General features: G+C 73.1%; 51 protein-coding genes and 1 pseudogene (2 of these 52 only partly in view). 30 read left to right on the forward strand and 22 right to left on the reverse strand.

Going from position 1 to position 55,831, the window contains the following annotated elements:
* A protein-coding gene (locus tag AB0K65_RS04880) for an LCP family protein (protein WP_365714298.1) crosses the window boundary here: on the reverse strand, positions 1-391 show its start. Its footprint begins 650 nt before the window's first position; only the first 391 of its 1,041 coding nucleotides appear in the window; the start codon lies at positions 389-391; the stop codon falls past the left edge of the window.
* A gap of 588 nt (positions 392-979) precedes the next feature.
* Here AB0K65_RS04880 and AB0K65_RS04885 point away from each other — a divergent pair.
* Positions 980-1,210: a chaplin gene (locus AB0K65_RS04885; protein ID WP_365714520.1), complete on the forward strand. Its 231-nt coding sequence runs from the start codon at positions 980-982 to the stop codon at positions 1,208-1,210.
* A gap of 408 nt (positions 1,211-1,618) precedes the next feature.
* A pseudogene (locus AB0K65_RS04890) lies at positions 1,619-2,461 on the forward strand (glycosyl hydrolase); the annotation flags it as partial.
* An 888-nt stretch (positions 2,462-3,349) separates the two neighbouring features.
* Here AB0K65_RS04890 and AB0K65_RS04895 read toward each other — a convergent pair.
* From AB0K65_RS04895 to AB0K65_RS04930, 8 genes are all read right to left on the reverse strand, one after another.
* Complete coding sequence (locus AB0K65_RS04895; protein WP_365714299.1) at positions 3,350-4,498, reverse strand: GNAT family N-acetyltransferase; 1,149 nt, start codon at positions 4,496-4,498, stop codon at positions 3,350-3,352.
* Complete coding sequence (locus AB0K65_RS04900; RefSeq protein WP_365714300.1) at positions 4,495-5,217, reverse strand: lipopolysaccharide biosynthesis protein; 723 nt, start codon at positions 5,215-5,217, stop codon at positions 4,495-4,497. Before AB0K65_RS04900 ends, AB0K65_RS04895 begins: the two co-directional genes overlap by 4 nt.
* Positions 5,214-6,359 (reverse strand): glycosyltransferase, encoded by a 1,146-nt coding sequence (locus AB0K65_RS04905; protein WP_365714301.1) that lies wholly within the window; start codon positions 6,357-6,359, stop codon positions 5,214-5,216. Before AB0K65_RS04905 ends, AB0K65_RS04900 begins: the two co-directional genes overlap by 4 nt.
* Positions 6,356-7,204 carry a polysaccharide deacetylase family protein gene (locus AB0K65_RS04910; protein WP_365714302.1) on the reverse strand — a complete coding sequence of 283 codons (849 nt, stop codon included), beginning with the start codon at positions 7,202-7,204 and terminating at the stop codon, positions 6,356-6,358. The genes AB0K65_RS04905 and AB0K65_RS04910 overlap by 4 nt, the downstream gene beginning before the upstream one ends.
* Entirely contained in the window at positions 7,101-8,801 is a 1,701-nt protein-coding gene (locus AB0K65_RS04915; RefSeq protein ID WP_365714521.1) for a lipid II flippase MurJ, read from the reverse strand. Before AB0K65_RS04915 ends, AB0K65_RS04910 begins: the two co-directional genes overlap by 104 nt.
* A gap of 289 nt (positions 8,802-9,090) precedes the next feature.
* Positions 9,091-10,401, reverse strand: coding sequence for an O-antigen ligase family protein (locus AB0K65_RS04920; protein ID WP_365714303.1), 1,311 nt, complete (start codon positions 10,399-10,401; stop codon positions 9,091-9,093).
* A 2-nt stretch (positions 10,402-10,403) separates the two neighbouring features.
* Entirely contained in the window at positions 10,404-11,858 is a 1,455-nt protein-coding gene (locus tag AB0K65_RS04925) for a sugar transferase (protein ID WP_365714304.1), read from the reverse strand.
* Positions 11,855-13,009: a glycosyltransferase gene (locus AB0K65_RS04930; RefSeq protein WP_365714305.1), complete on the reverse strand. Its 1,155-nt coding sequence runs from the start codon at positions 13,007-13,009 to the stop codon at positions 11,855-11,857. Before AB0K65_RS04930 ends, AB0K65_RS04925 begins: the two co-directional genes overlap by 4 nt.
* 469 nt (positions 13,010-13,478) lie before the next feature.
* On the opposite strand from AB0K65_RS04930, the gene AB0K65_RS04935 reads away from it, so the two are divergent.
* The 6 genes from AB0K65_RS04935 to AB0K65_RS04960 all read left to right on the forward strand — a co-directional run bounded on the left by AB0K65_RS04935 (position 13,479) and on the right by AB0K65_RS04960 (position 17,534).
* Positions 13,479-13,718, forward strand: a complete 240-nt coding sequence (locus AB0K65_RS04935) for a chaplin (RefSeq protein ID WP_365714306.1) — start codon at positions 13,479-13,481, stop codon at positions 13,716-13,718.
* A 256-nt stretch (positions 13,719-13,974) separates the two neighbouring features.
* Entirely contained in the window at positions 13,975-14,484 is a 510-nt protein-coding gene (locus AB0K65_RS04940; RefSeq protein WP_365714307.1) for a hypothetical protein, read from the forward strand.
* Between the two features lie 246 nt (positions 14,485-14,730).
* Positions 14,731-14,997, forward strand: coding sequence for a hypothetical protein (locus AB0K65_RS04945; protein ID WP_365714308.1), 267 nt, complete (start codon positions 14,731-14,733; stop codon positions 14,995-14,997).
* A 258-nt stretch (positions 14,998-15,255) separates the two neighbouring features.
* The gene (locus AB0K65_RS04950) at positions 15,256-16,284 is read left to right on the forward strand and encodes a hypothetical protein (protein ID WP_365714309.1); all 1,029 of its coding nucleotides are present in this window, start codon (positions 15,256-15,258) and stop codon (positions 16,282-16,284) included.
* A gap of 166 nt (positions 16,285-16,450) precedes the next feature.
* Positions 16,451-16,963, forward strand: a complete 513-nt coding sequence (locus AB0K65_RS04955) for a hypothetical protein (RefSeq protein ID WP_365714310.1) — start codon at positions 16,451-16,453, stop codon at positions 16,961-16,963.
* 292 nt (positions 16,964-17,255) lie between these two features.
* Positions 17,256-17,534 carry a chaplin gene (locus tag AB0K65_RS04960; RefSeq protein ID WP_365714311.1) on the forward strand — a complete coding sequence of 93 codons (279 nt, stop codon included), beginning with the start codon at positions 17,256-17,258 and terminating at the stop codon, positions 17,532-17,534.
* Positions 17,535-17,611: 77 nt separating this feature from the next.
* Here the strand turns inward: AB0K65_RS04960 and AB0K65_RS04965 are convergent, their stop codons facing one another.
* Positions 17,612-18,478 carry a tyrosinase family protein gene (locus tag AB0K65_RS04965; RefSeq protein WP_365714312.1) on the reverse strand — a complete coding sequence of 289 codons (867 nt, stop codon included), beginning with the start codon at positions 18,476-18,478 and terminating at the stop codon, positions 17,612-17,614.
* Positions 18,462-18,914, reverse strand: a complete 453-nt coding sequence (locus tag AB0K65_RS04970) for a tyrosinase family oxidase copper chaperone (protein WP_365714313.1) — start codon at positions 18,912-18,914, stop codon at positions 18,462-18,464. Before AB0K65_RS04970 ends, AB0K65_RS04965 begins: the two co-directional genes overlap by 17 nt.
* 172 nt (positions 18,915-19,086) lie before the next feature.
* On the opposite strand from AB0K65_RS04970, the gene AB0K65_RS04975 reads away from it, so the two are divergent.
* From AB0K65_RS04975 to AB0K65_RS04985, 3 genes are read left to right on the forward strand one after another with little or no spacing between them, the layout of a single operon-like run.
* Complete coding sequence (locus AB0K65_RS04975) at positions 19,087-19,590, forward strand: DUF5949 family protein (protein ID WP_365714314.1); 504 nt, start codon at positions 19,087-19,089, stop codon at positions 19,588-19,590.
* 17 nt (positions 19,591-19,607) lie between these two features.
* Complete coding sequence (locus AB0K65_RS04980; RefSeq protein WP_365714315.1) at positions 19,608-20,252, forward strand: vitamin K epoxide reductase family protein; 645 nt, start codon at positions 19,608-19,610, stop codon at positions 20,250-20,252.
* Position 20,253: 1 nt separating this feature from the next.
* Positions 20,254-21,273 carry a glycosyl hydrolase gene (locus tag AB0K65_RS04985; RefSeq protein WP_365714316.1) on the forward strand — a complete coding sequence of 340 codons (1,020 nt, stop codon included), beginning with the start codon at positions 20,254-20,256 and terminating at the stop codon, positions 21,271-21,273.
* Here AB0K65_RS04985 and AB0K65_RS04990 read toward each other — a convergent pair.
* Positions 21,239-21,853, reverse strand: a complete 615-nt coding sequence (locus AB0K65_RS04990) for a TetR family transcriptional regulator (RefSeq protein WP_365714317.1) — start codon at positions 21,851-21,853, stop codon at positions 21,239-21,241. The genes AB0K65_RS04985 and AB0K65_RS04990 overlap by 35 nt on opposite strands.
* A 17-nt stretch (positions 21,854-21,870) precedes the next feature.
* Positions 21,871-22,545, reverse strand: coding sequence for a hemolysin III family protein (locus AB0K65_RS04995; RefSeq protein ID WP_365714318.1), 675 nt, complete (start codon positions 22,543-22,545; stop codon positions 21,871-21,873).
* Between the two features lie 207 nt (positions 22,546-22,752).
* Here AB0K65_RS04995 and AB0K65_RS05000 point away from each other — a divergent pair, with 207 nt between their 5' ends.
* On the forward strand, positions 22,753-24,576 hold the full coding sequence (locus AB0K65_RS05000; protein WP_365714319.1) for a phosphoenolpyruvate carboxykinase (GTP): 1,824 nt from the start codon (positions 22,753-22,755) through the stop codon (positions 24,574-24,576).
* Between the two features lie 304 nt (positions 24,577-24,880).
* Here AB0K65_RS05000 and AB0K65_RS05005 read toward each other — a convergent pair whose 3' ends face one another.
* Positions 24,881-25,273, reverse strand: a complete 393-nt coding sequence (locus AB0K65_RS05005) for a hypothetical protein (RefSeq protein ID WP_365714320.1) — start codon at positions 25,271-25,273, stop codon at positions 24,881-24,883.
* A gap of 103 nt (positions 25,274-25,376) precedes the next feature.
* On the reverse strand, positions 25,377-26,588 hold the full coding sequence (locus tag AB0K65_RS05010) for a pyridoxal phosphate-dependent aminotransferase (protein ID WP_365714321.1): 1,212 nt from the start codon (positions 26,586-26,588) through the stop codon (positions 25,377-25,379).
* 162 nt (positions 26,589-26,750) lie between these two features.
* On the opposite strand from AB0K65_RS05010, the gene AB0K65_RS05015 reads away from it, so the two are divergent.
* The gene (locus tag AB0K65_RS05015; RefSeq protein ID WP_365714322.1) at positions 26,751-27,266 is read left to right on the forward strand and encodes a hypothetical protein; all 516 of its coding nucleotides are present in this window, start codon (positions 26,751-26,753) and stop codon (positions 27,264-27,266) included.
* Positions 27,267-27,415: 149 nt separating this feature from the next.
* On the forward strand, positions 27,416-28,954 hold the full coding sequence (gene mptB, locus AB0K65_RS05020) for a polyprenol phosphomannose-dependent alpha 1,6 mannosyltransferase MptB (protein ID WP_365714323.1): 1,539 nt from the start codon (positions 27,416-27,418) through the stop codon (positions 28,952-28,954).
* A gap of 115 nt (positions 28,955-29,069) precedes the next feature.
* Here mptB and AB0K65_RS05025 read toward each other — a convergent pair whose 3' ends face one another.
* Both AB0K65_RS05025 and AB0K65_RS05030 read right to left on the reverse strand, forming a co-directional pair.
* On the reverse strand, positions 29,070-30,695 hold the full coding sequence (locus AB0K65_RS05025; protein ID WP_365714324.1) for a D-aminoacylase: 1,626 nt from the start codon (positions 30,693-30,695) through the stop codon (positions 29,070-29,072).
* A 15-nt stretch (positions 30,696-30,710) separates the two neighbouring features.
* A complete protein-coding gene (locus AB0K65_RS05030) occupies positions 30,711-32,105 on the reverse strand; it encodes an alanine racemase (RefSeq protein ID WP_365714325.1) in 1,395 nt (464 codons plus the stop codon).
* 147 nt (positions 32,106-32,252) lie between these two features.
* Between AB0K65_RS05030 and AB0K65_RS05035 the strand changes: the two genes are divergently transcribed.
* From AB0K65_RS05035 to AB0K65_RS05050, 4 genes are all read left to right on the forward strand, one after another.
* Positions 32,253-33,356, forward strand: a complete 1,104-nt coding sequence (locus AB0K65_RS05035; RefSeq protein ID WP_365714326.1) for a sugar kinase — start codon at positions 32,253-32,255, stop codon at positions 33,354-33,356.
* A complete protein-coding gene (locus AB0K65_RS05040; RefSeq protein ID WP_365714327.1) occupies positions 33,353-34,105 on the forward strand; it encodes an IclR family transcriptional regulator in 753 nt (250 codons plus the stop codon). Before AB0K65_RS05035 ends, AB0K65_RS05040 begins: the two co-directional genes overlap by 4 nt.
* 10 nt (positions 34,106-34,115) lie before the next feature.
* Positions 34,116-34,526 (forward strand): RidA family protein, encoded by a 411-nt coding sequence (locus AB0K65_RS05045; protein WP_365714328.1) that lies wholly within the window; start codon positions 34,116-34,118, stop codon positions 34,524-34,526.
* A gap of 100 nt (positions 34,527-34,626) precedes the next feature.
* A complete protein-coding gene (locus AB0K65_RS05050; RefSeq protein WP_365714329.1) occupies positions 34,627-36,072 on the forward strand; it encodes a gluconate:H+ symporter in 1,446 nt (481 codons plus the stop codon).
* Positions 36,073-36,094: 22 nt separating this feature from the next.
* Here AB0K65_RS05050 and helR read toward each other — a convergent pair whose 3' ends face one another.
* The 4 genes from helR to AB0K65_RS05070 form a co-directional block, all read right to left on the reverse strand.
* A complete protein-coding gene (helR, locus tag AB0K65_RS05055; protein ID WP_365714330.1) occupies positions 36,095-38,233 on the reverse strand; it encodes an RNA polymerase recycling motor ATPase HelR in 2,139 nt (712 codons plus the stop codon).
* Positions 38,234-38,430: 197 nt separating this feature from the next.
* Positions 38,431-39,309 carry a TIGR04222 domain-containing membrane protein gene (locus AB0K65_RS05060; RefSeq protein WP_365714331.1) on the reverse strand — a complete coding sequence of 293 codons (879 nt, stop codon included), beginning with the start codon at positions 39,307-39,309 and terminating at the stop codon, positions 38,431-38,433.
* Positions 39,291-41,300 (reverse strand): serine/threonine-protein kinase, encoded by a 2,010-nt coding sequence (locus AB0K65_RS05065; protein WP_365714332.1) that lies wholly within the window; start codon positions 41,298-41,300, stop codon positions 39,291-39,293. Before AB0K65_RS05065 ends, AB0K65_RS05060 begins: the two co-directional genes overlap by 19 nt.
* 135 nt (positions 41,301-41,435) lie before the next feature.
* The gene (locus AB0K65_RS05070; protein ID WP_365714333.1) at positions 41,436-42,773 is read right to left on the reverse strand and encodes a M14 family metallopeptidase; all 1,338 of its coding nucleotides are present in this window, start codon (positions 42,771-42,773) and stop codon (positions 41,436-41,438) included.
* Between the two features lie 120 nt (positions 42,774-42,893).
* On the opposite strand from AB0K65_RS05070, the gene AB0K65_RS05075 reads away from it, so the two are divergent.
* On the forward strand, positions 42,894-44,264 hold the full coding sequence (locus AB0K65_RS05075; RefSeq protein ID WP_365714334.1) for a serine/threonine-protein kinase: 1,371 nt from the start codon (positions 42,894-42,896) through the stop codon (positions 44,262-44,264).
* A 141-nt stretch (positions 44,265-44,405) separates the two neighbouring features.
* Here AB0K65_RS05075 and AB0K65_RS05080 read toward each other — a convergent pair whose 3' ends face one another.
* Entirely contained in the window at positions 44,406-46,115 is a 1,710-nt protein-coding gene (locus AB0K65_RS05080; RefSeq protein ID WP_365714335.1) for a glycosyl hydrolase family 18 protein, read from the reverse strand.
* A 356-nt stretch (positions 46,116-46,471) separates the two neighbouring features.
* Between AB0K65_RS05080 and AB0K65_RS05085 the strand changes: the two genes are divergently transcribed.
* From AB0K65_RS05085 to AB0K65_RS05135, 11 genes are all read left to right on the forward strand, one after another.
* A complete protein-coding gene (locus tag AB0K65_RS05085) occupies positions 46,472-47,326 on the forward strand; it encodes a hypothetical protein (RefSeq protein ID WP_365714522.1) in 855 nt (284 codons plus the stop codon).
* 81 nt (positions 47,327-47,407) lie between these two features.
* Positions 47,408-48,115 carry a Flp pilus assembly protein CpaB gene (gene cpaB / locus AB0K65_RS05090; protein ID WP_365714336.1) on the forward strand — a complete coding sequence of 236 codons (708 nt, stop codon included), beginning with the start codon at positions 47,408-47,410 and terminating at the stop codon, positions 48,113-48,115.
* 7 nt (positions 48,116-48,122) lie between these two features.
* Positions 48,123-49,436: a P-loop NTPase gene (locus tag AB0K65_RS05095; protein ID WP_365714337.1), complete on the forward strand. Its 1,314-nt coding sequence runs from the start codon at positions 48,123-48,125 to the stop codon at positions 49,434-49,436.
* A gap of 57 nt (positions 49,437-49,493) precedes the next feature.
* Positions 49,494-49,814 (forward strand): pilus assembly protein, encoded by a 321-nt coding sequence (locus AB0K65_RS05100; protein ID WP_365714523.1) that lies wholly within the window; start codon positions 49,494-49,496, stop codon positions 49,812-49,814.
* Positions 49,815-49,990: 176 nt separating this feature from the next.
* Positions 49,991-50,449, forward strand: coding sequence for a TadE family protein (locus AB0K65_RS05105; RefSeq protein WP_365714338.1), 459 nt, complete (start codon positions 49,991-49,993; stop codon positions 50,447-50,449).
* Positions 50,446-51,786 (forward strand): CpaF family protein, encoded by a 1,341-nt coding sequence (locus AB0K65_RS05110; protein ID WP_365714339.1) that lies wholly within the window; start codon positions 50,446-50,448, stop codon positions 51,784-51,786. The genes AB0K65_RS05105 and AB0K65_RS05110 overlap by 4 nt, the downstream gene beginning before the upstream one ends.
* A 15-nt stretch (positions 51,787-51,801) precedes the next feature.
* Positions 51,802-52,740: a type II secretion system F family protein gene (locus AB0K65_RS05115; protein ID WP_365714340.1), complete on the forward strand. Its 939-nt coding sequence runs from the start codon at positions 51,802-51,804 to the stop codon at positions 52,738-52,740.
* A gap of 17 nt (positions 52,741-52,757) precedes the next feature.
* Complete coding sequence (locus AB0K65_RS05120) at positions 52,758-53,645, forward strand: DUF5936 domain-containing protein (RefSeq protein ID WP_365714341.1); 888 nt, start codon at positions 52,758-52,760, stop codon at positions 53,643-53,645.
* Positions 53,646-53,652: 7 nt separating this feature from the next.
* On the forward strand, positions 53,653-54,921 hold the full coding sequence (locus AB0K65_RS05125) for a histidine kinase (protein ID WP_365714342.1): 1,269 nt from the start codon (positions 53,653-53,655) through the stop codon (positions 54,919-54,921).
* Complete coding sequence (locus AB0K65_RS05130; protein WP_365714343.1) at positions 54,918-55,628, forward strand: response regulator transcription factor; 711 nt, start codon at positions 54,918-54,920, stop codon at positions 55,626-55,628. Before AB0K65_RS05125 ends, AB0K65_RS05130 begins: the two co-directional genes overlap by 4 nt.
* A gap of 153 nt (positions 55,629-55,781) precedes the next feature.
* On the forward strand, positions 55,782-55,831 hold the start of the coding sequence (locus tag AB0K65_RS05135; RefSeq protein ID WP_365714524.1) for a Flp family type IVb pilin. It continues 133 nt past the right edge of the window; 50 of the gene's 183 nt are visible here — the first part of the coding sequence; the start codon lies at positions 55,782-55,784; its stop codon lies beyond the right edge, outside the window.

The raw sequence follows: 55,831 nt of genomic DNA on the forward strand, positions 1-55,831 counted from the left end.
CCGGGCCGCCCTCCGTGTGGGCGGCGTTGATCTTCGCCGGGTGGGCCCCGTGCTCGGCGCCGGTCCGCTGGTCGTAGTGACCCGCGCGGAAGGCGGTGAGCGAGTCGCGGGGCAGGCTGACCACGCTGACCCGGTCGTTCTTGGCGGAGATGTGCACCAGCATCATCACGTCGGTGCAGTCGCACCCCGTGCCGCCGAGATGGTGCTTCGCCTTCTCCTGCGCGGTGACGCCCTGACGGCTGTCGACGCCCGTCACGAGGATGTTGAGGCCGTCGGCCGGGGACGGCAGGGCGGCGGGGGCGGCGGCGAGCGCGCCCGAACCGAGGGCGAGGAGCGCCGCCGAGGCGAGCACCAGCCGCCGTGGACGCGTGAGTCTTTTCCTGACGGGCACGGGCGGACACCACCGGGGCTAGGGAATGGGCGACGCCCGCACGGTAAATCGAAAACCGTCGCACACAGGTACGCGACGCGACATGGTCGGGACGAATCACTCTCCTGCGTGGCCTGTGGAATGATACGGGGACCGCAGTGGATGGGAGGAGACGATGGCACCCGATCCCGGAAAATGGGAACGGATGGCCTTCATTCCGAAGAGCCGTTATGTGGCGGAGCCGCCGCCTGCCGACCGGAGTCCATTCCCCGTCTATTCCTCGATGGTTCAGCGATGGTCCCGCGCCGGCCGCACGGTACCCGGAATCCCGGACCAGGAGTGGGAACGCCTCACGAAGACGCCGATCTGGCCGCGCTGAGCCCGTGCGAGGGGCCGTCGGCCCGGTGGCCCCTCCGTGCCGGACGTGCGGCGTCCGGCGGAATTCGAGGGGCGCGATGGAGTGAATATGGAGTTGCGGCGATTAGCCGGTTTCCTTTCTGCGGCATGGTCGTTGTCATGTGTGCAGCGGAGGCCGGGGGCATCGAATGCGCCCGTGCATCACGAAATCCGTGAAGAGTCTTCCGCCGTAGAAAGGATCCAGACGAAATGATGGGTAAGAAGGCTGCGGTCGTCGTCGCCGGAATCGTCATGGCCATGGGTGCGGCGTCGCCCGCCTTCGCGGACTCGGAGGCCCACGGTGCGGCCGTCGGGTCGCCGGGCCTGCTCTCGGGCAACGTCATCCAGGCCCCGATCCACATCCCGGTCAACGCCTGCGGCAACAGCATCAACGTCATCGGCCTGATCAACCCGGCCTTCGGCAACGCCTGCATCAACGCCTGACATCGCGCGCCCCGCTGCGGGCGCGCCGAGGGGCCGGTCCCGCGAGATGTCCACGACGTCTCCCGGAACCGGCCTTTCTCATGCCCGGATGCAAGGCGCCACTCACGGCGTGTGCCCCAACCGGGGGTTGAAATACCCCAACGGACTACGGATCAGTTCCTCTCCGCGTTCACGGTCGGCTCATTAGGAATACTTTCTGAGTATCTGACTGACGGACCATCAAATGGTGCAGGACGTGAAGGAGTGACCATGGGCGACCGGAAGCGGAAGACTTCGAGTGTGTGGCTGGGGGTGTTCACCGCCGGCCTCCTCGCATCGGGCTCAGTCGTGCTGTCCTCTCCCGCTTTCGCCGCCGCCGATCCCGCGACGGCGAAGGCCAAGGGGCCCGAACCGGCTCTGTCCGACGCGATGGGCGCGTTCCTCGAATCGGGTCCGGTCGGAGTCGGCCGGATCGCCCAGCTGGAAAGGTGGCTCGGCGGACGCGAGCTGCGGGTCGGTCACACCTACCTCCCCGGTGACCTCTGGTCGAACATCGAGGGCCCCCCTGGCTTCCTGAACGCCTGGGCGGACTGGCGCAACGAGCGGGAGGACCGGCTCTTCGTCCTCAACGTGCCGATGCTCGAGCGCAACGAGGCCGGTGTCTCCGACCAGGAGGTCCGCCGGCAGCTCCAGCTCGGCGCGGCGGGCCACTACGACCACCACTTCCGCACGCTGGCCGAACGCCTGGTCGACATGAAGGCGACCGACACCGTCATCGTCCTCGGCTGGGAGATGAACGGCGTCACCTACACGCACCGGTGCGCGCCGGATCCCGCGGCGTGGAAGAAGTACTGGACCCGGATCGTCACCACCATGCGCTCCGTGCCCGGCCAGAAGTTCCGTTTCGACTTCAATCCGAGCCGCGGCACGGACGCCATTCCGTGGACGCAGTGCTATCCGGGTGACGACGTCGTCGACATCATCGGCATGGACTCGTACGACCAGCCGTCGGGTTCCCGATTCGACGAGCACGTGACGGAGCCGTACGGGCTGCAGAAGCAGGTGGATTTCGCGGCCGAGCACGGCAAGGCGATCTCCTATCCCGAATGGGGGCTCTTCCGGAACGGCGACAACGCCGAATACATGCGGCGGATGCTCGAGTGGATGGACGAGCACAAGCCGCTGTACCACACGATCACGGACTACTGCCCGCACGGTGTCTGGCAGTGCGGCAACAACCCGAAGTCGTCCGAGGTCTTCCGGAAGATGCTGTACGGGACGAATCCGCAGGAGCCCGAGGTGCCGACCGGACCCGAGGCGCCGGAGCCCCCCGAGGTCCCCGAGATCCCGGAGGCTCCCGAGCCGCCTGAGGCACCTGAGGTTCCCGAGATCCCGGAGTGGCCGGAGTGGCCGGACTTCCCGGAGTGGCCCGACTTCCCCGAGGACCCGGACTTCCCGGACCCCGAGGACCCGGAGTTCCCCGAGTTCCCGGAAGACCCGGAGTTCCCCGAGCCGGCCGACCCCGACGTGCCGAAGGCACCCGAGCCGAAGCCTGAGGTTCCGCCGAAGACCGAGCCGAAGCCGGAGGTTCCGCCGAAGGTCGAGCCGAAGCCGGAGCCCGCGCCGGAGGTTCCGCCGAAGGTCGAGCCGAAGCCGGAGCCCGCGCCTGAGGTGCCGCCGAAGGTCGAGCCGAAGCCGGAGGTGCCGCCGAAGGCCGAGCCGAAGCCGGAGCCCGCGCCCGAGGTTCCGCCGAAGGTCGAGCCGAAGCCGGAGGTGCCGCCGAAGGCCGAGCCGAAGCCCGAGGTCCCCCCGAAGGCCGAGCCCGCACCCGAGGTGCCGCCGAAGGCCGAGCCCGCGCCCGAGGTCCCCCCGAAGGCCGAGCCGAAGCCCGAGCCCCAGCCCCAGGTTCCGCCTAAGGCCGAGCCGAAGCCCCAGGTCCCCCCGAAGCCTCTGCCGCAGCCGCAGCCGGTTCCCCAGCCCGCTCCCGCACCCGAGTGCTGGGCTCTGGACCTCGGCTCGTGGGTGGAGAGCTGGATCGGTGGCCCCGTCTGCGTCCCCAAGGACGGCTGGAAGGCCTCCGTGAAGATCGACTGGGCGGGTGTCGTGAACGGCGCCTGGCCGTTCTGACCCGTCACCGACTCCCCACGGCGGCGGAGGAGATCATCCTCCGCCGCCGTTCGTCCGCCCCCGCAGCCGCCGCACCGCCCGGCCCAGCCACTCCCGCTCCCGTGCCTGCCGGGCCGCCCAGCGCCGGCCGTCCGCGGCGCCCGCCCGCAGCCACAGCAGCGGGGCCGTCGCCGGACCGGTCATCATCAGACGCTGGTTGGGGACGGTCTCGGGCCGCCAGTGAAGCTTGTACGGTTCGGTGCCCCGGAGCATGCTCAGCGTCGAGCGGCCGCTCGCACTGGTCTGACGCGATCCGTGCCGCAGCAGCATCGTCGCCACGTCGACCTTCCGGGCGCGCAGCTCGGGATCGGCGCCGTACAGGTAACCTCCGGCGAGGCGGGGTGACATCAGGGTGAGATCGGTGGCCACCACGTCACCGGCCAGCCGGAACTCGGTCACCATCGCGTCCCCCCGCTCGACCATGGGCCGGACGGCCCGCGCCAGGTGCTGGGCGAACCGGTCGCTGGTGTGCTCCGCGGTCACCCCCCGTCCGCGCCACTGGAGCCGGTGCAGCCTCAGGAGCTGCTCCAGGGCCGCCGGGACCTCCTCGCCGCTCACGATCCGTTCGTCGATCCCCAGCGCGTCCAGCTTCCGCAGCTTGGCGCGCACGCGCTGAGCCTTGCCCGAAGGGATCCGTGCCAGCAGGGCGTCCATCGGCACCGCCGGCAGCTCGAGACAGAGCGAGTCGGCCAGCCGCCGACGCGGGCCGCGCCAGCGGGCGTGGACCCGCTCGGCCGCCGCACCCGGTCGCACCTCGCGCAGGTCGATCACCGCGCCCCGCGCCACGCGGGCCAGCGTCTCGGCCAGGGCGGCCGCGGCCTCGGGGCAGGCGTCGTCGAGGAGGACGTCGGTGAAGTCGGTGATCGTGCCGCCGAGCTGGGTGAGGACCGGCAGCGGGCCGGGGGCGCGCATCAGAGGCGCCGCCGCCACCAGTTCGCCGTCCTCCCGCCGCACGAGGACCACGCGCAGCGCCCCGGGTCTGCCGTACGACAGCCACCAGGAGTGCAGCCACGAGTGGGACTGGAACGGGGTCGCCGTGGAACAGCGGGCGTACAACGACGTCCACCGCTCGCCGAGCCGGCCGAACTCCGCGCCGTCGCGGCAGACCTCGCCGCGCAGACCGTGCGCGGCGCCGGCGGTCACACCGCCTCCGGTTCCGGCCGGCGCGCGTCCGCCGGCACGGACGCGGGCGACGACGAGGCCGACGACCCGGACGACGGCGACGAGGCCGCGGCCGGGCCCGGGACCGGTGCCGAGGGCTGCTGCTGCCGGGTGGAGCCGGCCTCCGCGCGGACGCCGCGCCGGGGGCGGACGAGCAGCGCCAGGCCGCCGAGCAGCCCGCCCGCGGAGCCGCCGACCAGCGCCGAGAGCGGCGCGGACGGCGAGACGGGGGCAGCGGGCTTGGTCGCGCGGGAGAACTGCACGACCTTCACGCCCGTGCTGGCGGAGACGTGCGTGCTGTTGAGGACCAGCGCGCGGGCGACGCCGTCGGCCATGGCCACCGCCTTGGCGGGCTTGGCCGCCCGCGCGGTGATGGAGATCATCGGCGCGTCCGGGGAGGTGGCGGTCTGCACGCCGGAGCGCAGCGTCGCGGCCGACACACCGGCCCACACCTGGGCGTCGCCGGTCACCGCGATGTCGGTGGCGACCCTGCCGTACGCCTGGGCGAACCCGAGGGCGGCCGCCGGGTCCGACTTCTCGCCGGGGACCACGATGACGTAGCTGGTCGCCGCGTACTGCGGGGTCTTCAGGGCGCCGTAGCCGCCGCCGAGGGTGGCGCCGACGAGGACGGAGGCGGGCAGCACCCACCACCGGCGCGGGGTGCGCAGGGTGTTTCTCAGGGCGGATCGTGACGGGTTCATCGGGCAGCTCGCTTAGCGGGAGGAGGGGTGCCGTGGACGGCCTGTTCGTAGAGGGACATCAACTGCCGGGCGCTGTGGGCGATGTCGTAGCGGTGTGCGGCGGCCGGCTGCGGCAGCCGGGCGAGGCGGGCGTCCCGGATCCCGCGCAGCGCGCTGATCAGCTCGGGGACGGACGGGCCGATCCGGCGGGCGCCGGGGGCGGCGTCGGGCGGCAGGTCGTCGATCGCCGGACAGGCCACGTACAGCGCCGGCAGCCCGGCGGCCAGAGCCTCGACGACCGCGAGCCCGAAGGTCTCGTCGGGGGAGGTGGAGACGAAGACGTCCATCGCGGCGAGCAGCGAGGGCAGGTCGGGCCGTTCGGCCCCCGCGGGCGGCGGGTCCTCGCACGCGCCCACGAGCAGCATCCGGTCGGCGGCCCCGCACTCGCGGCCCGCGGCGAGGAGCCGCTCCCGCTCCGGGCCCTCGCCGACGAGGAGCAGCCGCGCCTCCGGCACCGACGCCACCGCCCGTACGAGACGGTCGAAGCGTTTGCCGGGGGCGAGCCGCCCCACCCCGCCGACGACGAAGGCCCCGTCGGGAAGGCCGAGCGTCCTGCGGGTGAGGCGCCGGGCGTCCTCGGCGTAGCCGAAGCGGGCCGTCTCGATGCCGTTGGGAACGACGTGGATACGGGAGGGGGCCACACCCCATCCCTCCAGCCGGCGGGCGACACTCGGCGAGACGGCGACCGTGGCGGTCCCGAGCCGTTCGGTCGCCCGGTAGAGCGCGCGGGTGCCGGTGGAGAGCGGCCGGCCCTCGATCTGGGTGTCACCGAGGGAGTGCTCGGTGGCGAGGACCGCGCGGACCCCGGCGAGGCGGGCGGCGATCCTGCCGTACACACAGGCGCGGTAGAGATGGGTGTGGACGAGATCGTAGCGGCCCTGGCGGACGATCCTGGTGAGGCGGGGCAGCGCGCCGAGGTCGCGGTTTCCGGCCATGCCCAGGTGGGTGACGGGCACGCCGTCCGCCTCGATGCCCCGGGCGACGGGCCCGGGGTGGGTGAGGGTGACGACCTCGCTGCGGGCCGGAAGGTGGCGCAGCATCAGCCGGAGCTGCTGCTCGGCGCCCCCGATGCCCAGTCCCGTGATGACGTGGAGAACCTTCATGACACGTCCGCCGAGGACCGCCGGGCGCTGTCGCCGCCCGGGACCTGCCGGCCGCCCCGGATGTCCCGGGCGGCCGTGGGTGACGTCAGGTCGGCCGGGTAGCGGCGGCGCAGGGGGTGCAGGGCCCGCTTGGCGGTGAGCCGCCAGGACGTGTCCTGGTCGTCGATGTGCACCCGCGGCAGCGCGTACACGCCGGTCAGCCGTCCGGGGTCGATGGCGCAGGCGTGGCCGTAGCCCGCTTCCCGCACCGCCCGGATCACCCGGGCGTCGACGTGGCCGTACGGGTAGCAGAAGCCGGCCACCGTCGCGCCGGTGATCTCCTCCAGAAGGGTGCGGCTGCGGCCGGTCTCGTCGGCCAGGGTCGCGTCGTCGGCGGCCGGGAGGGAGACGTGCCGCAGGCCGTGCGATCCGATCTCCATCCCGGCGTCGGCGATGCGCCGGATCCCGTCCTCGGTCAGCAGCGGCTTGCGCGGGCCCTCCTCGTCCCAGGCGTTCTCGCCGCCGAGACGGCCGGGCAGGACGTAGACGGTGGCCGTGAAGCGGTGGGCGCGCAGCAGAGGGAGGGCCGCGTCGAGGAAGTCGGCGTAACCGTCGTCGAAGGTGAGGCCGACCAGGCCCCTGGCGCGCCCGGCGGCGGTCGCCTCGAGCAGCTCACCTACCGAGACACCGCGCAGCCCCCGGTCGTTCAGCCAGTGCAGCTGCCGGGCGAAACGGACGGGGGAGACGGTCACCCGGTACGGATCATCCGGGACGTCCGCGATCGAGTGGTACATCGCCACCCACGGGGGCGGCTTCGGCAGCAGACGGCGAATCGCGGCGGCGCGGGGCGCCATGACAGCGGGCATGGGCGAGCCTTCGTGATGCGGTGCGGGTGAGGGGCGGGATATCCGGCGCATGGGCGGCGCAGGCGAGGAAGAGGAGGAAGACGCCGGTGGCGGTCAGGGCCGCGACGGCGAGGGAGAGGACCACCGGGGCGATGAGGACCGAGCAGAGCCAGCCGGCGGCCGTGGCCCAGGCGGCGGCGGTGGCCAGCCGCAGCAGACCCACGCCGAGGTGGCGCACGTGGACCGGGATGGACTGGCGGTGCGCCCCGGCCAGCAGCATCACGGCGGTCAGGGTGATGCCCAGCGCGTTGGCGGCGGCGATGCCGACGGCGCCCCACCGCGCCGCCGCCGGCACCCCGGCGGCGGCCGTGACGGCGAGCCCCGCGGCCATCGCGGCGGCCGGGTACCACAGGGGGCGGGCCGCGGAGAAGTAGCAGCGGACCAGCGTGCCGACCATCGTCTGGCCGAGCAGCCCGAGGGCGTAGACGCGCATCACGGCGGCGGTCGCGGTCGTGTCGTCGGTGTCGAACGCCCCCCGCTGGAAGAGGAGTTCGACGATCTGCGGCGCGGCGGCGATCACGATCGAGGCGCCGGTGAGGACCACGACGGCGGCGAGGAGCAGGTCCCGTTCGACGCGGCGGCGGGCGCCCTCGACGTCACCGGCGGCCATGGCGCGGGCGATGACCGGGAAGCTCACCGTGCAGAGCATCAGGGACAGGATCATCGGCATCTGCGCCACCTTCTGGGCGTAGTTCAGATGCGAGATGGCGCCGGAGGGCAGGGGCGAGGCGAGGAACCGCTCGACGAGGATCTGGGACTGGCGGGAGAGCGCGAAGGCGATGACCGGGGCGATCAGACCGAGCACGAGGAGCCGCCCGTCGGCCGGTACGGGCCCGGCGTGCCGCTCCTTCGGCGCCGGTCGCCGCCGCAGCTCTCTCAGCAGGAAGGGCGCTTGGACGAGCACCATCAGCGCGCCGCCGACGGCGACCCCGGCCGCCGCCGACCGGACGCCGAACGGTTCGCGGAGCAGGACGATCGTGCCGATGATCCCGACGTTGTACGCGACGTAGATGGCGGCCGGCGGCAGGAAGCGGCCGTGGGCGCGCAGGGCGGCCGAGCAGTAGCCGGCGAGGGCGAAGGTCAGCACGCAGGTGGCGGTCAGCCGGGTGCAGTCGACGGCGAGCCGGGGGTCGGGCAGCCCGGGGGCGAGGGCGGCGACGAGCAGCGGTGCGCCGAGGATCAGCAGCGCGGAGACGGCGCTGACGGTGAGCGCGAGCCGGGGAAGCGTGGAGCGCACGAGGGCATGGACGGGGTCGCCGGAGCGGCCGCCGCCGCGCCGGGCGAGGGCGCGGGCGAACGCGGGCACGAGGATGAGCGCCATCGCGTCCTCGATGAGCAGCGTCGAGGCGAACTCCGGCACGGTCCAGGCGATGAGGAAGGCGTCCGTCTCGGCACCCGCCCCGAAGTAGCGCGCCAGGATCTGGTCCCGGACCAGCCCCAGGACGGCCCCGGCGGCGGTCAGCCCCGCCGTGACCGCCGCCGCCCGCGCCAGGAACCGGCCGGACGCCGACCACGGCCGCGACCGCCGCCCCCTCCGGCCCCGGACCCGGCGGTGCACGCCGCCACGTCCCGCGCCCGGACGGGACGCGCTGCCGCTGAAGCCGGCGTCGCCGCCGCCGTCCGCGGCCCGCGCGGGTTCCCCGCCGCCCGGACGTGGCTCCCCGTCACCGGCCGCCCGCTCCGCGGCCCACGACGGCACGCGGGCCGCCGTGGCCACGGCCTGGGGCCGGCGCCCCAGCGGCTGTTCGGCGGGCGGGGGAGCGGCGGGCGGGGGAGCGGCGGCGCCGCTCCCCGGGCGTTCCGGCTGGCGGGACCCGTCCGTCGGCTCCGGCTCCCCGCGCCAGGGGTCACGCACGTCTCACCTCCGCCAGCGACCACCAGGCCGCCAGGCCGAGGACGACCGACATCAGCACCGTGGAAGGGCCGCCGATGTCCGCGTAGCAGAAGTCGATGAGCTGCCAGGACAGCAGCCCGGTCGCCACCAGCGCGCAGTCCGCGCCCCGCGACCGGCGCCGCAGCGCCCCGACGAGCAGCGCCGCCCAGCTGCCGGCCAGCGCCACCAGCCCCACCAGGCCCTGCTCGCTCAGCACCAGCAGGTACATGTTGTGCGGGGAGAGCAGCGGCTGGCGCTGGAACGCCGCTCCCGCGCCCGCCGTGTCGCTGCCCGAGGACAGCGCGACCGAGGCGTGCGAGTCGCGGTACTGCGGGAAGCCCTTCAGGCCCACCCCCGTCACCGGCTCCGACCGCCACATCCGCCCGGCCGCCGCCCACATCGTGTACCGGTCCGTCACCGACTGGTCCGGCGCCGCCGCCACCTGCGTGATGCTGGTGACCCGCTCCTTCACCATCGCCGAGCCGACCCCGAAGCCGCCGACCAGGACCACCCCGAGCGCGCCCGTCACGAGCGCCACCCGCCCGGCCCTCCGCAGCCCGGAGAGCAGCAGCTGCAGCGCGCACGCGAGCACGGTCGCGATCCACGCGCCCCGGCTGAACGACAGCGTCAGCGGCACGGCCAGCAGCCCCGCGCACACCACGGCGGCCGTCCGCGCCCGCCCCCGTCCGCTGCCCAGCGCGATCCCGGTGACGACGACGAGTCCGTACGAGACGACCGTCGCCATCCCCATCACGTCGGTCGGCCCGAAGGTCCCCACCGCCCGGACGTCCTCGCCCCTGTACGAGGCGCCCGTGCCGGTGAGGTACTGCGTCACGCCGACCGCGCCCTGAAGCAGCGCCAGGGCGACCAGCGCCCACGCGATCACGGCGAAGTCCCGCCGGTCGCGGATCGTCAGGAGCACGGCCGCCGGGACCAGGACGAAGATCTGGACGTAGCGGGCGACACCCGGCAGGCTCGCCGCCGGGTCGTGCGAGGTGATCGCGGCCAGACAGATCCCGAGGACCGGCAGGCCGAGCACGACCGCCGCGCCCCGGGTCAGCGGTCGCCGCCCGTCGCGCATCACCCGCACCAGGCAGATCAGTACGAGCAGTCCCGAGGCCGCGTCCGCGACCGTCCCCGTCCCCCCGGTCCCGCCCTCGGCGCCCCCGGCGGCCGGGACGAGCAGCAGCGCGATCACCAGCAGGACCGGGGAAAGCGCCACCGCCCTGCGCACCCCGTCGCGTACGCCGTCGAACGGGGGGACGACCGCCACGGCCGTCGCCATCATCAGCTCCCCGCCGGTCGCACGAGCCCGGCGGCGGTCCGCAGCAGGATGCGGACGTCCTGCCAGAGCGACCAGTGGTCGATGTAGTGGTTGTCGAACCGGCAGCGGTCCTCGATCGAGGTGTCACCGCGCAGCCCGTGGACCTGCGCGAGGCCGGTCAGCCCCACCGGCATCCGGTGGCGCGCGGCGTAGCCGACGTGGATGCGGCTGAACTGGGCGACGAAGTAGGGGCGCTCAGGGCGCGGCCCGACGAGACTCATGTCCCCGCGCAGCACGTTCCACAGCTGCGGCAGCTCGTCGAGGGAGGTGCGGCGGAGGAAGTTGCCGACCGCGCTCATCCGCCGGTCGTTGGCCACGCTCCACCGGGTCGCCGACTCCGCCTCGTCGGTCGGGCGCAGCGTGCGGAACTTCAGCAGCGTGAACAGCCGGCCGTTCTGTCCCACCCGTTCCTGCCGGAAGAGCACTCCGGGCCCGTCGGCCAGCCGCACGGCCAGCGCGCAGAGCAGCAGCACGGGCAGCGCCAGGGCCAGGGCGGGACCCGCCACGGCGAGGTCGAGCGCGCGCTTCGCGGTCAGCCCGCGCCGCTCGGACGGCGGCACGAGGCGACGGCAGCCGTACCCCCAGAGATGGTCGCTCATCGGCCCGTCCTGGCCCTCGCCGCCCACTCGCCAGGTCGTGCAGCCGTAGTGCTGGAAGAGCTTCACCAGGCCGGCGTCCTCGGTCAGGAACACCGCGTCCCGGACGGTGTTCTGGATGACCGCCCGATGGATCTCCTCCATGCTCGTCAGCACCGGGAGGCCCGGCTCCCCGGCCGGCTGCGGGGTCCCGCCGTCCTGCCGGCTGCCGACGATCCCGACCGGCCGGATCCCGTACTCCGGGTGCTGGCCGATCGTCGCCGCGAACCGGCGCGCAGCACCCGTCCCGCCGATCACCAGCGCCGAGCGCGGCTGCGCCCGGGACACCCGCCGCCGCCGGGCCCGGACCGTGCCGCGCACCGCGCACACCGTGGCGAGGTGCGTGGCGTACGCGGCACAGAGGGCGCCGGGACCGAGCGCGAGGGAGGGGGTGAACGCGGCGACGGCGGCGGCCCCCACGCACCAGGCGACCCCGGCACGCGCGGCGAGCGCGGGCACCTCGTCCAGGACGGCGGTGAGGGAGCCGGGCCGGTGCAGACCCGCGTACGAGTCGAGCGCGAGGACGCACCCGGCGACCAGCAGCACCAGCCGGACCGCGGGGTATGGAGCGGGCATCAGCCAGGCGGCGAGCAGCACGGCCAGGACGTCGGCCGCGATGAGCGGCACGGCGGTGAACCGCACCGGCGCGGGACGGCGCGGCGGGAGCGCCAGCCGGTCCGACGCGTCACGCGGCGGGGCGAGGGAGGCGAGACCGTGGGCGGCCTTGCGCGCCGAGGGCCAGGGGCCCGGCGAAGGAGGAACGCTCGTGCTTTCCGTAGTCACTGCGCAATCGGCTCTCTGTGCTCGGTGCACCGCACTCCGGCCAGCTCGCGGTACACGTCCGCGACGGCCGCGCCGGTGCGCCGCACATCGAATCTGCTGAGTACGTGCTCGTGGGCCTGGCGGCCCAGGGAGTGCCGCAGCTCCGGCCGGCCGAGAAGGCGGCCGATGGCGGCGGCGAGGGCGGCGGGGTCGTCCGGCGGGACCAGACACAGCGGTTCGTGCTCCGGCGGCAGGCTCTCGCGCGCCCCCGCCACGTCGCTGACGACCACCGGCCTGCCGCTCGCCATGGCCTCCAGCGGCGCCAGCGCCATGCCCTCCCAGCGGGACGGCAGGACGACGAGATCGGCCGCGCGGTACCAGGGGGCGATGTCGTCCACGGCGCCGACGAAGCGCACCGACTTCGGTGCCCGGCCGCGCAGCCGCGCGGCGTCCGGCCCGTCGCCGACGAGGACGAGCCGGGCCCGGGGGGCGTCGGCGAGGACGGCGGGCCAGGCGGCGAGGAGCACGTCCTGCCCCTTCTGCCGGCACAGCCGCCCGACGCAGACGACGAGGGGGCCCTCGCCCGGTTCCAGGGCGGGGAACCTCGCGGCGGCGGCCGCGAACCTGGCCGTGTCCACACCGTTGTGGACGACCGACCAGGCTCCCCGGACGCCCGCCTCCTCGCCGGTACGGCGCTCGGCCTCGCTGACGCAGACGATCCGGTGCGTCCAGCGCGCCGCCCAGCGCTCCCAGCGCCGGGCCAGGGCACCGACCGCGCCGTCGGCCGCCTCGAAGGACCAGGCGTGTGGCTGGTACACCGTCGGCACGCGTCCGCGCAGGGCGAGCCGCGCGCACAACCCGGCCTTGGCGCTGTGCGCGTGGACCAGCGAGGGGCCGACGCCGTGGATCAGCCGCGCGAGATCGCGGGTCTCCCGGACCAGCCCGGGGCCGGGCTCGCGCCCGGCCCGCCACGCGTGCACCGTGGCCCCTTCGGCGCGGACGGCGTTCGCGAGGGGCGTGCCGGGCGGACAGGCGACCGCCACCCGCATCCCCTGGCCGAGCTGCCCCCGGACCAGGTCCGTGACGACGCGGGCGACCCCGGCGTCACCGGGCTGGACCGCGTGCAGAACGGTGAACGCGGCGGAGGAATCCGATTCTCGTGAGGACCGCACGTCAGGACCGGACGGCGTTCGCGGAAAGGGCGCACAAAGCACCGCGGTGCGCGTCACGAACCGTTGAATTCCGCATACAGGTTCTCCGCTTTGATGAGAGGAGGAAGGGAAGACCCGTGAAGATCGGGAGAGAGGGAGATGTCGTCCGCACGAAATGGGTGAACGCGCGGCGGGACCGGAAGCAACGTTCGGGAACGTTATAACCCCGATGCCGGGCGATAGTAAGCATTAGATGCCCGGAAACGCTAACTCCCGTATCCGGGCGGCCGGTTCCTCGTTGAGCGTGTTGCGCCATTCCCGGCCCACTCCCCCAAATGGCCCTCCTATGGCCCAAAGATCGGTTGAACGTCACCCGTTCGGGAGCGCAACCAAAGAAATGGGTCCGCGTTGTTGAGGGAGTCGGGCGAAACCGTGCGCGAGCCGGTCGTCCGGTCCCCAGGTCGAGAAAACAATCGAGGAGCGCTTCCCCATGTCCCGTATCGCGAAGGCTGTAGTCCTGACCATCGGTGTCGCCGCGTCCGTCGCGGGTGCCACCGGTGTCGCCGCCGCCGACTCCGGCGCCGAGGGTGCCGCCCTGAACTCCCCGGGCGCCGTGTCCGGCAACGTCGTGCAGGTCCCGGTCCACGTGCCGATCAACCTCTGCGGCAACACCGTGAACGTCATCGGGCTCCTGAACCCGAGCTTCGGCAACACCTGCGCCAACGTCTGATCTCGCGCCCCGCATCGCGGTCCCTCCAAGGCCGGCGCGCCGCCCCGTCAGGGAGCGGCGTGTCGGCCTTTCCTCGTTCGGACGCACCCGTGTGCGCCGTCCGGTGCAACGGCGTACGCCCCTCGGAGGAGCAGGTCAGAGGGGTGCATTCACCCGAACGGAGGTATGGCGCTCCGTAGCGCCGCCGTTGCGGAGCGCTATCACCGCAGGCACGGTGGCGGGGAAGTTGTCCGACGCATAAGGAAAAGGAACACATATGCGTCCCCTGGCATCACGCCGTCTCACCGTCCTGGCGATAACCGCCGCACTCACCCTCGGCGCCGCGGGATCCGCCCTCGCCGACGAACACCACCCCACCCGTCCCGCCCCGGCCGCCGTGGAAGCGGACGCGCCCACACCGCGGACCGCCGGCGAGGTCGCCGCGGAAGTGGCCGCCCGGGTCTCCGCCGGAGCCGCCGCGGAAGCGGCGACGCGCGCCGACTCCGAGACCCCCGCCCGGAAGGCGGTGCCCGCCGACCCGATCGGCGACACCGTCGCCGCCGTCGAGAAGACGGTCGCGGACCTGCTCGCCTCCCTTCCCCTCGGAGGCGTCACCGATCTGGTCTCGCAGATCACCACACCCCTGACCTCACTGATCGACCAGCTCGTGGAGTCACTCCTCGGCGGGCTCCCCCTGCCGGATCTCCCCGCACTGCCGGAGCTGCCGGCCGACCCGCCGGCGACCGCCCCGCAGCTTCCCGCGGAGGCGCCCCTCTCCGCCCCGTAGCGGCGGCGCACGAACCCGCGCCGTGCCGGTCCCGCATCCCCGGACCGGCACGGCGCTCGCGTGTGCGATCGGCAAATAGGACCGCGCCCCTTCGTTCGGGTGCAGTGTCGAGAAATCCTTCCTCCCGGAGTTTCCGGGGAGCGAACGTCTCGTTACAGAAGACGGAACGACGTACAGGAATCCGCCAAGAGGCCTGTGCTGCAAGCGACTTGCTTGTGAAGACGTCATCGAGGAAGGACTCACTCCATGAAGCCCACCAAGGTTGCCGCGGTCGTCGCCGGTTCCGTGATGGCGCTGGCCGCCGCCGCGCCCGCCATGGCCGCCGAGCCGACGGCCGTCCCCACCAGCCTGGACGGCGGTCTCGAGGCGCTCAGCAGCGACGGACTCAAGACGGACACGCTGAGCAGCACCACGGACGGCTCCGTCGTCGAGACCGTGGGGGAGACCACGGAGACGCTGAACGACACCAGCAAGGGCACGCAGCTCCTCGGTGGTCTTCCGCTCGGCGGCTGACGGCCGCCCGCACCCTCGCTCCACCCGGCGGGCGCTCGCTCCCTCCGCGTCCGACCGCTGCCCCCTTTCGGCCGATCGAATGACTCTCCCCGATCGCCGACCTGTGGTTCCGGTCCCCGCGGTGCGCCGCTCCTTACGCTCTCGCCAACCCCACGACCAACGGTCCGCCGACGACCGACGTACCGAATGCGTGGACAGGCCGGTCGGAGCGAGGGGGATTCCCTGCCGGTCTCTCCCTTTCTCCAGAGGAAGAGCGGTATGCGATCCAACATCAGCAGGAAGCTGCTCACCGCCGCGGCCGCGACGGGTGTCCTGTCGCTGACCGGCGGCTTCGCCGCGTCGGCGGAAGCCGCGCCCGGGACCGCCACGGGCCGGCACCCGCAGGTCCACTCCACCGCGGACGAGGCGGGCGGCCACGGCTACGGCCACGAAGACGAGTCCGGCGGGTACGGCGACGAGCCGGGCGGCTACGGCGACGAGTCCGGGGGGTACGGCGACCACCCGGGCGGGTACGGCGACCAGCCGGACCACCCCGGTGGCCCCGGCACGCCCGACCACCCGGACCAGCCGGACACCCCCGGTGGCCCTGACCACCCGGACCAGCCGGACAACCCCGGAGGCCCTGACCACCCGGACACCCCCGGTGGCCCTGGCGGCCCCGACCATCCGGGCGGCCCGGACAACCCCGGTACTCCTGACACCCCGGGCGGCCCCGGTGGCCCCGACCACCCGGACCAGCCGGACAACCCCGGTGGGCCTGGCAGCCCCGACAACCCCGGTGGGCCTGGCGGCCCCGACCACCCCGGTGGCCCGGACAACCCGGGTGGCCCCGGGGGGAATCCGGACCAGCCCGGGAACCCGGATCAGCCGGACACCCCCGGTGGCCCTGGCAGCCCCGACCATCCGGGCGGCCCGGACAACCCCGGTACTCCTGACATCCCGGGCGGCCCCGGTAGCCCGGACCAGCCCGGCACGCCCGACCAGCCGGGAACCCCCGACCAGCCCGGCACGCCCGACCAGCCCGGTACGCCCGGTGGGCACCCGCAGAAGCCTCCCGTCACGCCTCCTGTGGTCCCGCCGTCCACGCCGCCGACGGCCCCGGACCACACCCCCCACGCTCCCGGCGCGCCGGGCGGGCCGGGCAGGGCCGTGCTGCCCGAGACCGGGAGCGCGCCCGAGCTGGCCGGCGCCGCCGCCGCCAGCGCGGCGCTGATGGTCGGCGGGGCCGTCCTCCGTCTTCGCGGCAGCCGCCTCGTCCGCGCCCGGCGCTCCGAGCGCGACGGCTGACACAACGCGCCGACGTGCCGTCAACCGATCCCCCCGCCGTCACCGGTGGGGGGCTCTTCCATTGCTGCAACCAGGCGAATTCTCGCGACGTTCTCCGCGGCGGGCTCGTTCACAGGGCGCAGCACCACCGCACCCTTGTCTCCTGCTCTGAAGGACGTACGCAGTCATGAATCTGCGAGCTCAAGCCGGCATGGGAATCCTCATGACCGCTCTCGCCTCCGCGGCCATGGCGGCCCCCGCGACCGCCGCCGAGGCGCCGGTGATCGTTCCGCTCCAGGGCCTCGAGCCGGTGATCCCGATGGACGCACCCACCGTGGCGAGCGGGGTCCCCATGCCCGTCCCCGGAGCCCCCACCGGCTTCCAGCACGGCCGCGCCGCCGCGCTGCCGGACGTCGGTCTGCCCCAGGTGCCGCTCGGCACCACCGTCCCGGAGACCCTCGTGGCCGCCCCGCTGCCCGAGGTACTGGACGGCAGCCGGCCCGGCACCGCCCAGGTGGCCAACCCGCGCGCCCGGATGGCGACCGCGACCCCCGGCGCCACGCTCGGCAACCCCCTCACCCAGCCGCGCGGTGAGCACGCGGGGCTCCCGGCCCTCGCGGAGCCGCAGCTCGGCGTCATCGGCCCCGCCGCGCGGGGAACGCTCGGCCCCGAACTGGGCCTGGCGCAGCCGACGGCCTGACGGCGTTCTGGTGTGCGACCGATGACCCGGCGGGTGAAGACACGATTCTTCCCCGCCACCCGAGGGGTCGTTGCTCGTTACACCGGAAGGCTTGTCGCATGGCCGCGGCTCGCAGATCCGGGGGTCCGCTCCGTCGTATCCGGCGGCGGGTGGGCCACCGGTCTGCGGGCCACTCTTTTCCCGATGTCGTTCCGTACGGCCTAAAAACCGTGACTCGCGCGCCCTTTCGGCGTTGAAGGGGAACGACGGCCGTGATTCTCGCGGTCGCTTTTCCACGTCCAAGGAGTTCTTGATGTCTCGCATCGCGAAGGCTGCCGCTGTTCTCGCCGGCACGGGTGCCGTTGCCCTCAGCGGAGCCGGCATGGCCGTCGCCGACTCGGGTGCCCAGGGTGCCGCGCTCAACTCGCCCGGTCTGGCCTCCGGCAACGTGGTGCAGGTCCCGGTCCACGTCCCGGTCAACCTGTGCGGCAACACCGTGACCGTCATCGGCCTGATCAACCCGGCGTTCGGCAACCAGTGCGCGAACGTCGACGGCCACGCTGAGCACCGTGACGGCGGCTACGGCGCCTGATCCGACCGGACACCGAGCCGATCACCGAGCGGCCCCCCGGCACACCTGCCGGGGGGCCGCTTCGTACGCCCGCACCCTCACACGTACCGGTAGATCCCGCTGTGGTCGAGCATCTGGGCCGGGGTGACGTCCCACGGCCCCATCCGGTCGTCGAGAGCCGCGATCCGTCCGCGCTGCGCGTCGCCCGGCGGAGGCTGGCGCGTGGGGAGGTACGTGGCCCGCGGGTGGCGCTGCTGCCAGCGCGACCACAGCAGGTCGACGAAGGAGTGGTGCAGCCAGAACACCGGGTCGTTGACCGAGGCGCCGCCCAGCATCAGGCCGCCGACCCAGCGGTGCACCCGGTTGTGGAGCCGGAAGCGGTCGTTGGTCCGGCCCGGGCCCCACCCCTCCAGGCCGTTTCGGAAGCCGGAGGCGCTCGTGGAGTTCCAGGGCGCAACGTCGTACACCGTCTCCCGCATCACCGCGTCGACCTGCGCCTCGGTGGGGAGCGTGAGGGGGCTCGAAGGGCGGCCGAAGTCCCGGGTGAGGAAGCCGCCTTCGGTCATGCCGTACACGATGTTCCATCGCCCGCCCGCGTGGGCGAAGGGGCCGGTCGTCACCTGGAGGTCGCCCCGGCGTCCGTTGCCGCCCATGAAGTCCTCGCCCCAGAGGGAGGCGGCAGGGGTGTTGTCGCGGGTCCAGTCCCAGTAGGGCACGGTCACCGTCGGGTCGATCCGGCGCAGTTCCCGCTCGAACTCCAGCAGGAACTTGCGGTGCCAGGGCAGGAAGCTGGGCGTCGCGTGGGCCAGGCGGAGGCGGGTCTCGCCGTCGGCGACGTAGTAGTCGATGTGCGTGCGGACGAACTCGTCGTACGTGCCCCGGCGCTTGAGTTCCAGAACGGCGGAGACGAACTTCCTCCGCTCGGCGCTGGTCAGGCCGCGCTGGTTCTTACGCGTGTGGACCACGCGGGCTCCCTCCCGGGCCGGCGCCGTGACCGCCCCGGACGCCGTGGACCGCGGCGAGACGGGACAGGGGCGCGGACCCCAGCTGGTCCACGGCCGCGCGGGTGGCCGCCCGTGGCGTCGGACAGGACTCGTAGTGATCGACGGGGGTGAGATAGCCGCCGTCGGCGCAGCGCATCAGATGCAGCGGCCGTCCGTCGACGAGGACCTCCGGCACGCCCGTCGGCGTGGCCCGGGCCTGGATGCGGCGTCCCCGGTACATCTCGTCGAACGTCTCCTCGGAGGCGTCGGCGGTGCGGGAGGCGTCGGCTGGATCCGCGCCGGCCGCGGGGCGGCCCGTGCGCGGGGTGGTGGTGATGCGGGCGAGCACGCCGCCCGTGAACGCGGCCACGGTCAGGGTGAAGAGGGACCGCAGCGCGACGCGACGCGAGACGATCATGAGCGATCTCCTGGTGGTCGGGAGCCCCCGTCGAAGGCGGGGGATAATGCCCTCAGGGCTTAACGAGGAAAACGCGCGTTCGTTGCGGAGGAATTACCGTCGGGGTGAATGTCGGCCGATCGGGTGAATTCCTGCCAGGGTGAAGGAGTCGAGGCCACTAGCATCCCGGGGCATGACCTCTTCCCCTGTGGTTTCCTCGGAACTCAGCGCCTCCCCGCTGGGAACGCTGACCGTCGTCTCATGGACGACCGGACCGGTCGGCGACAGCCCCGTCACTCCTTTCCTGATGGTGTATTCACTCGGTGACGGCCGTGACGGTCCGGAGGCCGGCGAAGAAGCGATGCGGTCCGCCCTGGAGGGCATGGGGCTGCCGCTCGGCGGCCAGGTGGTCGACGTGGCGAAGGAGCCCAGCGTCGGTGCGCACCTGCTCGTCGAGGCCCAGCAGGCCGTGCTCACGCTGCCGTTCATGAAGGTGCAGTGCCCGGTGCCGGCGGAGTGGGAGGCGGCCGCGAAGGCGATCGGGCACGCCTACCTCATCTGTTCCGTGCGCCCCTGGCCCGAGGCCGTGCCCGGCGAGCCGCTCTCGGAGGAGCGCCTGCGGGCCTTCGCCTCCGACGAGGAGGTCCTGGCGGCCGGGGCGCACCTGCTTCTGCCGGTGCGGCGGCTGCAGCGCTGAGCGGCGGGGGCGGCGTCATGGCGACGGTGAGCGTACGGGGCGGGGTACCGGAGCAGAGGCAGGACGGGGCCCGGGAGAGAGGCGGGGCGATCGGCGCGAGCCGGGCCTTCGCCTGGATGCTGGTGGTCACCGGCGCGGCGGGCGTGCTGGCCGGCTGGGTCATCACGATCGACAAGTTCCTGCTCCTGGAGGATCCGGACTTCCAGCCGGGATGCAGCCTCAACCCTGTGGTCTCCTGCGGCAACATCATGAAGAGCGAGCAGGCGGCGGTGTTCGGTTTCCCGAACCCGATGCTGGGGCTCGTGACCTACGCGATGGTCGTCGCGGTCGGTGCCGGGCTGCTCTCCGGTGCCCGGTACCGGGGCTGGTTCTGGCGGGGGCTCAACGCCGGGATGCTCTTCGGCGTCGGATTCTGCACCTGGCTGATGTACCAGTCGCTGTACGAGATCAACTCGCTGTGCCTGTGGTGCTGTCTGGCCTGGGTCGCGACGATCGTCATGTTCTGGTACGTGACCTCGCTGAACGTCCGGGCGGGTCTGCTGCCCGCGCCGGCCGCCCTGAAGGGCTTCTTCGAGGAGTTCACCTTCGCCCTGCCCGTCCTGCACATCGGGATCATCGGGATGTTGATCCTGACCCGGTGGTGGGACTTCTGGACCAGCTGACGTGACGTCATCCCTCCGGCCGCGGGTAGCACTGACCGTGCTGCTCGCGGCCGTTCTCGCGCTGGTCCTGCCGGGCGACCGGCTCGCGCCGGGCTCCCGGTACACCACCGCGGAGCCCGCCGCCCCCGAGGCGGTTCCGGTGCCGCTGACGGTGCCGTCCGGTTTCTTCACCGGATCCGACGCGACCGGCGTGCGGCGGATCGGCGAGCTTCAGCGCTGGCTCGGCGGCGCGCCGCTGACCGTGGGGCACACCTATCTGCCCGGGGACCGCTGGTCCAACATCGAGGGGCACCCGGCGCTCTTCGAGCCGTGGGCGCGGTGGAAGGAGGCGGGGCCGGGGCGGCTCTTCGTCCTCAACGTGCCGATGCTCGACCGCAGCGAGGAGGGGCTGCCGGACGCCCAGGTCCGGGCGGGGCTGCGGAGCGGGGCCGCGGGGGCGTACGACGCCCACTTCCGCGCCCTGGGGGAGCGGCTCGTGACGCACCGGCTCGCCGACGCGGTGCTGGTCCTCGGCTGGGAGATGAACGGCACCACCTACAGCCACCGCTGCGGGCCGGACCCGGAGAGCTGGAAGGCGTACTGGCAGCGGGTCGTCGGGGTGCTGCGGGCCGTGCCGGGGCAGCGTTTCCGCTTCGACTTCACCGCGAGCCGGGGCCGTGACGCGGTGGAGTGGACGCGTTGCTATCCGGGTGACGCGTACGTCGACATCATCGGGATGGACGCCTACGACCAGCCGGAGGGCCTCGACTTCGCCGGGCAGGTGACGGAGGAGTACGGGCTCGCGGACCACGTCCGGTTCGCGGCGGCGCACGGCAAGCCCGTCTCGTACCCGGAGTGGGGTCTCTTCCGCAACGGCGACAACCCCGAGTACGTCCGGGGGATGCTCGACTGGTTCGCGCGGCACCGGCCCGTCTACCAGACGTTCACGGACTACTGCCCGCACGGGGTGTGGGCGTGTGCGGACAACCCGCAGTCGGGGCGGGTCGTCAGGGGCGCGTTCGGAGCGTCAGGCCGCCCTTGAGGGCGTCGACGGTCCGGTCCAGGAGTCGGATCAGGTCGTCGTGCCGGCCGCGCTCGGCCCAGTAGACGGTCGCCTCGCGCAGCGCGCCGAGGACCGCCGCCGTGAAGACCCGTACCTCCAGGTCGTCGGCGGTGCGGCCGGTGCGGTCGGCGAGGGCGCGGGCGAGGCGCTGGGCGGTGTCGGCCGTGGTCTCGGTGAGCCGGGCCCGTACGGCGGGGATCTCGACCATGAGCCGGGCCCGCAGCCGGGTCTCCTCGGGCTCGTCGGCCAGCGCCGCGGACACCGCTTCGAGGATCACGGCGCGCAGCGACTCCAGGGGCTCCTCGCCGGCCGGGCGGGCCCGCAGGCGGGCCTCCATCAGCGGGTCCCGCTCGTCGGTCAGGAGGATGTCCTCCTTGACCGGGAAGTAGCGCACGACCGTGGAGGGGGACACCTCGGCGGCCGCCGCGATCCGGTCCACGGTGACGGTCTCCCAGCCGTGCGCCGCGGCGAGGCGGTAGGTGGCCTTCCGGATCGCCGCGCGGGTCCGGGTCTTCTTGCGTTCGCGCAGGCTGGGGCGTGCGGGACTGTCGGCGGCCATGGCCGTCATTGTGCTGGTCAGGAGTGCTGGTAGGCCACCAGGGAGATGCCGACGTAGTGGACGGCGAAGGCCGCCAGGGTCAGCGAGTGGAAGACCTCGTGGAAGCCGAACCAGCGCGGGGAGGGATTGGGGCGCTTGAGGCCGTAGATGATGCCGCCCGCGCTGTAGAGCAGCCCGCCGACGACGACGAGGACGAGGACGGCGATGCCGCCCGCCCGCATGAAGTCCGGCAGGAAGAAGACGGCGGCCCAGCCCATCGCGATGTAGCAGGGCGTGTACAGCCAGCGAGGGGCGCCGACCCAGAAGACCCGGAACGCGATGCCGGCGGCCGCCGCCACCCAGACCGCCCACATGAGCGGCCGCCCGGTGGAGTCGGGGAGGAGCAGCAGGGTCAGCGGCGTGTAGGTGCCCGCGATGATCAGGAAGATGTTGGCGTGGTCCAGCCGCCGCAGGATCGCCTCGCCGCGCGGGCCCCAGGTGCCCCGGTGGTACAGCGCGCTGATGCCGAAGAGCAGACAGGCGGTGAGGACGTAGACCCCGCAGGCGATCCGGGCCCGGGGCGAGTCGGCGAGGGCGACCAGGGCCACACCCGCCACGATCACCGCCGGAAACATCCCGGCGTGCAGCCAGCCTCTCAGCCGGGGCTTCACGAACTGCTCGATCTCGTTCACCGAGGGCATGGCGGAAGTCATGAACCGAATGCTACCTACGCCCCCGTAGGTCCCGAAGAGGAGTGGCGATGCTCACGTGGGCGGCCCTCTGGACATATGGGCACGCGCATCGGATGATCAAATGAGTGCGGTCGGCACCGGATGAGCGCGAGCGTCTCCACACGAGAAGCATCCGGGTCGCAGCCCCCAAGGGGCCTACATCTAAAAACCCCTCATCAAGGAGCAATCGTGGCGCGCGACAACGCGGCTCCCACCACCGTCCCCACCAAGCACCAGGAACTGGTCTCCTGGGTGAACGAGATCGCGGCGATCACGCAGCCGGACGACATCGTCTGGTGCGACGGATCCGAAGCCGAGTACGAGCGCCTGTGCGAGGAGCTCGTCGCCAAGGGAACGTTCAAGAAGCTGGACGCGATCAAGCGCCCGAACTCGTACTACGCCGCCTCCGACCCGTCCGACGTCGCGCGCGTCGAGGACCGGACCTTCATCTGCTCCGAGAAGGAGGAGGACGCGGGCCCGACCAACCACTGGAAGGCCCCGGCGGAGATGAAGGAGGTCTTCGCGGGCGAGAAGGGCATCTTCCGCGGCTCCATGAAGGGCCGCACGATGTACGTCGTGCCCTTCTGCATGGGCCCCGTCGGCTCGCCGCTCTCCGCCATCGGCGTGGAGATCACCGACTCCGCCTACGTCGCCGTCTCGATGCGCACCATGACCCGCATGGGACAGGCCGTCCTCGACGAACTCGGCACCGACGGCTTCTTCGTCAAGGCCGTCCACACCCTCGGCGCCCCGCTTGCCGAGGGCGAGGCCGACGTGCCCTGGCCCTGCAACACCACCAAGTACATCTCGCACTTCCCCGAGACCCGCGAGATCTGGTCGTACGGCTCCGGCTACGGCGGCAACGCCCTGCTCGGCAAGAAGTGCTACGCCCTGCGCATCGCGTCCGTCATGGCGCGCGACGAGGGCTGGCTCGCCGAGCACATGCTGATCCTCAAGCTCACCCCGCCGCAGGGCGAGTCGAAGTACGTCGCCGCCGCCTTCCCGTCCGCCTGCGGCAAGACCAACCTCGCCATGCTGGAGCCCACGATCTCCGGCTGGACGGTCGAGACGATCGGCGACGACATCGCCTGGATGCGGTTCGGCGAGGACGGCCGCCTCTACGCCATCAACCCCGAGGCCGGCTTCTTCGGCGTCGCGCCCGGCACCGGCGAGCACACCAACGCCAACGCCATGAAGACCCTCTGGGGCAACGCGGTCTTCACCAACGTCGCGCTCACCGACGACGGCGACGTGTGGTGGGAGGGCATGACCGAGGAACTCCCGGCCCACCTCACCGACTGGAAGGGCAACGACTGGACGCCCGCGTCCGAGACGCCGGCCGCCCACCCCAACGCCCGCTTCACCGTCCCCGCCGCGCAGTGCCCGATCGCCGCGCCGGAGTGGGAGGACCCCAAGGGTGTGCCGATCTCGGCGATCCTCTTCGGCGGACGCCGCGCCTCCGCCGTCCCGCTGGTGACCGAGTCCTTCGACTGGCAGCACGGCGTCTTCCTCGGCGCCAACGTCGCCTCCGAGAAGACCGCCGCCGCCGAGGGCAAGGTCGGCGAGCTGCGCCGCGACCCCTTCGCGATGCTGCCCTTCTGCGGCTACAACATGGGCGACTACATGGCCCACTGGATCAAGGTCGGCAAGAACGCCGACGCGTCCAAGCTGCCGAAGATCTACTACGTCAACTGGTTCCGCAAGAACGACGCGGGCAAGTTCGTCTGGCCCGGCTTCGGCGAGAACAGCCGCGTCCTGAAGTGGATCGTGGAGCGCCTGGAGGGCAAGGCCGAGGGCGTCGAGACCCCGATCGGCATCCTCCCGACCGTCGACTCCCTGGACACCGACGGCCTGGAGCTGCCCGCCGAGGACCTGGAGTTCCTGCTCAAGGTCGACCGCGACGTCTGGCGCGAGGAGGCCGCCCTGGTCCCCGAGCACCTGAACACCTTCGGTGACCACACGCCGAAGGAGCTGTGGGACGAGTACCGCGCGCTGGTCGAGCGCCTGGGCTGATCCCGCCCCGAGACTCGTGACGGGTTGCCCACGACAACCGCCCTGACCAGTGGGGTCACGACGACCCGTCACGACGCATGCCGGCCCCCGAAGCCCCTCACAGCTTCGGGGGCCGGCCCTTTCTCGTGGGCCGGGTCCGAGGGGCGACTTCGCGGACCGGTCCCGGGGGAACGGCGAAGGCTCCGCCGTGCCCGGGCGGGCCGCGCAGGGGCGGCGTCCAGGGTCGGGGCGGAGCTGAGGGCCCGGGGGCCCGGAGTGGGTGGCACCCGGTCCGCGCGCCTCCCCGGCACGCGGACCGGGGCCGTCAGGGGGCGCTGACCAGTTCGGGAGAGGTCAGTGCGGCGGAGTGCGCGTCCATGCGCTCGGCGGCGAGGATCGCGGCGGCGGTGTCCGCCCGGGAGGCGGCGACGACCAGGGCGCGGCCCGCGAGAGCGTGGGCGCGGCGGTGGAGGGACGGGGCGGAGGAGCCGCTCAGTCCGGCGTGCCGGGCCGGGGGCGCGCCCCGCAGCCGGGCCACCTGCTGGGCGATGCGCTCGCCGGCCGTCGTGTCACCCAGCTCGTCCGTGACGGCGAGCAGGGCCGAGAGGTGTCCGGCGAGCTGGATGTCCAGCTCCTCCTCGCGGGAGCGGTGCGGGTACGCGTTCTGGTCGTCGTCGGCCATCCGGTGGACCGACTTCGTGCGGATCGGTTCGTACATGGGGATGGCCTCCTGCGTCAGCTATGCAGCCATCCTAGCTTAGATCCCGTCTAAAGTTGAGCGACGTCCGGGAGGGCCGTGCCCCCGCGTGAGGGGGCCGCCGTCACGGCTGGCCGTAACCGTCCAGGAAGTTGCCGATCCGCGTCACCGCGTCCGCCAGGTCCGTGGCGTTCGGGAGCGTGACGATCCGGAAGTGGTCCGGCTCGTGCCAGTTGAACCCCGTGCCGTGGACCACCATGATCTTCTCGGCCCGCAGCAGGTCGAGGACCATCTGCCGGTCGTCCTTGATCTTGTAGACGTTCGGGTCCAGGCGCGGGAAGAGGTAGAGCGCGCCCTTCGGCTTCACACAGGTCACACCGGGGATCCGCGTGAGCAGGTCGTACGCCACGTCCCGCTGCTCCAGCAGCCGTCCGCCGGGCAGCACCAGGTCCTCGATCGACTGCCTGCCCTGGAGGGCCGCGGCCACCGCGTGCTGCGCCGGCATGTTGGCGCACAGCCGCATGTTGGCCAGGATCGTCAGGCCCTCGATGTACGACGTGGCGTGGGCCTTCGGCCCGCAGACCGCGAGCCAGCCGGAGCGGAAGCCGGCCACCCGGTAGTTCTTGCTCATGCCGTTGAACGTGAGGACGAGCAGGTCGGGGGCGAGCGCGGCCGTCGGAGTGTGGGTCGTGCCGTCGTAGAGGATCTTGTCGTAGATCTCGTCCGAGCAGACCACGAGGTTGTGACGGCGGGCGATCTCGGTGAGCGAGCGGAGCATCTCGTCGTCGTAGACGGCGCCGGTGGGGTTGTTCGGGTTGATGATCACGATCGCCTTGGTGCGGTCGGTGATCTTCCGCTCGATGTCGGCGAGGTCCGGCATCCAGTCCGCCTGCTCGTCGCAGCGGTAGTGCACGGCCGTGCCGCCCGCCAGCGAGACCGAGGCCGTCCACAGCGGATAGTCCGGCGCCGGGACGAGCACCTCGTCGCCGTCGTCGAGCAGCGCCTGCATCGACATCTGGATCAGCTCGGAGACGCCGTTGCCCAGATAGATGTCCTCGACGGAGAGCGGGATGCCCTTGGTCTCGTAGTGACTCATCACCGCGCGGCGGGCGGCGAGCAGGCCCTTCGCGTCGCCGTAGCCGTGCGCGTCGGCGAGGTTCCGCAGGACGTCCTCGAGGATGGCCGGCGGGCACTCGAAGCCGAAGGCGGCCGGATTGCCGGTGTTGAGCTTGAGGATGCGATGACCGGCAGCCTCGAGTCGCATCGCCTCTTCGAGCACCGGGCCCCGGATTTCGTAACAGACGTTGGCGAGCTTCGTGGACTGGATCACCTGCATGACGTGAGCTTACGGCGGTGCCGGGCCGGGCGCCTCGTGTTTTGGGACACGTCGGGCGGTTCGGGCGTCCCGCCCCGGCGGGACCGGGGGAACGGGCGGCCGCATGTCCGGAATGTGACCTGGCTCGCACCGGGCGTGGCGCGCTCCCTAGAATGCGCCGCCATGGACCACCACCAGGAGCACGGCGCCGTCGGCGCCCCGCGTCACCGCGCACGCCATCGGTCGGACCGTTCCGGCCGGGGCGGCCGGAACGTCGTCGTCGGCGCCGGGCTCCTCGTCGCGGTCGCCGGAGCCGCCGTCGTCGCCGTCTTCACGGGCGCTCTCGGTTCCGGAGCCGGCGGCGGGCCCGCGCCGGCCGGGGACGGCGAGCACCCGGGGGCGCCCGCGCTGATCCAGCCCGACACCTCGGGCGGCGACGCGGAGGACGGGGCGGACGGATCGGCCGGCGCGGACGGGGCCGAACGGGGTACGGGCGCCACGGGCACGCCGTCGCCGACCGCCTCCGCGGGCGCGAAGGGCACCTCCCCGAGCGACCCCGCCGACGGCGGTGCCGACGGCACCGGGTCGTCCGGCGGGTCCACGAGCGCCGCCACCGCGAGCGCGACCGCGACGGCCTCCCCCGAGAGGCCCGGCAGGGCCGACTCGGCGCCTGGGGCGTCGAAGCGCCCCAAGGAGTGAGGAGCGCCCGGAAGTGACGGGGAGCGGCACCCGCGGCTCCGTGCGGAGGGGTGACCGGGGCTGACGGAGCGGGTGGCGCGGCTCGGTACGGAGGGGTGACCGGGAGCGAGGGGCGGGGTGCCCGGCGCGTCAGGATAGGTTGACCCGTCATGTGGATGTCGAGTGCGAGCGCCGCCGGATGCCGGTGGCTGGGGGCGGCCGGTTCGCTGGCCGTCGCCGTCGGCGGCCTCGCTGCGGGGACTCTCCCGTCACGTGAACCGTGGGGCGTCTGGGTCCCGCGGGGCTCCGGGATCACCCTCGCCGCCACCGTCCTCGCGTACGCCGGGCTCACCCTGCTGGTGGCGGCCTGGTGGCGGTACGGCCGGCTGCTCGCGGCCGGGGCGCGCGACCGGGTCCTGGTCACCCTCGCCTGGTGGACCGCCCCGCTGCTCCTGGCTCCGCCGCTCCACAGCGCCGACGTCTACAGCTACATCGCGCAGGGCGCGATGGTCCTCGAAGGCCACGACGTCTACGGCGAAGGCCCCTCCGTCCTCGGCCCGGGCGACCTCGGCGCGGACGCGGCCGACAGCGTCGGCGGGAACTGGACCGATACCCCCGCCCCCTACGGACCGGTCTTCCTCGTCCTCGCCCAGGCCGTCGTGAAGCTCACCGGCGGGGAGATCGTGCCCGCCGTCCTCGGGATGCGGCTGATCGCGCTGGGCGCGCTCGCGCTCATCGTGGTGTCCGTGCGGGCCCTGAACCGGGACGGCGGGGACGGGGGGTGCGTGGGAGACGGGCGTGCGGGCGCGCTCTGGCTGGGCGCCCTCAACCCCCTCCTGCTGATCCACGTCGTCGGCGGCATGCACAACGACGGCCTGATGATCGGGCTGATGCTGGGCGGCGTGGTGCTCGCGGTGCGCGGTCGCTGGGTGCTCGGGTCCGTCCTCGTGGGCCTCGCGATGATGATCAAATCGCCGGCGGCGGTGGCTCTCCTCTTCATCGGGGTGATGGTGGCGCGGCGGGACGGGGGCGTACGCGGTGTCGTGCGGGGCCTCGTCCTGCCGGGGCCGGTGGCCGGAGCCGTGGCCGTCGGGGCGACGCTCGCGGCCGGGACCGGGTTCGGCTGGCTGCGGACCCAGAGCGTCGCCGGGACGATCCACACCGCCCTGTCCCTCACCAGTGACGTGGGGCTCGGGCTCGGGCTGCTGTTCGGCGACGGACCCGAGCCGGTCAAGGGCGTGGTGCAGAAGCTGGGTCTGCTGGCGGCGCTGGTCGTCATCGGGGCGCTGGCCTGGCGGGCCTGGAAGGGGCGCCTCGATCCGGTCCTCGGCCTCGGGCTGTCGCTGGTCGTGCTGGTGGCGCTCTCGCCGATGGTGCAGCCGTGGTACGTCCTGTGGGGGACGGTGGTGGTCGCGGCGGCCGCCGGGACCGCGGCGGCGGGAGTGCCGGTCGGGGAGGGCTCGGAAGGCTCCCGGGACGGCCTGCGAGGCCGGGTGGGGCTGGTGCTCGCCGTGCTGTCGGCGGCGCTGGTGTACGAGACGGCGCCGACGGGGCGCACGCCGTGGTACGGGTTCGTGGTGGCGGGGCTCGTCCTTGCGGCGGCGCTCCTGTGGGTCCGGCGCGGGCGGGGCGCCGGGCCACGGGCGACGGTGCCCCGGCAGGTCCGGGCCTCCGTGGCGGACGGGCGCCGGGAGCGGACGCGCCCCTAGGGGCGCCGTCCCGCGTGCCCACCCGGCCCGCCCCTGCGGGAGGAGTGGCCACACGGTGGGGGGGCAGGGGCCGGGACGGGTGTCCACACGGTGGCGGGGTGCCACGTCGGGGCTGTCAGGGGTATGCGGTGCGGCGGATCGCGCGGCCGGGGAGCGCGGTGGTGCGGACGCCGTCCTCGATGACGAAGCGGCCGTCGACCAGGACGTGCGGGATGCCGACCGGCAGGGTGCGGGGGGCGTCGAACGTCGAGCCCGGGGCGACCGTCGCCGGGTCGAAGAGGACCAGGTCGGCGCGGTAGCCCTCGCGGACCAGGCCGCGGTCCGGCAGGCGCAGGCGGGCCGCCGGGCGGGACGTCAGATGGGCCACGCACTCCTCCAGGGAGAGGACGCCGAGGTCCCGGGCGTACGTCCCCAGGTACTGCGGGAACGTGCCGTACGCCCGCGGATGCGGCTTGGAGCCCTGGAGGATGCCGTCCGAGCCCCCGGTGTGCACCCGGTGGCGCATGATCGTCCGGACGTTCTCCTCGTGGCCCACGTGCTGCAGGATCGTGGTGCCCAGCCGGTCGCCTATCAGCAGCCCGCGTGCCGTCGCCCACGGACTCTCGCCGCGCTCCCCGGCCGACCGCGCGATCGTCGCGCCGACGTACGGCGCCAGCGCCGGGTCGCTCACCCCCGAGATCTCGATCGTGTCCCACTCGATCGGCACGCCGTGGCAGCCGTCCGACCCGATCTCCTCCAGGTGGTGCCTGATCCGCTCCGCCGTCCCGTCGTCGCGCAGCCGCGCCAGGACCGCCTCCGGGCCGCCCTCGCTCGCCCAGCTCGGCAGCATCGCCACCAGCGTGGTGCAGCCCGGGGTGTACGGATACGTGTCGAGGGAGATGTCCGACCCGCCGTCGAGGGCCTCGTCCAGCAGGGCGAGCAGCTCCGGAGCCCGGCCCTCGTTCACACCGAAGTTCATCGTGGCGTGGGCGAGGTGCAGGGCGCAGCCGGCGTCCCGGGTGAGGGCGACCATCTCCTCGTACGCCCCGAGCGCACCGGCGCCGTACGAGCGGTGGTGGGGGCAGTAGTAGCCGCCGTACCGTGCCACGACCTTGCACAGTTCGGTCAGTTCGGTGTCCGGCGCGTACATCCCGGGGGTGTACGTCAGGCCGGAGGACATGCCGACCGCGCCCTGTTCCATGCCCTCGGCGACGAGCCGGCGCATCCGGTCCAGCTCGGCGGCGGTGGCGGGGCGGTCCTCCCATCCGACGGCGTACATCCGCACCGTGCCCTGCGGGACGAGGTAGGCGGCGTTGACGGCGATCCCCTCCCCGCCGTGCGAGCGGTCGAGACGGTCCAGGTACTCGCCGACCGTGCGCCAGTCGAAGTCGATGTCGGAGCCGTCGCCGTTCCAGCCGGTGATCGCCCGGCGGACCTCGGCGAGCGTGCGGTCGTCGACCGGCGCGTACGACAGGCCGTCCTGGCCGAGGACTTCGAGGGTCACGCCCTGCGCGGCCTTGGCGCTGTGGTCGGGGTCGCGCAGCAGCGCCAGATCGCTGTGGGCGTGCATGTCGATGAAGCCGGGGGACAGCGCCAGGCCCTCGGCGTCCACCGTGCGGCGGGCGGTGGGCCGCTGGCAGCCGGCGGCCGCGGCCTCCTTGACGATCGAGGCGATCCTGCCGTCCTGGAGGGCGACGTCGGCGCGGTAGGACGGCCCGCCGCTGCCGTCGTAGACCTCCGCGTCACGGAAGACGAGATCCATCGGGGCTCCCTGGGCCTAGAAGAACGTACGGATGTAGTCGACGACCGTGCCGTCCGCCTCGACGAGCGGGATCAGCTGCCACTTGTCGAACGACGTGCAGGGGTGTGACAGGCCCATGCCGAGCCAGTCGCCGACCTCGATCGCGGCCCCCGGCTCCGTCCGCAGCCAGCCGTGCTGGTCGGACAGGCCGGTGACCGTGACGCCGGTGGCCGGACGCACGGAGCCGTCGCGGGCGGACCGGACGACCTGTGCCTCGGGCAGGTCCAGGTCGTAGGCGGCGTCCCGCTTGCCCGCGTTGGTGAACGCCTGCTCGTCCGAAGGCCGGGAGACGACCTGCGCCCAGAGCCGGAACGCGGGCTGCAGGGCGCCTTCCTCGGGGACCCGGTTGAACGGCGTGAGGTGGCGGTAGTGCCCGTCGTCGTGGGAGACGTACGCGCCGGAACGCAGCAGCTTCAGGACGGGCAGGGAGAGGGCGGGGATCTCCGCGAAGACGTCGGCGACCGTGTCGAACCAGGCGCTGCCCCCCGCGCTGACCACGATCTGGTCGATGTCGGGGGAGAAGCGGCCGGCCTTGTCGAAGCCCGCGGCGAGCGACACGAGCCGGTGCAGCCACTCCCGTACGCGTTCCGGGGTGGCGCTCGGGACCTCGCCCTCGTAGCCGGCGACGCCGACGAGACGCAGGGTGGTGGTCGCCGCGACCGCGTCGGCGACGGCGGTGCAGTCGGCCTCGGTACGGGCTCCGGTACGCGCTCCCTCGCCCGCTCCCAGCTCCACGACGACGTCGACGGGGCGGTGGGCGCCCGCCTCGGTGAGAGCCGTGTCCATCAGCTCGACCGCGCGCACGGAGTCGACGTAGCAGACGAAGCGGAACCCGGGGTCGGCGTCGAGCTCGGCGGCCAGCCAGCGCAGGGCGGCGGCGTCGACGAGTTCGTTGGCGAGGAAGATCCGGGCGATGCCGTGGGCGCGGTAGACGCGCGCCTGGTGCGGGACGGCGGCGGTGATGCCCCAGGCACCGTGCTCCAGCTGGCGGTCGAAGAGCTGCGGGGCCATGGAGGTCTTGCCGTGCGGGGCGAACGCCAGGCCGTGGCGCTCCGCGTAGCTCTCCAGGAGGCGGAGGTTGTGCTCGACGGACGCGGCGGAGAGGGCGAGGACGGGCGTGGTGAAGCCGCCGGTGTAGAGGTTGCGGCGCTGGGCGGCCAGTTCGCCGACGGTGAGGCCCTCGGCGTCGGGGGGCAGCGCCTTGAAGCGGTGGTCGACGCGCTCGTCCGCCAGCCGCCGGGTCGCCGGACGTCCGGCGGCCGGCCCCGCGCCGGTCGGTCCTCCGTCGGCCGACGGACGTTCCTGCGCCGGCCGGCCGACGGCCGGCCGCTCGTTCGCGGGCTGGTCGTTCCCCGGCTGCTCGGTGGGCATGGGGCCTCTCCTTCGCGTGGTCGCGGATCGCGTTCCCGATGCTGTTGCAGCATGTGCAACATGCATTGCGTATATCGCTTGAAGCTGTCTAACATCCGGGCCAACCCCGGGTCAACGGACCCGCACGACCGACGAGGAGCCCCGAAGGTGACCGGTACCCCGCCCGTCGGCCCGCCCGTGGACGCGCCCCGCGACGCGCCCGTGGACGTCGTCTGCCTCGGCGAGTCCATGGTCACCTTCCTGCCCTACCGGCCGGGCCGCCTCGCCGACGTCCCCGCCTTCACCCGCACCATCGGGGGCGCCGAGTCCAACGTCGCCTGCGCGCTGGCGGCGGCCGGGCACCGCACCACCTGGGTCAGCCGGGTCGGCGCCGACGGCTTCGGCGACCACCTCGTCGAGGCGATCGCCGGGTACGGCGTCGACACCTCCGCCGTCCAGCGGGACCCGCTGCGCCCCACCGGCGTCTACTTCCGCACCGCCACGGACCGGGCCGCCGACGCGCACGAGGTCGTCTACTACCGGGCCGGGTCCGCCGCGTCCGCCATGTCCCCGAGGACGGTGGGCTACGGGGACGTCGACGCCGGGCGCGTCCTGCACCTCTCCGGTGTCACCGCCGCCCTGTCCGAGGACTGCCTGGCCCTGATGCGCGCGCTGACCGCCCCTCGGGCCGGGCGGCCCCTGGTCTCGTTCGACGTGAACTTCCGGCCGGGCCTCTGGCGCGACGGCACCGCGGGCGCGGTGCTCCTGGAGCTGGCCCGCGGCGCGGACCTCGTCTTCGTCGGCGAGGACGAGGCCCGGGAGGCATGGGGACTGGCCGGCCCAGAGGCCGTCCGCGCCGCGCTCCCCGAGCCGGCCGTCCTCGTCGTGAAGCGGGGCGCCGCGGGAGCGGCCGTGTTCGAACGCCGCCCGGCCGCCGAGCCCGGCGTCGAGTCGGCGGCCCGGAGCCGCCCGGCCGGTGAGGCCGTCACCTTCGTGCCCGCGCCCCGCGTCGACGTCGTCGCCCCCGTCGGCGCCGGGGACGCCTTCGCCGCCGGGTTCCTCTCCGCCACCCTGCGGGGGCTCGACGTGAAGAACCGGATACGGCACGGCCACCTCATGGCCGCCGCCGCCCTCACCGTCCCCGGTGACCTCGGCGTCCCCGCCGGCCGCGCGCGCGCCGACCGGCTGGCCGGTCTCGACGACGCCGCCTGGGAGACACTTCACCTCGGCCCCGGCTGGACGGGGGAGGACCAGGAGGTACGTACGCCATGAGCCAGACCGTCGACCGCGCGCTGAGCATCCTGCCGCTGCTCGCCCAGGGCCCCGCCGACCTCGGGCAGGTCGCCGAACGGCTCGGCGTCCACAAGTCCACCGCCCTGCGCCTGTTGCGCACCCTCCACGAGCACGGACTCGTCTACCGCCAGCAGGACCAGCGCTACCGCCTCGGCGCCCGCCTCTTCGCCCTCGCGCAGGAGGCCGTCGAGAACCTCGACATCCGCGAGATCGCCCATCCCCACCTCATCGCGCTCAACGAGCGGATCGGGCACACCGTCCACCTCGCGGTCTACGAGGAGAGCGAGGTCCTCTACATCGACAAGGTCGAGAGCCGCTACCCGGTCCGGATGTACTCCCGGATCGGCAAGCCCGTCGCGATCACCGTCGCCGCCGTCGCCAAGCTGCTGCTCGCCGACCTGCCCGAGCCCGAGCGGCGCGCCGTCGCCGCCAAGCTCGACTACCCCCTGTACACGCCCCGTTCGACCCCGAACGCCGCCGCCTTCCTCAAGGAGCTGGCGACCGTACGCGAACAGGGCTGGGCCACCGACCTCGGTGGCCACGAGGAGTCCATCAACTGCATCGGCGCCCCCATCCGCGGCGCGGACGGCCGGGTCGTCGCCGCCATGTCGGTCTCGGCCCCCAACGTGGTCGTCACGGCCGAGGAACTCCTCACCCTGCTCCCCCTGGTGCGCCGCACCGCCGACGGCATCAGCCGGGAGTACTCAGGCAACCCCGCGAAGGACTGAAGGACAGCGCATGAGCGAGAAGACCGCCCTCACCCCCGCCACCCACACCGCACCGCCCGCGAAGTTCTCCCACGGCGTCAGGAAGGGCAACATCCTCCAGGTCGCCGGACAGGTCGGCTTCCTCCCCGCCGTCGAGGGGCAGGCGCCCACCCCCGCCGGACCGACCCTGCGCGAGCAGACCCTCCAGACCTTCGCCAACGTCAAGGCGATCCTGGAGGAGGGCGGCGCGAGCTGGGACGACGTGATGATGATGCGCGTCTACCTCACCGACGTGGACCACTTCGCCGAGATGAACGAGATCTACAACCAGTACTTCGAGGAGCAGGGCCTGAAGGCCCCCGCGTCCGCCCGTACGACGGTCTACGTCGGACTCCCCAAGGGGCTCCTCATCGAGATCGACGCCCTCGCGGTCCTCGGCTGACCGGGACGGCCCTCCCTGAACTCCCGCTCCACGGCACGGCGTCCGTCACCGGAACGCCGTGCCGCGCTCCCCCCTACCCGAAAACGAGGACCCCCCGGCCATGACGCCCACCGCTCCACCACCCCACACCGGCGGCCTCCTGCTCCTGATACCGGGCACCGCGGGACTGCTCACCGTCGCCGCGCTCGGCATCGCCCTGCTCCTCCTGCTGATCATCAAGGTCCGGCTGCAGCCCTTCGTCGCCCTGCTCGCCGTCTCGATCACCGTCGGCCTCGCCGCCGGGCTCTCCGTCACCGAACTCTTCGGCACCGTCCAGAAGTCGGCCGCCACCTCCGTCATCGAGAACGGCATGGGCGGCATCCTCGGCCACGTCGCCATCATCATCGGCCTGGGCACCATGCTCGGCGCGATACTCGAGGTCTCCGGCGGCGCCGAGGTCCTCAGCTCCCGCCTCCTCGGCCTCTTCGGAGAGAAGCGCGCCCCCCTCGCCATGGGCCTCACCGGGCTCATCTTCGGCATCCCGGTCTTCTTCGACGTCGGCATCTTCGTGCTCGCGCCGATCGTCTACGCGGCCGCCAAGCGGTCCGGCAGGTCGATCCTGCTCTACTGCATGCCGCTGCTCGCCGGCCTGTCGATGACCCACGCCTTCCTGCCGCCGCACCCCGGGCCCGTCGCCGCCGCCGGTCTGCTGCACGTCTCCCTCGGCTGGGTCCTCCTCATGGGCGTCCTCGTCGGCATCCCCGCCGTCCTCGCCGCCTGGGGGTACGCCGCGTGGATCGGGAAGCGCCTGTTCGTCGAGGTCCCGCAGGACATGGTGGAGGCCGCCGAGGAGGCCAGGGCGAAGGTGGACGCCGAACGCACGGGCGTCAGCGAGGCGCCGGTCCCCCTCTCCACCGTGCTCCTCATCATCGGCACCCCGCTCGTCCTCATCCTCGCCGCGACCTTCTCCTCGATCGGTCTCGACCCCTCGACCCTCCGGTCCGTGATCGAGTTCTTCGGCAACCCCTTCGTCGCGCTGACGATCGCGCTGGTCCTCGCGTACTACCTGCTCGGCATCCGCCGCGGCTGGTCGCGCACATCCCTTGAGCAGGTGTCCACCTCCTCGCTGAAGCCGGTCGGCAACATCCTGCTCGTGGTCGGCGCCGGCGGTGTCTTCGGCGCCGTCCTCAAGGCCAGCGGCGTGGCCCAGGCGCTCTCCGACACGTTCAACGACGTCGGCCTGCCGGTCCTCGTGCTCGCCTATCTGATCTCGCTCGTCCTGCGCGTCGCCCAGGGCTCGGCGACGGTCGCGATCGTCACCACGGCGGGGATCGTGCTGCCGCTGGTGGAGGGCGGCGGTCACTCGCAGGCCTTCCTCGCGCTGGTCATCATGGCGATCTCGGCCGGCTCCATCTTCGCCTCGCACGTCAACGACGGCGGTTTCTGGATCGTCTCCCAGTACTTCGGCATCTCCGAGCGGGACACCCTGAAGTCCTGGACGGTCCTGGAGTCGGTCCTCTCCGTGACCGGGTTCGCGGTCGCGGCGGCGCTCAGCCTGCTGGTCTAGGCCGTGTCCGGCGGCGGCCGTCCTAGCGGAGGACGACGAGCCGCTGGGTCGCCCGGGTCATCGCCACGTAGCGGTCGACCGCTCCGGCGACCCCCGTGCCGAACGCCTCCGGGTCGACCAGGACGACCAGGTCGAACTCCAGGCCCTTGGCCAGCTCCGGGGTGAGCGACCCGACCCGGGCGGTCGGCCGGAAGGCGGGGTCGCCGATGACGCAGGCGATCCCGTCGGCGTGCGTGTCCAGCCAGGACTCCAGGACCGCGTCCCGCTCCGCGACCGATCCGTGGACGACGGGGACACCGCTGCGGCGGACGGACGTCGGCACGTTGGCGTCCGGCAGCGCGGCCCGGATGGCCGGCTCGGCCTCGGCCATCACCTCCTCCGGCGTCCGGTAGTTGACGGTCAGCGAGGTCGTCTCGATCCGGTCGAGCCCGACCCGTTCGAGACGTTCCCGCCACGACTCCGTGAACCCGTCCCGGGCCTGGGCGCGGTCGCCGACGACCGTGAAGCTCCGGGACGGGCAGCGCAGCAGCAGCATCTGCCACTCGGCGTCCGTCAGTTCCTGCGCCTCGTCCACGACGATGTGCGCGAACGGGCCGGCCAGGGGCTCCGGGCCGGCGGCCGGCAGCACGGAGTCGTCGACCAGCGTGTTCCGCAGGTCCTGCCCCCGCAGCATCGTCACCGCCCCCTCACCGTCGTCGTCGGCCGCGAGGACGTTGTCGATGACACCGGCCATGCGCTCGCGCTCGGCGGCGAGGGACGCCTCCTGCCGTCGCCTGCGGCGCGACGCCTCCGGGTCGCCGAGCCGCTGCCGCGCCGCGTCCAGGAGCGGCAGGTCGGACACCGTCCACGCCTGGGCGTCCGCACGCCGCAGCTTGCGGACGTCGTCGGGGCCCAGCCACGGAGCGCACATCCGCAGGTACGCGGGGACCGACCACAGGTCCCCGACCAGGTCGGCCGCCTCGAGCAGCGGCCAGGCGCGGGAGAGGGCCCCGGTCAGCTCCTCGTCGTGCCGCAGGGCCCGCCGGAAAAGGTCGGACGGGACCTCGGCGTCGAGCCGGTCGCGCAGGATCGAGACGAGCTCCTCCCAGATCACCTCGCGCGCCTCGTTGTGCGGCGTTCCCGGCCCGGCCGCCCGGAAGGCCTCGGCCCAGTCCTCGGCGCTCAGCGGGAGCTCGGCCCACGGCGTCGAGACCGTCGTCCCCTCCTCGGGAGGCGTCTCGTAGAACGCCACGGCCTTCTCGATCGCCTTCACCATGTCGGCGCTCGACTTCAGCCGGGCCACCTCCGGGTCGGCCTCGGGCACGGCCCCCGCGCCCTCGGGGACGAGGTCCCGCAGGGTGCAGGTCCGCACGCCCTCCTCCCCGAGGCTGGGGAGGACGTCGGCGACGTAGGCCAGGTAGGGCTGGTGCGGGCCCACGAACAGCACGCCGCCGCGGCGGTGACCGAGGCGCGGGTCGGAGTAGAGGAGGTAGGCGGAGCGGTGCAGGGCGACGACGGTCTTGCCCGTGCCGGGGCCGCCGTCGACGACGAGAGCGCCTCGGGAGCCCGCCCGGATGACGGCGTCCTGGTCGGACTGGATGGTGGCGAGCACGTCGCGCATCCGGGCCGACCGGCTGGAGCCCAGGCCGGCGATGAACGCCGACTGGTCGTCGAGCGCGGCGTGCCGGTCGAGTCCGTCGGCGGTGAAGACCTCGTCCCAGTAGTCGCCGACCCGGCCGCGGGTCCAGCGGTACCTGCGGCGGCTTGTCAGCCCCATCGGCCGGGCGTGCGTCGCCGCGAAGAACGGCTCGGCCGCGGGGGAGCGCCAGTCGATCAGGAGACGGCGGCCCGTGCTGTCGGTGAGGCCGAGCCGGCCGATGTAGACGGGCTCGGAGTCGTCCTCACCGACGACGCGGCCGAGGCAGAGGTCGAGGCCGAAGCGGCGCAGGGCGCGCAGCCGGCCGGTCAGCCGGTGGATCTCCAGGTCCCGCTCCAACGCCTCCCGGCCGACGCCGCCGGGTGCCCTGCGTGTGGCGGCGAGACGGTCGGACAGTTCGGCGATCGCCTGGTCGAGGGTCTCCGCGATGGCCGCGAAGTGCCGCTCGTCGTCGGCGATCAGCGCGGGATCGGCCTTCGGGGCGAGACGTTCGGGGAGGTCGAAAGCTGACGAGGAAACACGCACTTCGTGAATCACCCAATTCTGCCGGTTCCGGGGTAGGCGAGTGATTCTGCGGCACGACGGGGGCCTTGCCGCAAGACCCCCCGTGCGCTATACGTTGAGAGTGGCGAGGAGTACGGGCACTCCCGTATCCCCTTCGCGGCCCCGGATCGCAGGCGCTCCCGCCCTCTCCGCGCGGCCCTCGACCGCCGCCCCCCTGCTCAGCCGCCGCAGCCGCCTCCGCACCCTCCGCCGCAGCCGCTCCCCCCGGACGACGCTCCCGCGCGGGCCTTCCTGATCGCCCGGCGCAGGCCCTTGTCCCGTATCCCGCCCGTGCCGAACAGCGCCACGCCGATCCCCTCCCGGTCGACGTGTCCGTGGTCGTCACCGCAGGCGGGTGCCTCGGCCCAGCCGGACCCGGCGAGGTGACGGTGCGTCTCACGCAGCCGCCCCAGGGCCGCGACGCCCGCGGGGGTCAGCCGGCCCGCCGGGGTGAGCCGCCCGAACGGCGCCAGGAAGAGACCCGTGACCAGCAGGGCGACCGCGAGCAGCGACGCCGGGTTCCACCAGGCGGCCCCGCCCTCCCCGTCGGAGGCGGACATCCCGACGAACGCCGACCCGACGCAGACGGCGGTGTGCAGCATCCAGGCCGACCGCCAGGTGCGCAGGGGAGCGAGCGGCCGGAGCAGCCCTTCCTCCACCAGTGCCGCGTCCAGCGCCTTCACGGCCGCCGAGGCGGCCAGTCGCTCGTGCAGCCGGCTCGACGGCACCCCGCCCTCGGCCGACTTCCTCTCCGCCGCGAAGGCGTCCCGCACCGACCGCCGCAGCGGATCGGAGCCGTACGCCCGGCTCTCGCCGGCCCGCGCCTTCCTCCCCGACAGCACGAGGAGGCCGGCGGTGTGCATCCCGAAGAGCACCGTGTCCGCGACCCGCGTCGGACCGCCGGCGAGCAGCGCGATCCGCGCCGGGTCGACCGGGTCCGGGCCCGGGGCCGGTGCCACCGGCGCACGCCGCCCGGCGCTTCTCGTCCGCACCAGCGTCGCCAGGGACGCTCCGCCCGCCAGGACCGGCACCAGCACGGTCAGACCGCTGTCGTACACAGCACGTTCCTTCCCCCGTCGACCTCGTACGTCCAGTAGACGTCCCGGTCGTGGCCGTCGCGTGAGCAGTAGCCGGCCGGGTAGGACGCCTGCGCCTTGTGGTAGCCGGTGATCTGCAGGATCGCGTTGTAGCCCTTGGGCACCTTGTCCGCGTCGCAGTTCCACAGGTTCATGGGACGGGACGTGGTGATGGTGGTGCCGCTGCGCTTGGCGACGAAGCACTGGCCCTTGCGGTACTGCCGCTCCACGCAGAGCGTGGTGGAGAAGCCGGCCCGCGAGCCGGAGTGGTACCAGTAGCTGCGGCCGGTGCCGGTCGGGCAGTCGGCGAAGTCGATGCCCCCGGTCGCCGAGGTGACCCGCAGGAAGGCGTTGGCGGCCGAACAGGCCACCGTCTGCGGGACGCTCGTCGACCAGGAGTCGTAGCCGTCGTCGTACGCGGTGAGACAGTCGCCGGTGTCGACGGCCCGGAAGGCGCGGTCCTCGGCGTCCGGCGTCGGTGAAGGAGCCGCGGTGGAGCCGTAGGCGGAGGTGGAGCCGGAGCGTGGCGAGTTCGCACCGCTGCCCACCGACCTCGTGTCGTCGGTGTTCGCCTGGTAGACGAAGAACGCGATGACGGCGAGGACGACGAGCCCGAACCATCCGCCTCCGCCGCCCCCGCCGCCTCCGCCGTCGCCCGCAGGAGCGGAATTCGGCGCGGGGGTCGGTACCGGCGTCGTACGGGCGGGGGGAGGCGTCCCGGCCGGTGGCGTGCTCGCCGGCCCGGAGCGGGCAGGGGGCGGTGCCGCCGCGCGTGGACGGGCCGGCGCCGCCGCGGGGCCGGCCCCCGCGACCCTGGCGTTCCCCGCCGCCCCCGCGTTCCCCGCGACCCTGGCGTTCCCCGCGGCCCCGGCGTCCCCGGCCCTCCGGAGCGCCTCCTCCTGGGCGGCGAGGGCCGCCGCCATGGACCGCCGCGCGTCCCGCGCCCGGTCGGCCCGGCGCGCCCGCTCCTCGGGGAGCACCCGGGTCGGACCGGGCGGCGGGACCGCGCTCGTCCGCTCGTCGGCGGCGGGCGCGGGGGCCTTACCGCCGCCCGCCGTCAGGAAGGCGCGCCCTTGGCTCTCGTACGCACCGATCAGCTCCGTCCAGCGGGGCGGCAGCCAGCGGCTTCCGGCGGGGGAGCGGGCAGAGTTCGGCAGACCGGCGATCGCGGAGGTGAACTGGTCCAGGACCTCGGCCGGTTCAGGGCGCGCATCCGGCTCCACCGCCAGGCAGGGACGGATCAGCGGCGCCAGCTCCTTGGGCAGTCCGCCGAGGTCGAGGTCGCCGCGCTGCACCCGGGCCAGCAGCCGCAGGGTGTCCCCGTCCACCGGATACGGCGGCCGGCCCACGGCGAGGTGGAAGAGGGTCGCGCCGAGGGAGTAGACGTCGGCGGCGGCCGTGGACTCCTCGCCCCGCGCCTGTTCGGGGGAGGTGAACGCTATGGTCCCGAGGGTGAGCTGGGTCCGCGTGAGGTCGCTGGCGTGCGAGATCCCGAAGTCGATGAGCCGCGGGCCGGTGAGCGGGAGCAGGATGTTCTGCGGTTTCACGTCCCGGTGGACGATCCCCATCCGGTGCAGCGTGACCAGTGCCTCGGCCGTCCCGGCCGCCACCCAGCGCACGGCCGACGCCTGAAGCACGCCCTTCGAGCGCACGAGTTCGGAGAGCGAGGGGGCGGCGATGTACTCGATCGCCATCCAGGGGCGCTCGGCGGTGGCGTCCGCGTCGAGGACCCGGGCGGTGTGCGCGCTGGTGACCCGCTGGGCGACCGCGACCTCCCGCGCGAAGCGGCGGCGGTCGGTCTCACCGACGACGCCCTCGGCGAGCAGGGTCTTCACGGCGACGAGCCGCCCGTCCCCGGTGCGGCCGAGATAGACCCGGCCCATGCCGCCCGTACCGAGTCTGCCGAGCAGCCGGTACCGCCCGAGCCGCCGCGGATCGTCCCCGCGCAGCTCCTCCAGGCGTGCCCCCGTCATGCCGTACCTCCCCCTGGTACCGGTCCCCCTCCACAGTGGCACGCCGCAGGCGCGTCGGCCATGGGTCTCCCCGTCCCGGACGCATCCGGGACAGGGAGTTCACGGAACCGATGTCGACGGGGACCCGTCGGCCCGTCAGGCCGTGCAGTACTGCGCGGCCTTGCCGATCGAGCGGTACATGCAGTCGGCGTTCTCCAGGAGCTGGAGGACGGCGTCCCGGTTGCGGCTCGTCTCGCGCTCGATCACCTCGTCGGGCGGGTAGAAACCGCCGTCCCAGGACGAGGCGGGATACATCTCGAAGGTGTAGCCGAAGATCTTCTGCGAACCCCAGAGGTAGTCGTCGATCGACCCGTCCGTGATGTAGAGGTCGCTGGACTGCTCCGCCGTGTAGCCGTTGCTCGCGGCCATCTTCCGTCCGACGGCGGCGAACGCGTCCCGGTCGTCCTGGGTCATGCCCGGGGCGGTGTCGGCGTTGGTCCAGCCGAACGGCCAGAGCACCAGCTCGCTGTACGTGTGGAAGTCGACGCCGGCCTTGATCTGCTGCTTGCCGCCCACCACCCGGGAGCGCACGAAGTCGGCGACGACCTTCACCTCGGGTGCGGACTCGGGGGCGGCGCCCCGGTAGGTCTCGGAGCTCTTGGAGCCGGAGGAGCCGCCGCAGCAGCCCCACTTGTAGTCCCAGTTCCGGTTCATGTCCGTGCCGACGTAGCTGGAGCCGCTGTTGGGCTGCCGGTTCTTGCGCCAGCTGCGGTAGGAGCCGGAGGCGATGTCGTACTCCCCGCCGTCCGGGTTGAGGTCCGGCACGATCCAGATCTCGCGGCCGTCGACGGCCTTGGTGACCCGGGAGTCCGTGCCGTAGCCGGCGCCGAGCTCGCGCAGGAGGTAGAGCGCCATCTCGACCGTGAGGTGCTCACGTGCGTGCTGGTGGTGGGTGAAGAGGACCTCGGGCTCGGCCTCGTCGGTGCCCACGTTGTCGCTGATCTTGACGGCGATGATGTCCCGGCCCTGGTACGTCTTCCCGATGACCCGCTTGCTCATGATGTTCGGGTACTGGGCGAGACGCTGGTTGATCTCCGCGTTCATCTCGGCGTAGTTGTGGTACCTCGAGTCGGCGGAGGGGAAGTCGAGCGGCCGGATGCCGAGCCCCTCGACGGACCGGTCGGGCGGTCCGGGCAGGGGCGCCACCTTGTAGCCGAGGGCCTTGACCCTCTTCAGCTGCTCGGTGTCGGCACTGATCACGACCGAACGGGCGTCGACCTCGTCCACCGACACTCCGGTGGCGGCGAGGGCCGTGCGGGCGGCGGGGGTCGCGGGGCCGGTGACCTCGTACTGGCGGATCACTTCCTCGGTGGCGGCGGTCGGCGCCGGGCCGGCCCCGGCGGGGGTCGCGCTGACGGAGAGCGGCGCCGCCACGGCGAGCGCCAGCAGGGCCGCGAGTGTGGCGGTCCTTCCTCCGCGGATGCGAAGTCGCATGCTGTCTCCTGGGTGGGGAGTGTGGGGGTGTGCGACAGAAATCGGTGCGGGTGTCCGGGGCACATCGTGAAGCCATGACATGGACCGGTCAAGACGTGGTGTTCGGCCATACTGTCCCCCGTGGGGACGCTGATCGGTACGTACGAGGTCGAGCACAAGCTAGGCGAAGGCGGCATGGGCACCGTGTATTTGGCGCGCTCGCGCGGCGGACGCGCGGTGGCCGTCAAGGTGGCGCGGCCGGAACTCGCCGCGGATCCGGGCTTCCGTGCCCGCTTCCGCGCCGAGGTCGCCGCCGCACGGCGGGTCGGCGGCTTCCACACCGCCCAGGTGGTGGACGCCGATCCGGACGCCGACGCGCCCTGGCTGGCCACGGCCTACATCCCCGGGCCCACCCTCGCGGGGCTCGTCGCGGCCGAGGGCGCCCTGCCCGAACCGCGGCTGCGCGCCCTCGGTGCCGCGCTCGCCGAGGCCCTGGAGGCCATCCACGGCTGCGGGCTCGTCCACCGCGACCTCAAGCCCGGCAACATCGTGATGGCCTCGGACGGCCCGCGCGTCCTCGACTTCGGGATCGCCCGCGCCGTCGAGTCGACCCGGCTCACCGCCACCGGGACGGCTTTCGGGACACCCGGCTACCTCGCTCCCGAGCAGGCTCTGGGCGAGGAGGTGACCGGCGCCGCCGACGTCTTCGCGCTCGGCGCCGTCCTGGTGGCGGCGGCGGGCGGCCGCGCCTTCGGCGGCGGCACCCCGATGGGGCTGATGTACCGCTCCGTCCACGAACCGGCCGACCTGGCGACGGTCCCCGCCGGGCTGCGCGACCTGGTGGAGTCGTGTCTGGCCAAGGACCCGGTCGCCCGCCCGACGCCGGGCGGGATCCTCGACGCGCTGACCGCTCCGGCACCGGCGGTGCCCCCGCCGACGCCGACGGTGGTCGCGGCCCCTCTCGTCCCCGCCGACGTCCAGGACGCGGTACCGCCGCATGCGCTTCCTACCCGGGGCGCGGTATCGCCGCATGCGCTTCCTACCCGGGGCGCGGTATCGCCGCATGCGCTTCCGACCCAGGGTGCCGGCGGCGGGTGGGGCGGGGGTGGCCCGCGGGACGCCGTGCCCGGTCCCGTACCCGCCCGGCCCGTCGGGCCGCCGGGAGCCCCCGCCCCGACCCGGAGCTCGGCCCCCGCTCCGGTCGCGTCCCCGCCGCCGATGCCCTCCGGCCCGCCGGACGGGCCCGTGCTCGTCGCCGCCGACGGGGAGTGCGGGGTCGTCGCCGACGCAGGGGGGATCGCCTTCGAGTTGTTCGGCGAGGAGGCGGAGTTCGGCTGGGACGAGATCGGCTCCGTCGCGTACGAGACCGCGCGGCGGGACCGGCGGCTGCGCGTCGTCGTCACGCTCCGGGACGGCAGCTCGTACGACTGCGAGGTCAACGGCCGCGCGGCCCTGGTGGCCGGGTGGACCACCCAGCTGGACCTCGTACTCGACCGCTACCTGTCGGAGTGAACGCACGCAGCGCCGCCGGGGAAGCGGCGGCGCTGCGGGTTCCTCCGGGGGACCACGGAGGGGTCACCCGGGCGGTACCTCCGGAGGTGGTGACACCGGAAGTGGTTCACCCGGAGGCGTTCCTCGGGGGAGCGAGGAGCGTCACGGCAGGTTGTGGACGTGCGGGCCGACGGCGTTCGACCAGGCGTTCCCGGCCGTCGCGTCCCAGTTGGTCGACCAGGTCATCGCGCCCCGCAGGGCCGGCCAGGTCTGGGCGGGCTTGAACGTGCCGCAGCCGGTGCCGCGGGTCAGGCAGTCCAGCGCGTTCTTCACGATGGACGGGTCGACGTAGCCGCTGCCGGCGCCACGGGTCGAGGCGGGCACCCCGAGGCCGACCTGGGAGGCGTCCAGACCGCCCTGGAGCTGGATGCAGGCGAGCGCGGTGAGGAAGTCGACCGAGCCCTGGCTGTACACCTTGCCGTCGCACCCCAGCATCGAACCGCTGTTGTAGTACTGCATGTTCACCACCGTGAGGATGTCCTTCACGGCGAGCGCGGTCTTGAAGTACTCGGTGCCGGTGTTCTGCATGTCGATGGTCTGCGGAGCCATCGTCAGCACCATCGACGAGCCGGCCTTGGCGGACAGCTGGCGCAGGGCCTTCGTCAGGTACGTCGAGTTGATGCCGTGCTCCAGGTCGATGTCGACCCCGTTGAAGCCGTACTCCTGCATCAGGGCGTACGCGCTGTTCGCGAAGGCGGTCGCGGAGGCGTCACTGTTGATGGTGACGTTCCCCTTCTCGCCGCCGACCGAGATGATGACCGACTTGCCGGCGGCCTTCTTGGCGGCGATGTCGGCCTTGAAGTCGGCGACGGAGGCGTAGCCCACGGCCGGGTCGAGGTTGAAGACGATCTGGCCGGGCGTGGTGGTCGAGTCGGCGAAGGAGACGGCGATGATGTCGTACTGCGCCTGCACGTCCCGCAGCTTCTGCACGGTCGCGCCGTTGTTGAAGTTCTGCCAGTAGCCCGTCAGGGCGTGCTTGGGCACGGCCGGCCCGGGGCCCGGGTCGGTGGTCCCGCTCGTCCGGGCGGTCACCGTGGCCGACTTGGCCGACTCGCCCGCGGAGTTCGTGGCCGAGACCTGGAACTGGTACGAGGTGTTCGCGGTGAGACCGGTGACGGTCGCCGACGTCCCGCCGACCGACAGGACCTTGGTGCCGCCGCGGTAGACGTTGTAGCCGGTGGCCCCGGAGACCGCGTTCCAGTTCAGGGCGACGGAGGACGAGGTGACCGCGCCGGCGGCGAGGCCCGCGGGGGCGGCCGGGACGACGGGGTCGGGATCGGTGCCGCCGCCCCCGTCGGGGCCGAAGACGCTCACGTCGTCGACCTGGTAGGCGGCCGTGCCGTACCAGCCGTGGGTGTAGATCTGCACGGAGGTGGTGCTCGCGCCGGTGGTGAACGTGGTCGTCAGCTGCTTCCACGAAGCGCTGTCGGGGGTCCAGGTGGAGACGTCCGTGGTGCCGGTGCCGGCCGCGCCCAGGTAGGCGTAGCCGCCCCGCACCCAGGCGCTCAGCGTGTAGGTCGCGTTCGGCTTCACGGTCACGGTCTGGGTGCACTTGGCGTTGTCGAGGCCGGCGGGGGTGGCCTGGAGGGCCCCGGCTCCGGTGCGCACGGGGGAGGAGACGGCCGCGCCGCTGCCCGCGGAACAGGCCCAGTTGGTCAGCCCGGCCTCGAAGCCCGCGTTCTTGGCGACGTTGACGTCCGCGGCCTGGGCGGTGCCGGCGCCGCCGACGAGGACGAGCCCGGAGCCCACGGCGAGCGCGAGCGCTCCGCCGAGTGCTCTGCGTCGGTACGAGCGTGTGGTGGTGCGGTCCACTAGCTGCCTCCGGTCGGGGAGTGGGAGGTGGAGGTACGGAACGGTGGCCACCGCTGAGGGAACAAGTTGGTCCAGACCAATTGAGTTGTCAAGACCTCTGACGGGGCGGGTAGTTGGGCGCATGGGTCCAGGGGCCTACGCCGGGGCCGCATCCGGACCCGGAGGCGGGCCCACGCCGGACCCGGAGGCGGGCCCACGCCGGACCCACCGCGGACCCATCCCAAGGCCCGGGAAATCCCCTGCCGCTTGGCGGATTGTGTGTTCACCAGCCCGGGAGTCGTGGATAAAGTGCAGAGGCATCCGCGCTGAGCAGTGACGCGGTGAACGCAGTGAGTGACGTGGACGGGGAGCTCGACGTGCCGACAGCGATCGCGGTCACCAGCGCCGATCTGGTGCTGTCACCGACCGACCCCCGGACACCCGCCGCCGCCGTCCTGCCCGCCCCCGAGACCCAGCCGCTCGCCTCCGCCGTCGCCGAACTCCAGCTCCTCGTCGACCGGTACGGGTACGTCGTCGTGCTCTGCCCCTCCTCCGTGCCGGCCGCGACCGGGCGACGGCTGCACGCGATCCGGGCCCTCCTGGAGAGCGACCGCATCGCCCTCGTGAAGACCGACCTGCCACCCCTCGGCACCGCCGTCCTCGCGCGCCAGCTGCGCCAGCTCTCCGTCTGCGACTTCAGCCCCGGAGTCGTCGCCTCCGCGGCCCGGCTGCTCGCCCACTACATCTACGCCGGCGCCGTCCTCGGCTCCGTCGCCAAGCTCGACCGCGTGCCGGTCAGCCTCAAGTCCCACGTCAAGGGGTGGATGCCGGGCGCGCAGTTCGCGGTGCTCGCCGGGCCGGTGCCCCGGCTCGACAGGATCGCCCCCGACGTACCACCGCCCCCGGGGCCCGAGTTCGTCACCGAACTGGTCGTGGCCCGGGGACAGCTCCAGAGCGACTGGCCGACCGCCGCCCTCGTACCGCGATGGCAGGTGCGGGGCGTCCAGGAGGCACCGCTCCCCGCCGAATCGCCCCGCTGGTGGGGCACCGGCCGGCTCGTGGAGTTCGCCGCCTACCTGCCCGACCTGCCGGTCCTGCACCACCTCGTCGCCTCCGTGCGGCGCGAGACCTGCCACTGGTGCGCGATGGAGTTCATCGGGGACCGCTGCGGCTTCTGTGCCGCCCCGCTGCCCGGCGCCGAGCACCACGCCCGCGCGGCCCGGGTCCCCTGACGCGTCCCGCGTCCGCCGCCCCCGCCCGCCCTACGGTCCCTGTCCGCCGAGTCACATGTCACCGATCGAGGTTGTACGGCAATGAACTCCCGCCAGCGCCGTGGCGTCATCATCCTCCTGCTGTCCGTCCTGTGCGCCCTGGGGGCGTTCGCCGGCGTCCTCTCGGTGATAGGCGACGTGAACTCCAAGGTCGGACCCGAGGTGACCGCGTACCGCGTCAAGAAGGACGTGGCGCCCTACACGCCGCTCGCGCCCGGCCACTTCCAGAAGATCTCCATGCCCAAGCGGTGGCTTTCGGCCAATGCCGTCACCGACCTCTCCCGCATCGAGGGCAGGATCGCCGTGACCGGGCTCAAGGCCGGCTCGCTCCTCCAGAGCGACATGATCGTCGAGCGCCCCGCACTCCAGCCCGGCCAGCAGGAGATCGCCATCATGATCGACGCCGCCACCGGAGTGGCCGGCAAGATCACCCCCGGCGCCACGGTCAACATCTACGCCACGTTCGCCGGCGAACGCGGCGGACAGCCCGCCCAGTCCAAGGTCATCGTCAGCAACGCCCGGGTCATCGACGTCGGCGCACTCACCCCGATCGACGCCGGCCGCGACGAACGCGCCGACCGCGCCACCGAGGCCGTGCCCATCACCTTCGCCCTGAGCACCCTCGACACCCAGCGCGTCGCCTACGCGGAGTCCTTCGCCGAGCACGTACGCCTCGCCCTGGTCGCGCCCGGCGGCGAACCCCCCGTCAAGCCCGGCGACCGCACCTACACGCTCGACAAGGACAAGTGAGGCCGGTATGACCACCAGGATCCTGCCGGCCGTCGGCGACCCCGACGCGGCCCGGTCCGTCATCACGCTGCTCAGCCAGCTGCCCGACGCCGAGCCGGCCGCGCCCGTGGGCGACTCCACCCACCTCCTCGACACCCTCGCCCGGCTCGCCGCCGAATCCCTCGACGAGCTGCCCGAAGTCGTCCTGGTGCACGAACGCATCGGTCCCGCCCCCGCCCTGGAACTCATCCGCGAGGTCGCGCTCCGCTTCCCCGCCGTCGGCGTCGTCCTCATCACCGCCGACGCGAGCCCCGTGCTCTTCTCGGCCGCCATGGACTCCGGCGCCCGCGGCCTGGTCACCCTCCCCCTCGGGTACGAAGAACTGGCCAGCCGGGTCCACGCCGCCGCCCAGTGGTCCGTCGGCGTCCGGCGCCACCTGGGCGCGGGACCCGATGTGTTCGCCGGGCCCGGCGGCACGGTCGTCACCGTCAGCGGCGCCAAGGGCGGGGTCGGCACCACGGTGACGGCCGTCCAGCTGGCCCTCGCCTCCCGCGCCTCCGGCCGCAGCGTCGCCCTGGTCGACATGGACCTCCAGGGCGGTGACATCGGCTCCTACCTCGACGTGCAGTTCCGCCGCTCCCTCGCCGACCTCGCGGCCGTCGACGACATCTCGCCCCGCGTCCTCCAGGACGCGGTCTACACCCACGAGACGGGCGTCGCGCTGCTCCTCGCCCCCGCCGAGGGGGAACGCGGCGAAGAGGTCGCCGACCGGTCCGCCCGCCAGATCATCGGCGCCCTCCGCTCCCGTTACGAGGTCGTGGTCGTCGACTGCGGCACCTATCTCACGGGGGCCGGCGCCGTGGCCGTGGAGATGGCGGACGCCGCCGTCCTCGTCACCACCCCGGACGTGGTCGCGGTGCGGGCGGCGAAGCGGATCGTACGGATGTGGGACCGGCTCCAGATCCGCAAGGCGGAGGAGAGCACCCTCCTCGTGAACCGCTACACCCGCTCCACCGAGATCCAGCCGGCCCTCATCCAGAAGATCACCGGCACCCGGATGGCCGGGGTCGTCGTCCCCGCCCACTTCAAGGAGCTCCAGGGCGTCGTCGACGCGGGCCGCCTCCACGAACTCGACGCCCGCTCGACGGTGAAGCAGGCGCTGTGGTCGCTGGCCGGGGAGCTGGGTCTGGTGGCGGCGCCCGAGCAGGGCGGCGGCACGGGGAGCGGTACGGGGGCGGGGAAGCAGCTCGCACGGGTGGCGCGCGGCAGCGACCGGGCCGCGGGCCGGGCCGGGGACCGGGGGCCGACGGGCCTGCGGCGCGGCCGCGGGAAGGGGCGCTGAGCCGTGCCGAGGTCGTACCGGGACGACCGGGGGCAGGTGGCTGTCGAGTTCCTCGGCATGGTCCCGCTGATCCTGCTCACGCTGGTGCTGCTGTGGCAGTGCGTCCTGGTCGGCTACACCTTCACGCTCGCCGGGAACGCCGCCGACGAGGCGGCCCGGGAGGCGGCCGTGGGCGGTGACTGCCAGGGGGCCGCGATGCGGCACCTGGACGGGGCCTGGGCGGGCGGCGCGTCCGTCAGCTGCCCGCTGGAGTCGGGCGGCATGGTCCACGCGGAGGTCGGACTGCGCGTGCCGGTGCTGTTCCCCGGGGCGATCAGCTTCCCCTTCACGGTGCGCGGCGAGGCCGGAGCCGTACGGGAAGAGAGGGACGGGTCATGAGCGGTGCGGACGGAGGCGGCGGGAACCGGGCGCGGGGCGGGGGCCGGGGCGTGCGCGGGGATCGGGGCCGGGGCTCGCATCAGGAACGGGGGCCGGAGCTGGGCCAGAGGCCGGAGCTGGGCCGGGGCCGAGACCAGGGGCCGGAGCTGGGCCAGAGGCCGGAGCTGGGCCGGGGCGTGCGCCGGGGACGAGACCAGGGGCCGGTCGAGGAGACGGCCCAGGAGACGGACCAGGGGCCGGTCCAGGGCCACGGAAAGCTCCCGTACGGGCAGCGGGACCGGGGCCAGGTCGCCGTCGAGTATCTCGGCTTCCTCCCCATCCTGCTCCTCGTCGCGCTCGCCGGAATCCAGCTCGGCATCGCCGCGTACGCCGCCCAGCAGGCGGGGACGGGGGCCCGGGCCGCCGCCCGCGCGGCCTCGCACGACGACACCGCCCTCGACCCGGAAGCGGCCGGCGCGGCGGCGATGAGCGACTGGATCGCCGAGCGCAGCGACGTCTCCGCACCGGAGGGGTCCGACCAGGTCACGGCGACGGTGACCGTACGCATCCCGTCGGTCGTGCCCTTCTGGGACTTCGGGAACGTCACGAAGACCGCGACCCTGCCGATGTCCGCGTCCGAGGAGGACGACTCATGAGCCTGCGGGCCCGCATCAGCACCCCCGAGGACAACGGCGCGGGACCGAGGGAGGACGGCCACCTCGTCGCCTCCTTCCGCGCCAAGCTCCTGGAGGAGATCGACCTCACCGAGATGTCCGCGCTCGCCGCCGCCGAGCGCCGGGCCCGCCTGGAGCGCGTCCTCGGGCACATCATCAGCCGCGAGGGACCGGTCCTCTCCACCGCCGAACGCGCCCAGCTGATCCGCCGCGTCGTCGACGAAGCCCTCGGCCTCGGCGTCCTCGAACCGCTCCTCGAAGACGCGTCCATCACCGAGATCATGGTCAACGGGCCCGACCAGATCTTCGTCGAGCGCGCCGGCCGGGTCGAACTCCTCCCCCTGCGCTTCGCCTCCCACGAACAGCTGATGCAGACCATCGAGCGCATCGTCTCCACCGTCAACCGGCGGGTCGACGAGTCGAACCCGATGGTCGACGCCCGCCTGCCGTCCGGCGAGCGCGTCAACGTGATCATCCCGCCGCTGTCGCTGACCGGGGCGACCCTGACGATCCGCCGCTTCCCCCGCGCGTACACCCTCACGGAGATGATCGGCCTCGGCTCGCTCGACGAGCACATGCTGCTGCTGCTCGCCGGTCTGGTGCAGGCGAAGTTCAACATCATCGTCTCCGGAGCGACCGGCACCGGGAAGACCACCCTTCTCAACGCCCTCTCGGGACTCATCCCCGACGGCGAACGCGTCATCACCATCGAGGACTCGGCCGAGCTCCAGCTCCAGCAGTCCCACGTCATCCGGCTGGAGAGCCGCCCCCCGAACATCGAGGGCCGCGGCCAGGTCAGCATCCGCGACCTCGTCCGCAACTCCCTGCGCATGCGCCCGGACCGCATCATCGTCGGCGAGGTCCGGGGCGGCGAGACGCTCGACATGCTCCAGGCGATGTCCACCGGCCACGACGGCTCACTCGCCACCGTCCACGCCAACTCCGCCGAGGACGCCCTCATGCGGCTCCAGACCCTCGCCTCCATGTCGGAGGTGAAGGTCCCCTTCGAGGCGCTCCGGGACCAGATCAACAGCGCCGTCGACGTCCTGGTGCAGCTCACCCGCCACGCGGACGGCACCCGCCGGATCACCGAGATCGCCATCCTGGCCTCCCACGGACGCGAACGCTTCACCCTCGCCACCGTCTGCCGCTTCCGCGCCCGGCCGCTCGCGGCCGACGGGCGGGTGCACGGCGAGTTCACCTACCACCCCCTGCCGCGCCGGGTCGCCGAACGGCTCTACCTCGCCGGCCAGCCCATCCCGCAGGCCTACGGCGTGGCCGCGTCGGACGAGCAGCTCGCGACCCGGGAAGCGAAGTAGGAGAGGCGACGAACGATGAATCCGACCCTGCTGACGATCGGCGTCGCGGTGCTCTGCTGCGTCCTCGGCGTGATCGGCACGCAGCTGTACGCGAGCGGGGCCGCCCAGCGGGCCGCCCTGGTCGCCCGGCTCTCCCAGACCGGCGAACCGGAGCGGACCGGCCGCCGCAGGCGCCGCTTCCGGGCCCTCGACCGGCGCCTGCGCCGCACCCGCTTCGGACGCGGCCTCGACCTGCGGATCTCGGCCACCGGCCTCGACCTGACCCCCGGCGAGTTCGTCGCCGCCATGGCGGCGACCGTGACCGTGCTGTGGATCGCCGGACAGTCCCTGCTGTCCCCGTTCTTCGGACCGATCTGCGGCTTCCTCGGCGTGTGGGTCGCCCTGGGCTTCCTCGGCTGGCAGCGGCAGAAGCGCATCGAGAAGTTCATCAACCAGCTCCCCGAACTCTCCCGCATCCTCGCCAACGCCACCGAGGCCGGACTCGCCCTGCGGATGGCGCTCAGCATGGCCGCCGACGAGATGGAGGCACCGGCGGGCGACGAACTGGAGAAGGTCGCCCAGCAGCTGGCCGTCGGCACCTCCGTCGACGACGCCCTCGGAGAACTCGCCGAACGGCTGCCCTCCCGCGAGCTCGTCGTCCTCGTCACCACCCTCGTCCTCGCCAACAAGGCCGGCGGCACCGTCGTCGCCTCGCTGCGCAACCTCACCGAGACCCTGGAAGAGCGCAAGGAGACCCGGCGCGAGGTCCGTACCCAGCTGTCACAGGTCAGCATGACCGCCTACGCCGTACCGGTCATCGGCATCGGCTCCCTGCTCCTGATCGACAACATGCAGCCGGGCGCGCTCGACCGGATGACCGGCTCCGGCCTCGGCCAGTTCGCCGTCGTCCTCGCCTTCGGCCTGTACGTCCTCGGCTTCGCCGTCATCCGCCGCTTCTCGAAGATCGACGTCTGAGGGGCTGGAGACACGTCATGGACCTGCTGCTCGCCCTCGCCGCCGGCCTCTCCGTCGCCGGAATCCTCTACGGCATCCGCCTCTACCGCGCCGACGCCCGGCTCCCCGACGACCTCCGGCTCGCCCTGGAGGTCGGCTCCACCCGCACCGGAGCCGTGGACTCCGTCGTGGACCGGCTCGGCATGCGCTACTCCCCGGCCGTCCTGCGCCTGATGGGACCCAAACGCGTCAACCAGGTCCGGCGCCGGATCGACCTGGCGGGCAACCCCGGCGGCCTCACCATCGACCGGTACGGTGCCAGGCGCGCCGTCTACGGCTTCCTCGGCGGTCTCGGGGGCCTGGTCATGCTCTCCAACGGAGACGTCCTCGTCGCCCTGCTCCTCTTCGCGTTCGGCGTCTTCTGGACCGAGGTCGGCATCTGGTCGGCCATCCGCATCCGCAAGGACCAGATCGAGCGGACCCTGCCCGACTTCCTCGACGTCCTCGCCGTCGTCGTGAGCGCCGGCCTCGGCTTCCGGCAGGCGCTCGACCGGGTGGCGGACAAGTACGAAGGCCCGTGGGCGGACGAACTGCGCATCACCCTGCGCCAGATGGACATGGGCGTCAGCCGCCGCCAGGCCTTCGACGAACTGCGCCGCCGCAACGACTCGGAGCAGGTCGCCCAGTTCGTCACCGCGCTCCAGCAGGGCGAGGAACTGGGCGCGCCCATCGTCGACACCCTGATCCAGATCGCCAACGACATGCGCAGGACCGACGCCCAGAACGCCCGGAGGAAGGCGGCCAAGGCGGTCCCCAAGGCGACCATGGTGATCACGACCCTGATGGTTCCGGCGACGATGATCCTGCTGGGGGCGGGCCTGTTCCTCGGGACGGGCACCGACTTCGGCTCGGTCACGGGGGAGTGAGGCGGCGATGTCTCCCGGTGGCGCCGAAGGCGCTCCGGCCGGCGCCGCGGGCCTCCAGGCGAACGCCCTCCAGGCCCTCTGCCGCCAGGTCTTCGGCTTCCGGCTGGCGATGATCGCCCTGGCGACCCCGGCCGCCCTCCTCAACGCCGCTCCCGGGCTCGCCCAGAAACTCGTCGGAGCCGCCGTCCTGGTGACGTTCATGGTCTCGTACGTGCTGTTCAGGGACTGGGAGCGGTTCGGCCCTCTGCTCCTCGCCCACCCTGCCCTCCTGGCGGCGGACACCCTCTTCGGCGCGCTGCTCCTCGTCACGGCCGGCCCCCAGAGCACTCTCGGCTACGTCAGCGTCTGCACCCCGCTGCTCGCCGGACTCGTCTACGGCTGGCGCGGAGCCGCCTTCTTCGCCTGCCTCCAGTCACTGATCCTGTTCGCGATCCACGCCGCCGACCCCCGGCACCTGGACACCTCCCTCGGCGAGGCGACGCTCCTGCCGGGGCTCTGCGTCATCACCGGCGCGTGGGGCGTCACCCTCCGGAACCTGCTGCTTCGCTTCGGCTCGGCCACCCAGGCCCTCACCGAGGCCCGGACCCGTCTCGCCGCCGCCCAGGCGGTGGAGGAGGAACGAGCCCGGCTCGCCCGCGACATGCACGACTCCGTCGCCAAGACCCTGCACGGCCTGGCGCTCGCGGCCGACGGCCTGGCGGCGACGGATGACCCGCGGGCCGTCCGGTCCCAGGCCCCCCTGGTCGCCCGCGCGGCGCGCCGCGCGGCCGCCGAGTCACGCGACCTCCTGGCCGACCTGCGCAGACAGTCCTACGGAGGCGGGCCGAACGGCGGAGCCGGCGTGGACGTCGCGGCGGAACTGCGCCACCGGGTGCGCGACTTCGCCCGGCGCTCGGGCATCGAGGCGGCCTTCCGGGGCGTCGGTGAGGGCGCGGTACCGCCGGTGCCGTACGCCGTGGCCCGACAGCTCCTCACGATCGCGTCGGAGGCGATGGAGAACGCCGAGCGCCACGCCCGTCCGACCCGCGTGGACGTCTCGGCCGGGGTCGTCGCGGGCCTGCTCCGCATCAGCGTGCGGGACGACGGCCCCGGCCTCCCGCCGGGCACGACCCTGGACGACCTGCGCCGGACGGGTCACTTCGGCCTGGTGGGGATGGTCGAACGGGCGGCCGGCGTCGGCGCCCGGATCAGGATCGGCAAGGGCGGCGCGGCGACGGGCACGGAGGTGCGCCTGGAGCTTCCGGTCGGTCTTCCGGTCGGGGGCGCGACGCGATGACACTGACGGTACTGGTGGCCGACGACAACCCGGTCGTGCGCGCGGGACTGACCTCCCTGCTGTCCTGCCGCCCCGGCCTCCAGGTGGTGGCCGAGGCCCCGGACGGCCGCGCCGCCGTGGAGGCGACGGAACGCCACCGCCCGGACGTGGTCCTCCTCGACGTCCGCATGCCGGGCATGGACGGTCTCGCCGCCCTGCCCTACCTGACGCGCCTGGCCCCCGTCCTGATGCTGACGTACAGCGGCGAGAGCGCGGTGGTCCGGGAGGCCCTGAGGCTGGGGGCGGGGGGCTATCTGGTGCACGGCGAGTTCACGGTGGAGGAACTGGTGACGGCGGTCCGGGACGTGAAGGACGGCCGGGCCCACTTCACGCCGACGGCGGCGAACGCGGTGCTGGGGGTGGTGCGGGACATGGATGCGGGTGCGACTGCACATGCTGGGGCGCGGGTAAGAACCCCGTGGCAGTCACAATTTGGCGATTTCCCTTCGCAGGTGCAACGCGATGTGTCATGCTTCGGACTGAGTCGGAGGGAGGGGGAGGTGATGGACTTGATCGCGTCGGGCATGAACAACCGCCAGATCGCCGACACCTGCTTCATCAGCGAGAAGACGGTGAAGAACCACATCAACCGCATCTTCGCCAAGCTCCGCAGCACGACGAGAAGCGAGGCGATAGCCGCCTGGCTCGGCACCAGGACCACCTCATGACCTGGGCCCGCCTTTGGGCCCCCGGACCCTGTGCGGGTCACGACCCGGTCGCGTACGGTGAGCGGGGCGGAATCGGCGCGGTGATGTACGGATCCGGAGGGGACCACCATGAGCGACGTCATGCTGAAGGCCGTGACGAAGGCCAAGGTGCACATGGGGACTTGGACGCGAGAGGCGTCGAAGGACCGGGGGCAGACGGCGGT

The organism is Streptomyces sp. NPDC053755, from assembly GCF_040677675.1.
Lineage (GTDB): Bacteria > Actinomycetota > Actinomycetes > Streptomycetales > Streptomycetaceae > Streptomyces.

What these genes read in the sequence shown, in the direction of transcription:
- AB0K65_RS04885 (WP_365714520.1), top strand. Translation starts at nt 980, where the DNA reads ATGGGTAAGAAGGCTGCGGTCGTCGTCGCCGGAATCGTCATGGCCATG.
- AB0K65_RS04900 (WP_365714300.1), bottom strand. Translation starts at nt 5,217, where the DNA reads ATGAACCCGTCACGATCCGCCCTGAGAAACACCCTGCGCACCCCGCGC.
- AB0K65_RS04905 (WP_365714301.1), bottom strand. Translation starts at nt 6,359, where the DNA reads ATGAAGGTTCTCCACGTCATCACGGGACTGGGCATCGGGGGCGCCGAG.
- AB0K65_RS04910 (WP_365714302.1), bottom strand. Translation starts at nt 7,204, where the DNA reads ATGCCCGCTGTCATGGCGCCCCGCGCCGCCGCGATTCGCCGTCTGCTG.
- AB0K65_RS04920 (WP_365714303.1), bottom strand. Translation starts at nt 10,401, where the DNA reads ATGGCGACGGCCGTGGCGGTCGTCCCCCCGTTCGACGGCGTACGCGAC.
- AB0K65_RS04935 (WP_365714306.1), top strand. Translation starts at nt 13,479, where the DNA reads ATGTCCCGTATCGCGAAGGCTGTAGTCCTGACCATCGGTGTCGCCGCG.
- AB0K65_RS04940 (WP_365714307.1), top strand. Translation starts at nt 13,975, where the DNA reads ATGCGTCCCCTGGCATCACGCCGTCTCACCGTCCTGGCGATAACCGCC.
- AB0K65_RS04945 (WP_365714308.1), top strand. Translation starts at nt 14,731, where the DNA reads ATGAAGCCCACCAAGGTTGCCGCGGTCGTCGCCGGTTCCGTGATGGCG.
- AB0K65_RS04950 (WP_365714309.1), top strand. Translation starts at nt 15,256, where the DNA reads ATGCGATCCAACATCAGCAGGAAGCTGCTCACCGCCGCGGCCGCGACG.
- AB0K65_RS04955 (WP_365714310.1), top strand. Translation starts at nt 16,451, where the DNA reads ATGAATCTGCGAGCTCAAGCCGGCATGGGAATCCTCATGACCGCTCTC.
- AB0K65_RS04960 (WP_365714311.1), top strand. Translation starts at nt 17,256, where the DNA reads ATGTCTCGCATCGCGAAGGCTGCCGCTGTTCTCGCCGGCACGGGTGCC.
- AB0K65_RS04970 (WP_365714313.1), bottom strand. Translation starts at nt 18,914, where the DNA reads ATGATCGTCTCGCGTCGCGTCGCGCTGCGGTCCCTCTTCACCCTGACC.
- AB0K65_RS04975 (WP_365714314.1), top strand. Translation starts at nt 19,087, where the DNA reads ATGACCTCTTCCCCTGTGGTTTCCTCGGAACTCAGCGCCTCCCCGCTG.
- AB0K65_RS04980 (WP_365714315.1), top strand. Translation starts at nt 19,608, where the DNA reads ATGGCGACGGTGAGCGTACGGGGCGGGGTACCGGAGCAGAGGCAGGAC.
- AB0K65_RS04990 (WP_365714317.1), bottom strand. Translation starts at nt 21,853, where the DNA reads ATGGCCGCCGACAGTCCCGCACGCCCCAGCCTGCGCGAACGCAAGAAG.
- AB0K65_RS04995 (WP_365714318.1), bottom strand. Translation starts at nt 22,545, where the DNA reads ATGACTTCCGCCATGCCCTCGGTGAACGAGATCGAGCAGTTCGTGAAG.
- AB0K65_RS05005 (WP_365714320.1), bottom strand. Translation starts at nt 25,273, where the DNA reads ATGTACGAACCGATCCGCACGAAGTCGGTCCACCGGATGGCCGACGAC.
- AB0K65_RS05010 (WP_365714321.1), bottom strand. Translation starts at nt 26,588, where the DNA reads ATGCAGGTGATCCAGTCCACGAAGCTCGCCAACGTCTGTTACGAAATC.
- AB0K65_RS05015 (WP_365714322.1), top strand. Translation starts at nt 26,751, where the DNA reads ATGGACCACCACCAGGAGCACGGCGCCGTCGGCGCCCCGCGTCACCGC.
- mptB (WP_365714323.1), top strand. Translation starts at nt 27,416, where the DNA reads ATGTGGATGTCGAGTGCGAGCGCCGCCGGATGCCGGTGGCTGGGGGCG.
- AB0K65_RS05025 (WP_365714324.1), bottom strand. Translation starts at nt 30,695, where the DNA reads ATGGATCTCGTCTTCCGTGACGCGGAGGTCTACGACGGCAGCGGCGGG.
- AB0K65_RS05030 (WP_365714325.1), bottom strand. Translation starts at nt 32,105, where the DNA reads ATGCCCACCGAGCAGCCGGGGAACGACCAGCCCGCGAACGAGCGGCCG.
- AB0K65_RS05040 (WP_365714327.1), top strand. Translation starts at nt 33,353, where the DNA reads ATGAGCCAGACCGTCGACCGCGCGCTGAGCATCCTGCCGCTGCTCGCC.
- AB0K65_RS05045 (WP_365714328.1), top strand. Translation starts at nt 34,116, where the DNA reads ATGAGCGAGAAGACCGCCCTCACCCCCGCCACCCACACCGCACCGCCC.
- AB0K65_RS05050 (WP_365714329.1), top strand. Translation starts at nt 34,627, where the DNA reads ATGACGCCCACCGCTCCACCACCCCACACCGGCGGCCTCCTGCTCCTG.
- AB0K65_RS05065 (WP_365714332.1), bottom strand. Translation starts at nt 41,300, where the DNA reads ATGACGGGGGCACGCCTGGAGGAGCTGCGCGGGGACGATCCGCGGCGG.
- AB0K65_RS05070 (WP_365714333.1), bottom strand. Translation starts at nt 42,773, where the DNA reads ATGCGACTTCGCATCCGCGGAGGAAGGACCGCCACACTCGCGGCCCTG.
- cpaB (WP_365714336.1), top strand. Translation starts at nt 47,408, where the DNA reads ATGAACTCCCGCCAGCGCCGTGGCGTCATCATCCTCCTGCTGTCCGTC.
- AB0K65_RS05095 (WP_365714337.1), top strand. Translation starts at nt 48,123, where the DNA reads ATGACCACCAGGATCCTGCCGGCCGTCGGCGACCCCGACGCGGCCCGG.
- AB0K65_RS05100 (WP_365714523.1), top strand. Translation starts at nt 49,494, where the DNA reads ATGGTCCCGCTGATCCTGCTCACGCTGGTGCTGCTGTGGCAGTGCGTC.
- AB0K65_RS05110 (WP_365714339.1), top strand. Translation starts at nt 50,446, where the DNA reads ATGAGCCTGCGGGCCCGCATCAGCACCCCCGAGGACAACGGCGCGGGA.
- AB0K65_RS05115 (WP_365714340.1), top strand. Translation starts at nt 51,802, where the DNA reads ATGAATCCGACCCTGCTGACGATCGGCGTCGCGGTGCTCTGCTGCGTC.
- AB0K65_RS05120 (WP_365714341.1), top strand. Translation starts at nt 52,758, where the DNA reads ATGGACCTGCTGCTCGCCCTCGCCGCCGGCCTCTCCGTCGCCGGAATC.
- AB0K65_RS05125 (WP_365714342.1), top strand. Translation starts at nt 53,653, where the DNA reads ATGTCTCCCGGTGGCGCCGAAGGCGCTCCGGCCGGCGCCGCGGGCCTC.
- AB0K65_RS05130 (WP_365714343.1), top strand. Translation starts at nt 54,918, where the DNA reads ATGACACTGACGGTACTGGTGGCCGACGACAACCCGGTCGTGCGCGCG.